The organism is Amycolatopsis marina, from assembly GCF_900111885.1.
GTDB lineage: Bacteria > Actinomycetota > Actinomycetes > Mycobacteriales > Pseudonocardiaceae > Amycolatopsis > Amycolatopsis marina.
The window spans coordinates 115,344-173,014 of sequence record NZ_FOKG01000008.1; the positions used below are offsets into that span (position 1 = coordinate 115,344).

The window sequence follows — 57,671 nt, forward strand, 5'->3', positions numbered from 1 at the left end:
GCACGGCGATGCACCTGATGCGTACCGGTGCCGCCGGCGTGATCGTCGGGCACGGTGCCAGTCCCGGGGTCACCAGCACGGACCGGGTGCTGGGGATCGGGGTGCCGATGGCGACGGCGATCATCGACGCGGCCGCGGCCCGACGCGACTACCTGGACGAGACGGGTGGCCGGTACGTGCACGTCCTCGCCGACGGTGGGGTGAGCGTGTCCGGCGACATCGCCAAGGCGATCGCCTGCGGTGCGGACGCGGTGATGCTCGGTGCTCCGCTCGCCGCCGCGGGCGAGGCGCCCGGCAAGGGCCTGTACTGGACTTCGGCCGCGGCGCACCCGTCGCTGCCGCGCTCACGGGTGGCCGCGGGGCCGGAGTACACCGTGGACCTGAAGACGCTGCTGTTCGGCCCGTCCACGGACGCCGAGGGTGTGGTGAACCTTTTCGGCGCCCTGCGCAGGGCAATGGCCAAGACCGGGTACTCCGACCTGAAGGAGTTCCAGAAAGTCGGTCTCAGCATCCGCGGCTGACTCCTGTGCGGCGCTTTCCTCAGAGCGCGGTGCTGTGAACTCGCGGGTAACTTACCCCTGGTCAGGAGTTAACCCCCGGGTTACGCTTTATCTGTGACTGCGCGTAACACCACCACGGGCCAGGACAGTACGGAACACGACTACGACGTGGTCGTGGTCGGCAGCGGGTTCGGTGGCAGCGTCGCCGCCCTTCGCCTGACCGAGAAGGGCTACCGCGTCGCGGTGATCGAGGCGGGCAGGCGTTTCGCCGACGACGAGTTCGCCAAAACGTCCTGGGACCTGCGTCGCTACCTGTGGGCGCCGCAGCTCGGCTGCTTCGGCATTCAGCGCATCCACATGCTCAAGGACGTCATGGTGCTGGCCGGTTCCGGCGTCGGCGGCGGGTCGCTGGTGTACGCGAACACGCTCTACCGGCCGCTCAAGCCGTTCTATCAGGATCGGCAGTGGGCACACATCACCGACTGGGAGTCCGAACTCGCGCCGCATTACGACCAGGCCAGCCGCATGCTCGGGATCGTCACGAATCCCACGGTCACCCCGTCGGACGAGGTCATGCGGAAGGTCGCGGCGGACATGGGCGTCGCCGAGTCCTACCACCCGACCCCCGTGGGTGTGTACTTCGGCAAGCCGGGGCAGCAGTCCGCCGACCCCTACTTCGGCGGGGTCGGGCCCGCTCGCACCGGCTGCACCGAGTGCGGCTCGTGCATGACCGGCTGCCGGGTCGGTGCGAAGAACACACTGGTCAAGAACTATCTGTACCTGGCGGAGCAAGGTGGGGCGAAGGTCATCCCGCTGACCACCGTGACCGCGCTGCGTCCGCGCGGCGACGGCTCGTTCGAAGTCGACATCCGCAAGACCGGCACCACCTCCCGGCGCTTCACCCACACCCTCACCGCGGGCCAGGTCGTGCTCGCCGCCGGTACGTGGGGAACACAGAACCTCCTGCACTCCATGCGCGACAGTGGGACCCTGCCGCGGCTCTCCGACCGCCTCGGGGAACTGACCAGGACCAACTCCGAGGCCATCATCGGCGCGGGCCGGCCCAAGGTCGACCCCGAGCACGACTACAGCCGGGGCGTCGCGATCACCTCGTCGATCCACCCCGACGAGATCACCCACATCGAGCCGGTCCGCTACGGCAAGGGCAGCAACGCGATGAGCCTGCTGCAGACCATCGCGACCGAGGGCGACTCCGGGGTGCCGCGCTGGCGCCAGGCGCTGCGGTTCATGGTCCGGCACCCGGTGCAGACCATGACCCTGCTCAACGGGCGCCGCTGGAGCGAGCGGACGGTGATCCTGCTGGTGATGCAGAGCCTGGACAACTCGATCACGACCTACACCAGGCGCGGGTTGTTCGGTCGCCGCCGCTATACCTCGAGGCAGGGGCACGGCGAGCCGAATCCGAGCTTCATCAGGGCCGGGCACGAGGCGAACCTGCGCACCGCGGAGCACATCGGTGGCGTCGCGGGCGGGACCTGGGGTGAGATCTTCAACATCCCGCTGACCGCGCACTTCATCGGTGGGGCGCCGATCGCGGAGAGCGCGGAGAAGGGGGTCATCGACCCCTATCACCGCGTCTTCAACTACCCGAACCTTTCCGTGGTGGACGGCACGGCGATCACCGCGAACCTCGGTGTGAACCCGTCGTTGACGATCACCGCGCAGGCCGAGCGGGCGTTCTCGTACTGGCCGAACAAGGGCGAGGTGGACCCACGGCCCTCGCAGGCCGCGGGCTACGTCCGCCTCGATCCGATCCCCCCGAAGAACCCCGCGGTCCCGGCGCACGCCCCCGGTGCCCTCCCGGCTCGCTGACCTGCAGTTAGCGGGCTAAATGCACTTTTCCAGTGGGGGGCGCCGGTGAGGCCGGTGGCGCGTTCCACGCTCGGGCCGGTGCCTGTCCTCGGTGTGCACCCGGTTCGCTGACCTGCAGTTAGCGGGCTAAATGCATTTTCTAGAGGGGGACGCCGGTGAGGACGGTGACCCGCTCCACCGTCAGGTCGCGCATGGCGGGGAGGACGCCTTCGCGGCCGACGCCGGAGCCCTTCACGCCGCCGTAGGGCATCTGGTCGGCCCGGTACGAGGGCACGTCGCCGACGATGACGCCGCCGACGTCGAGGGTCGCGGCCGCCTCGAACGCCAGGCGCACGTCCCTGGTGAAGATGCCGGCCTGCAGGCCGTAGTCGGAGTCGTTCACCGCCGCGAACGCGTCCTGCGCCGAATCGACCACGGACACCGCAAGCACCGGGCCGAACACCTCCTCGGCCCACACCTTCGCCGAAGCCGGGACGTCGGCGAGCAGCGTCGGCTGCACGGTCGCGCCGTCCCGGGCGCCGCCGACCAGCAGCGTCGCCCCGGCCTGGACGGCCTCGTCGACCCAGGACACGACCCGCTCCGCCGCGGCCTCGTCCACCACCGGCCCGACCGACACGGTGGTGTCGTACGGGTCCCCGGTCGCCTGCCCGCGCACCGCGGCCTCCAGCTTCGGCAGGAACTCCCCGGCGATCTCGCGTTCGACGATCACCCGCTGCACGGCGATGCAGGACTGACCCGCCTGGTAGTTGCCGAAGGTGGCGATCCGCTCCGCCGCGCCCTCGAGATCCGGCCAGTCGGCGAGCACCACGGCGGCGGCGTTGCCGCCGAGTTCCAGCACCACGTGCTTGCGTGGGGCGGCGTCCGTGAGCGACCAGCCGACCGGACCGGAGCCGGTGAACGACACCACGGGCAGCCGCGGATCGCGCACCAGTCCGGCGGTCTCCTCGTTGCCGAGGGGAAGCACCGAGAACGCTCCCTCGGGCAGGTCGGTCTCGGCGAGGATCTCACCCAGGATCAGCGCCGACAGCGGGGTCCGCGGCGCGGGCTTGATCACGATCGGGGCGCCGACCGCCAGCGCGGGAGCCACCTTGTGCGCGACCAGGTTCAGCGGGAAGTTGAACGGCGCGATGCCCAGCACGGGTCCGCGCGGGACGCGGGTCACCAGCGCGAGGCGCTCCTCGCCCGCGGGGTCACTGTCCAGGCGCTGCATCTCGCCGTTGAACCGGCGCGCCTCCTCCGCGGCGATCCGGAACACCGAGATCGCCCGGCTCACCTCGGCCTCGGCCCAGCGCAGCGGCTTGCCGTTCTCCGCGGTGATCACCTCGGCGATCTCGTCGGCCCGGGCCGCCAGCCCCCTGCTGACGTGCTCGAGCGCGGCTGCCCTGCTGTGCGCCGGTGCCCGGCGGAACTCCGCGGCGACGGCCGCCGCCGCGGCGACCGCGCGCTCCACCTGCTCCGCACCGGGAACGGCCACGGTGGCCACCTCGCTGCCGTCGAACGGATGGGTGACGACGAGGGTCCCCTCGCCCTGCTCGGCATGACCGGCGATCCAGGCTGGCCGGGGTTCCGGCGTGATCGTGTCCATGCCAGCACGGTATTCGGCCGGGGTGGTGCGCGCATGAACAAATCCGGTCCGGGCAGGTCGGCCACGAGGCTGGGAACTCGACCTGGGACGATGAGCCCGCCCGGTCGTGTTGAGCAGGAGGTTCGCGGTGGCTAGTGCCGACTCCGCGGTAGGAAGTGCAACTGGAGAGGCAGGGGCGCCCGAGGGCCCCGTGCTGGTCGTGGACTACGGCGCGCAGTACGCGCAGCTGATCGCGCGGCGCGTGCGTGAAGCGCAGGTGTACTCGGAGGTCGTGCCGCACACGGCCGACGCGGGCGAGATCCTCGGCAGGAAGCCGTCGGCGATCATCCTCTCCGGCGGCCCGGCCAGTGTGTACGCCGAAGGCGCGCCTGCGATCGATTCCGCGCTGGTCGAGTCCGGTGTGCCGGTCTTCGGCATCTGCTACGGCTTCCAACTCCTCGCCGGCGCGCTCGGTGGCACAGTCGAGCACACTGGCGCGCGCGAGTACGGCCGCACCGACGTGCGCATCACCGGGGAAGGTGGTGTCCTGCACGGGGAATTGCCCGCACGGCACCCGGTGTGGATGAGCCACGGCGACAGCGTCACCAAGGCCCCCGAAGGAGCGACGGTCACCGCGACCACCGACGGTGCCCCGGTGGCCGGTTTCGAGAACCGGGAACGTCGTTTCGCCGGGGTCCAGTACCACCCCGAGGTCGCGCACTCCCCGCACGGCCAGGAGGTCCTGCGTCGTTTCCTGCACGACATCGCCGGTATCCGGCCACAGTGGACCACCGCGTCCATCGTCGAGGACCAGGTCGCCCGCATTCGCCAGCAGATCGGTGCGGGCAGGGCGATCTGTGGCCTGTCCGGCGGAGTGGACTCGGCCGTGGCCGCCGCACTGGTGCAGCGGGCCATCGGTGACCGGCTGACGTGTGTCTTCGTGGACCACGGTCTGCTGCGGGCGGGGGAGCGGACGCAGGTCGAACGTGACTTCGTGGCGGCGACCGGGGTGAACCTGGTCACCGTCGACGCCCGCGAGCGCTTCCTGGACGCGCTGGCCGGGTTCAGCGACCCGGAGGAGAAGCGCAAGATCATCGGCCGGGAGTTCATCCGGGTGTTCGAGCAGGCCGAGCGCGACCTCAAGGCGCAGGGCGACTACCGCTTCCTGGTGCAGGGCACCCTCTACCCGGACGTCGTCGAGTCCGGCGGCGGGACGGGCACCTCGAACATCAAGAGTCACCACAACGTCGGCGGGCTGCCGGACGACCTGCAGTTCGAACTGGTCGAACCGCTGCGCCTGCTGTTCAAGGACGAGGTCCGACGGGTGGGTCTCGAGCTGGGACTGCCCGAGACGATCGTGCACCGTCAGCCGTTCCCCGGCCCCGGCCTCGGCATCCGGATCATCGGTGAGGTGACCGCCGACCGGCTGGAGATCCTGCGCGCGGCTGACGCGATCGCCCGCGAGGAGCTGACCGCGGCCGGCCTGGACCGTGACATCTGGCAGTGCCCCGTTGTGCTGCTCGCCGACGTCCGCAGCGTGGGCGTGCAGGGCGACGGCCGCACCTACGGCCATCCGGTGGTGTTGCGACCGGTGTCCAGTGAGGACGCCATGACCGCAGACTGGACCCGCCTGCCCTACGACGTGCTCGAGCGCATCTCCACCCGCATCACGAACGAGGTGGCGGAGGTGAACCGGGTGGTGCTCGATGTGACGAGCAAGCCACCCGGCACGATTGAGTGGGAGTGAGCACACCGACCTGGGGGTAAAGGCGTATGTGGATCTTGATCGGGCTCCTGCTGATCGCGGCGGGCGTGGGCGGGTTCTTCTACATGCAGCACACCAAGCGTGAACTGCACGCGATGATCGGCACGGACACGCTGACGATCCCGCAGCTGGAGGACCTGCGCCGCATTTCGGACGACCTGGGTGCCAGGGGGGGCTTCCGGAAGGTCGCCGAGGTGGTGGGGACCGCGCACCCGCGGCCGGAGGGGGCGCTGGTCTCCGAGGTCAGCAAGAGCGAGTGCGTCTGGTACCGCTACCGCATCGATCGGCAGTACGAGCACGTCGAGTACCGCGACGGCAGGCGCTACCGCAGCAAGCGCACGGAGAAGGTCGTCGAGCACACCTCGGCGGAGGGGTACGCGCTCATCGACGAGCAGGGCCGCACCATCGGCGTTGATCCGAACGGGACCAATCCGGACGGGGTCGAGCAGTCGGTGAACCGGTTCGAGCCCCACCACGGTGGCGGCGGGCACTCCGAACTGTTCGGCATCCGGCTGCCCGCGGTGCTCGGTGGCGGGCGCGACTCGACGCTCGGGTACGAGTACAAGGAGTGGCTGATCCGTCCCGGCCGCAGGATGTACATCCTCGGTGAGGTGCACGACAAGATCGGCCCGCTGGTCATCGGCAAGCCGGAGCAGGGAGGGCACTTCCTGATCTCCACCCGCACCGAGGACGAGTTGCGGGCCGACCGCGTCCAGCGGCACAAGTTCCTCGCCGTCGGCGTGATCGTCGCCGTCGTCGGCGGCATCGCGGCCGTCATCGGCGGTCTCGTGAGCTGATCGGCCTGGCCACGACACGAAGCGGCCCCGGGGCGGGAACCCCGGGGCCGCTTCGTCGAGTGGTGTGCGGGCCTCAACAGCCCTTGCGTCCGCCGCGCATCGACGCGCCGAGCATCAGGACGCCGACCAGTACCGCGCCGCCCGCCAGGATCCATCGCAGGTCGAACGACGGCAGCCAGCTGTCGCCGTCGGAGAGGACGTAGGCCGAGATCAGCAGGGTGGCGACACCGGCCACCAGGGTGAACAGGTCCACCCCGCGCCGTGTGGGCTGCTCAGGAGCAGCCGGCTCGTCGTAGTCGTACGGGTTCGACGTGTCCGATTCAGCCACGGTGCACCTCAACATTTCCGGTCGTGGTCTGGACGTGCAGGGAGATGTTCAGGCCGCCCGGCCCGTCGCTGCCGACGTCGGTGCCGGTCACCGGGTCGTTGCCCACCCCGGATCGCTGCAGGCCGAGGCACTCGATGTTGCCGATGCCGTTCTCGCAGGTGAAGGTGACGTCCGCCGTCTCGGGCACGAGCACCGAACTGTTTCCCGCGCCGGTGCGGACCACAGTGCTCACCGCGCCGTTGTCCGGCAGGTTCCGCAGGTCCAGGTCGATGTTGCCGAGGCTGCGCTCGTAGACCGGCTGCACTGCGGCGATGGTGCGGGGCGCTTCGGTCAACTCGCCGACGCCCCCTCGGAAGTCGTTGACCGGTGCCGAGGTGAGGAGCAGCCCGACGATCGACAGGGGGATCGCGAGGCCGACCAGACCGCGTCCGCCACGGGCGAAGGAACCCGCCACCATGCCGATGCCCAGCACACCGAGCACCAGCCCGACGACGTGCTGCGGGGTGAACCAGGGTTCGCCCTCGGCGACCAGTACGGCGCCGACACCGGCGACCACCAGGGCGATGGCGAACGTGAAGAGCCCGATCTTGGATCGCGGTGCCCGGGGTGCGGGCGGCTGCGGGGACGGCGGTGGTGTGTACGGGTCGGCCTGGGCGTCCGGCAGGTCCCAGGCCAGCGGGGCGGCACCCAGCGGATCCCAGGCGGGCGGGCCCGTGCCCGAACCTGACGCAGGCGCCGACACGGACGCCGCGGTGAACGATGCGGACTGCTCCTGCCAGTCCGTGCCCACCGGTCCCGCGACTCCACGCGGGGCAGGACGGTTCAGGTGACCCCGGCCGCGGTGCAGCAGGTAGAGCGCCGCGATCAGCAGGGCGAGCCAGATGAAGCCCCCACCGTCGAACCAGCCGCCGCCGGAGAACATCCAGCTGGCGGCCGGGAGCAGCGCGAGGCACAGAACGACGGTGAGCGCGGTGGAGGTGGAACTGCGACCGCGGCCGATCAGTCCCTCGATAGGCGCGACCTCGTCGCGCTCGTCCGCGAAGAACAGCCAGCCGAGGATGTAGAACATCAGCCCGACACCGCCGAACATGGTCGCCACGACCAGCGCCACCCGAACCACCACGGGATCGATGCCGTACCTGTTGCCGACAGCTGCGGCCACACCGGCGATCTTGCGTCCGTGTTGCGGCCTGCGCGGTCTGCTCGCCCAGAAGTCCTTCACGGTGTCCTCGATGCCGCCCTGGGCAGGCGGACCCGAGCCCTGCGTTCCTGTCGCACCACTCATGTCATCGAGCATGCGTGACGCGGTCGACGCGCACATCGGGGAACTCCCCTGAGGTTTGCCGCCCCCCGGGTCAGGGTGACCGGATCAGGGGTTTCCCTGATGAAACGGCCACATGGGCGTGCGAGCATGGATGACGTGCAGGAACAGGCGACAGAAGAGGCAACGGCCTCCCCGACCGGCGCTGCCCGCACGCCGTCGCAGCCCGAGCAGGCGGACGGGGCCGTGCAGCCTGCCACCGGCACCGCGCTCACCGAGCCGCCCAAGATGTACCGGCGTCGTTCGGGGCGGGTGCTCGCCGGTGTCGCCAGCGGGCTCGCCGACCATCTCGGTGTCAAGGTGTTCTGGGTCCGGGTGGTGTTCGCCGTGCTGGCCGGGCTCGGGGGAGCCGGGCTGTTCGCGTACGGACTGCTGTGGGTGTTCGCACCGCAGCGGCCGAGCGAGGAGGAGCGGCAAGGCGACTCGCCCAAGGAACGCCAGCAGGCGTTCGGGCTGCTGGCGCTGGGTCTGGGGCTCGCCGTGGCCAGCGGAGCCATCGCCGGAGTCTTCAGCGGCTGGGCCGCGATCCCGATCGCCGTGGTCATCGTCGGTGCCGCGGTGGTGTGGCGGGAGGCCGACGAGTCACAGCGGCGCCGCTGGCGAGACGGGGCGAAGTCGGGGGTCGCGGGTGCCGTCGTCGGCGGCGGTGGCTGGTCGGCCGCGGTCCGGGTGCTCGCCGGAGTGGCCCTGGTGATGACCGGCATCGGTGTCGTGGTGCTGCGCAGCGGAAGCCTCGACCAGGTGCAGTTCGCCCTGATCGCGGTGCTGGCCACACTCGTCGGCGTCGCCGTGCTCACCGTGCCGTTCTGGTTGCGGCTCGTCGGGGATCTCGGTGAGGAACGCAGGGCGCGTATCCGGACCGAGGAACGCGCGGAGATCGCGGCGCACCTGCACGACTCGGTGCTGCAGACACTGGCGTTGATCCAGAAGCAGGCCGAGTCGCCCCGCGAGGTCGCCCGGCTCGCCCGCGGGCAGGAACGGGAGCTCCGTGGCTGGCTGTACGGCCCGTCGGGCTACGGCAAGCCGAAGGACGGCTCGGGCGAGCAGGCCGGTGGCCGGTTCTCTGCCGTGCTCGCGGCGGCCTGCGGAGAGGTGGAGGACGCCTTCGCGGTGTCGGTCCAGCAGGTTGTCGTGGGGGAGGCCGAGCTCGACGAGCCGCTGACCGCACTGGTGTACGCGGCCAGGGAGGCTATCGTGAACGCGGCCAAGCATGCGGGTGTGGACGAGGTGAGCGTCTACGCGGAGGTCGAGCCCGCCGCGGTGACCGTGTTCGTGCGGGACAGGGGCAAGGGGTTCGATCCGGACACCGTTCCGGGTGACCGGCACGGCCTCGCGGACTCGATCCGGGGCAGGATGGAACGCAACGGCGGATCGTGCCGGTTGCGCACGGCGCCAGGAGAGGGCACCGAGGTGCAGTTGGAGATGCCGTTGAAGATCGGCAAGGCGACCGCGTCGAGCGAGGGAGCATCGTGACGGAGAACGAGCAGGGGCGAGCGCCGGTCTCGGTGTTCCTGGTGGACGACCATGCGCTGTTCCGCGCCGGAGTCCGCACCGAGCTGGAGTCGATCACCGACGAGGTGCGCGTGGTCGGCGAGGCCGGGTCGGTGGCCGAGGCCGCCGCGGGGATCACGCGAACCCGGCCGCAGGTGGTCCTGCTGGACGTGCACATGCCGGACGGCGGGGGAGCCGAGGTCCTGCGGCGTGTCCGTACCGAACTGCCGGACGTGGTGTTCCTCGCGCTCTCGGTGTCGGACGCGGCCGAGGATGTCATCGCGGTCATCCGTGCGGGCGCCCGCGGCTATGTCACGAAAACCATTTCGTCGAAGGAACTCGTCCGCGCGGTGGTTCGGGTGTCCGACGGTGACGCCGTGTTCTCGCCGCGCCTGGCGGGGTTCGTGCTGGACGCGTTCGCGGACCGTCCGGGGTCCGCGCCGATCAGCGATCCGGAACTGGACCTGCTCACCCCGCGCGAACGTGACGTGCTCCGCCTGCTGGCCCGCGGCTACGCCTACAAGGAGATCGCGTCGGAGCTGTTCATCTCGGTCAAGACCGTGGAGACGCACGTGTCGAGCGTCCTGCGTAAGACGCAGTTGTCCAACCGCTACGAACTCTCCCGCTGGGCGTCGGACCGCAGGCTGGTCTGACGGCGCCGGAGTGACCCGCCGTTGCTTTGTGGCGGGCCACTCCGGCTCTGTGGCCTACGCTTCCGCGCGGCGGCGACGGCTGAACAGCAGCGCGCCGACACCCGCGAGCACCGCGGCGAGTCCTGCCCCTATGGGGGCGAGGATGTCGACACCGGTGCTGGCCAGGCCGACAGGCGTACTTCCGCCGTCGCCCCCAGACCCGATGGGTGGCGTGGCCGCAGGGCTCTCCGGCGGGTCGGTCTCGGATCCGGTGCCGTTGTCCCCGTTGTCCCCCTCGTCCGGATCCGGCACGTTCGGTCCGGGCACGACGTAAACGGCCCACCCCTGGCTACGTGGGTCGTTGGCCTTGACATGGACGTATGCGTTCTCGTCTCGGAGCTTCCACGGCCCGTAGACGCGTGGCGTGTACGTACCCGCCGGGACGCCGGCCAGGTCAACGCGGCCTTCCGCGTTCGTCTTGCCCTTGGCCACCACCGTGTCGGTCTGTGGGTCGATCAGGGCGATTTTGGTGTTCGTGATGTTCTCGTCACCGGTGAAGTCGCCATCGCTGTCGTGGACGACAGTTCCCCAGGTGTCAGTGCTCAGCCCGGGGACTTTCGCCCATGTGTGGACGACCGGGAAGCCGTTGATGAAGTCCTTCGGTCCGAAGTCGCAGATGACATGGACAACGCCGTAGTCAATGGCATCGTCCGGCACGATTCCGGTGACCGCGAACGTCCTGGTCTCGCCGGCGTCGATCGATACGCCTCCACCGCCCCAGACGAGTTCGCCCCAGCGCGCCGTGTCGTCGAATCCCTCGAGGTGCGGCCCCTCCGCGGCGCGGTCACACGCGGCCTGGATGCCGGACAGCGGGGCCGACCCGTTGTTCGTCAGTTTCACCGTCAGTTCCGCGATGTCGCCGGGCTGGTACGTCGGCTCGGCGAACTCGATCGTCGCCTGCAGAGCGTCGGACAGCGGTCGTTGGGTGGCGTATCGCAGATCCGAGGTCGCTCCGGAACCGTCCACCGCGATCGGATGGCCGTACCGGATGACCCAGCCGTCGGGAAGGTCCTGGAAGGACAGGTCGTACGTTCCCGCCGAAATCTCGGAGAAGGTGAAACGCCCGTCCTTCCCTGTGCTGGTGTCGAGGTACGTCGAGCGGCCGGACAGCACGACCGTGACCCCGGCCAGTTGCTCACCGATCTCGAACTGGCCGTTGTCGTTGGCGTCGCCGAACACGATGCCGCTCACCGTGTCCGTCACGGACGGCGGCACGACGTTCAGGACGACTTCGGTCCTGTCGTCCGCCGGGTTGGCGTCCCCGTGACCCCAGAGGTGGATGCTGAGCACAGTTTCCCCACTGTCCCAACTGTCCACGGATCCGACTACTTCCACCGTCAGCGTCTCGCCTGCCGCGACGGTCGCCCCAGTAGCAGAATCGAAGTCACCCCAGGTCTGCCACTCGGTCGAGAAGTGAAAACCTTCCCCGCTGCTGGTGAGACCCTTGACTCCTTCGGCGTCCGCGTCGCCGTTGTTCGTGACGTTGACGGTCACCGGAATTTTCTCGCCCATGAGGTAGGTCTCGTCCGGCACGGATGCCGTGACGCTGAGATCAGGCTCTCCGGCTTCCGCCTGGGTCGGCGTGGTTGCGGCAGGCGGAGCCGATGGGGCCGTGCTGCCGGTGTCGGCGGTAGCTCCGGTGTTGAACGCGCCTGTGGTGAGCGCGAGGACGGCGATGAGCGCGCCGGTTGAGCGCGCCACCCGTCTTGGGATGGTCGAAGACAATCTGATCTCCCCGTGATCAGCCTTGCCCCGGCGAAGCGGCCCCGACCTCTCGCGCTGAACAGCCGGAGCGCGACCTCAGTGATTTAGACCTGGCGAAGCTACCCGATCAGGTGATCTGCATGGCATGTCCGTGACAAACCGTTACTTCGTCGAGTCAGGACCGCACAACTTCCCCGGGATTCGCCTCAGTCGCCGTGGCCGGTGCCGGGACCTGGACCGCGCGCCCGCGCACCCGGGTGAGGCCGACCCCTGCGAGCACCACGACCATGCCCGCGACGATCCGCAGGTTCAGCGCCTCGCTCAGGAAGATCGTGCCCATGAGCACCGAGACCACCGGGAGCAGGTAGCCCACAGTGGACGCCGCCACGGCGCCCGCAGCGGAGATCAGCCGGTAGTTCAGCGCGAACGCGATACCGGTGGAGAAGATGCCGAGTACCACCACCGCCACCAGCGGACCGGTTTCGAGATGAATCGGGTTCAGTCCGCCGACCGGTACCGCGAGCAGCATGAATCCGCTCGCGCTGATCATCTGTGCCGCCGCGAGCGCGATGGGTGAGGCTCCTGTCTCGACCAGGAACCGGCCCTCGTAGACGAAGACGAACCCGTAGCTGGCCGAGGCGGCGAGGCAGGCCAGCGCACCCCAGCTGAGCAGGCCGGTGGACTGCCACGGCGCGAAGATCAGCACGGTTCCCGCGACACCCAGCAGCAGGCCCAGCATGCGAAGGCGGTTGAGTCGCCGCTCGATCCGCCACACCAGTGCCACCGCCAGCGCCCAGAGCGGCGTGGTGGAGTTGATGATTCCGGTCACGCCCGAGTCGACCGTCTGCTCGCCGATCGCGAAGAGCAGGAACGGCAGCGCGTTGTGGAACATCGCGGCCACCGCGAGGTGTCCCCACACACGTCGCCGGGCGGGCAGGCGATGGCGATACGCGGCGCAGAGCGCCAGCAGCACGGTCGTGCCCAGCACCAGCCGGATCAGCACGAGCTGGACCGGTGAGAACGAGTCCAGTCCCACCTTGATCCAGAGAAAGCTGGACCCCCACATCAACGCCAGCGCGCCCATCGTCGCCAGCGTCTTTCCCTCACTCATCCGGCCTCCTTGTCCCAGGCCCAGCCTGACCAGGCCAAGGCGTAAGGACAAGCGAATTCTTCTGGAGTGACACTTAAGGTCAGCTGTAAGATCCGGGAATGCTCGACGTGCGCAGAATGCAGGTCCTCCGTGCCGTGGTGACCAGTGGTTCGATTACCGCCGCCGCACGCAACCTCGGCTACACGCCGTCGGCGATCAGTCAGCAGCTGGCGACACTCGAACGCGAGGCCGGGGTCACCCTGCTCGAACGCGTGGGCCGGGGCGTGCGGCCGACCCCGGCGGGCACGCTGCTCGCCGAGCAGGTGGAGTTGGTCAGCGAGCAGCTGGCGAAGGCGGAGACCGCCCTCTCCGAGCTCAAGGAGGGCCGGACGGGTCAGCTGACGATCTGGTACTTCGCCACCGCGGGAGCCGCCCTCGTCCCGCCCGCCGTCGCGGCCGTGCGCAGCGAGTTCCCCGGAATCCGGTTCAGCCTCCGGCTGTTCGAGGACGACCCGCTGTCCTCGGTCAGCTCGGGCGAGGTCGACGTGGCGATCGTTGTCTTGGCCCAGAGCGGCGCCGACGTGCGGAACGTGGAGTTCGTGCACCTGCTTGACGACCCGTACCGGGCGGTGCTGCCGAAGGGACACCGGCTGGCGCGCAAACGGGCGCTCGACCTGGCGGATCTCGCCGACGAACCGTGGATCGGCGCCGAATGGCCGCATCCGGGGCCCTGCAGGGACATCCTCCTCGATGCTTGCGGTGCTGCCGGGTTCGCGCCGGACTTCGCCGTCGAAGCGGAGGATTACCCGACCGCGCAAGGGTTCGTCGCGGCCGGCCTCGGGGTCACGCTGCTTCCCGAACTCGGGCTCGAGTCACCGCACCCCGGAGTCGTGGTGCGTCCGGTGCGCAGGCCAGCGCCCGTGCGGTCCATCCAGGCCGCGGTGTCCGGCCACGCCAGCGGCCGCCCCGCCGTCCGCGCCTTGCTCGACGTGATGCGGCCCGGTTGAGGGGACTCAGGCTCGCTGTCAGAGTCTGTCCGCAACGCGCCAACGGTCCTGTCGCCGGGGCTCCGACGCGACGGTCAGAGGAAGAGCAGTTCTACCACCAGGACGCCGAGCAGGATCGCCAGCAGGATCGCCGCCGCGGTGAGCACCCAGGCCCGGACGTTCGGGCCCGTTCGGGTCGGTGCCGGCGGCGGTGCGGACGGACGGACCTGGTGCTGCTGCGGTCGTTGCTGTGCGGGCGGCTGCTGGGGACCGGAAGAGGCGTACTGGGGCTGCCCCGGTGCGGCTGCGGCCATCGCCCGCACCGTCGGCATCGCGGGAGCCGTCGGCGGGACGAACGCCTGTTGCCTGCCCTGGGTGATGGCGCCGAGTGCGGTGACGGTGTCGGGCATGGTCGGGCGTTTCGCCGGATCGGAGCGCAGCAGTTTCAGCAGCGCTCCGGTGAGCGGGCCAGCGTGGGTCGGCGCGGCCTGGTCACCGGTGCCCTCACTACCGAAGGGCGGGGCTCCCTCGACCGCGGCGAAGAGCGTCGCGCCGAGGGAGAAGGCGTCGGAAGCCGCGGTGGCGGGTTCGCCCCTGGCCACCTCGGGCGCGCGGTAGGCCGGATCGGGCGGACTGCCGGAGATGCCGATGTCGGTGATCTTCACGCCGCCGTCGTCGGCGAGCAGGACGTTGCCGGGTTCGAGCACGCGGTGCGGTACGCCGACCGAGTGCGCGACGGCGAGCGCGGACCCGAGCTGGCCACCGAGGAAAGCCGCCTGCTCCGGCGTGAGCCGGCCGTGTTCGGCGAGGAAGTCGGCCATGTTGCGCGACGGCACGTATTCCATCACCAGCCAGACGTCGTCACCCTCGCGCAGGGCGTCGAGCACACTGATCGCGTTGGGGTGCACCACGCGGATCGCGTCGCGCCCCTCCTGCAACGCCACCGCGCGCCGCTGCTCGGCCTGCGCCGGATCGAGGTCGGGCGCGATGTAGAGCCGTTTGGCGGCCACGGTCCGGTGCAACCGGGTGTCATAGGCCAGCCACACGATCCCGGCGTGACCTCGCCCTATCGGCTGGTCCAGCCGGTAGCGCCCACCGACGTGGGTGCCCTCAGTTGCCACAGAACCCCTTACCCGCCAACACGGTCAACGACACACGCTCACCCTAGGGTCGACCGCTTGTGATTTCCGTGAACAACGGGCTCAGTCGGACGTGTTGCTGGTTCCGCCGCCAGTGGTTGGCGGTGGGTCCGATGGGGGTGTGCTGGGCTCCGGCGGTTCCGACGCCGTAGTCGAGGTCTTCGTCGTGGTGGTGGGGCCCGGCGGTTCCGGTTCCTGGTCCGAGGTCGGTGGGGGTGGCGGTGGCTCCTGGGGCTGACGCGGTTGATCGGTCTGCTGGACCGTCTCGACAGGAGCCCGGCCCGGCTCGGTCTCCACCGGCTCCGAGGATGTCGGCGATGTCAGCGTGCTCGACGGGCTCGACGTGGTCGCCGCAGGCTGGGGTTGCTGTGCGGGCTCCTGCTCGTCGCCACCGTGCGGTCCGGTCGCGATCCACACGCCGAGCGCGACAAGGCCCGCCGCGACGACACCGCCGATCGCCGCGGGAACCTTCCAGTTGCCGCGACGCTCCTGCTCGTCGGCAGGCGGCGGATAGTCGTCGTCCTCGTAATCGTCGTACTCGTCATCGGCCCGGTCGGTACCGCCGGGACCATAGCCGCCGTATCCGTCATCTCCGCCGTGTCCGTACGCGGCAGTGGCGGCGGGAACAGCCCTGGTGGCGTCGTAGCCCCCGGCGGAGTCGTCGTAGTCCTCGTCGGGGTATCCGCTGGCCGGGGCGTAGCCGTCCTCCGGCTCGGAGTCGTAGAACCCCTGCCCGCCCTCGTCGCCCAAGGTCCCGGAGTGGTTGGCGGGCAGGTTGTCGTCCCCTGCCAGGGCGGCACCCGCCGCTCCCGCGCCGAGACCGGCGGCGCCAAGGCCCACCGCGGGACCGACGCGAGTGGCGTCGGTGCCACCGATCGGCGTCTCGCCCCTGGCGACGGCCGAGAGCAGGTCCTCGCACTCCTCGGCGGTCGGCCGGTGCCGGATGTCCGGATGCAGCAGCACGGCCAGCACGCTGGCCAGCGGCCCTGACTGCCGGGGCGGGTTGATCTGGCCCGCGGCCACCGCGTGCAGCAGGCTGAGGGTGTTCTCGCTCAGCCCGAACGGGGGTTGTCCCTCACAGGCCGCGTACAAGGTGGAGCCGAGGGAGAACACGTCCGCTTCCGGCCCGGGGTCGCCGCCGATCGCCACCTCGGGTGCGAGGTAGGCGGGGGTGCCGGCGATCATGCCGGTCTTCGTCACGGTGACGTCGTCCGTGGCCCGCGAGATGCCGAAGTCGGTGATCTTCACCAGGCCGTTGGGGGCGAGCAGGATGTTGCCGGGCTTGATGTCGCGGTGCACGATGCCGACCGCGTGGGCCTCCTTCAGCGCCGCGGCCACCTGGGCGCCGATACGGGCGACCTCCAGCGGCGGCAGTGTCCTGCGGTCCTGCAGGGTAGCGGCCAGACTGGTGGAGGCGAGATACTCCATGATCAGGCAGGGTTGCCCGTTCTCGTCGGTCACGACGTCGAACACCGTGATGGCGTTCGGGTGGTGCAACCTGGCCGCGATGCGACCCTCACGCATCGTGCGCTGCCGCGCGTCCTCGGCCTCGTTCTCCTCGAGCCCCGGTTGCAGCAGGAGCTGCTTGATCGCGACCGTCCGGTGCAGCACCTCGTCCTGTGCCTGCCAGACGGCCCCCATGGCTCCGGTGCCGATCCGCTGGATGACGCGGTACCGGCCGGCGACCAGGCGACCCTCGTCGCTCACGCGACCCTCCTTCGGGGCTCCGTCGTCAATGGCACCGCCGTCCGGTGCAGCGGCGACGCGTCAACGGCGCGCCGTGTCCCAGGAGCGTAGGCACATCTCGGTAGGTGGTGTGCCGGTTTCGCAGAGACCGGCCCGCGTCAAGGCTAGGCGCTCACTCTGCGCACACACACGCGGCACTGACAGGCGTTCCGAAAACCGAGCTCAGCTGCGCCAGTCTCCCGCCGTCACCCGTACGGTGGCGCTCCGCGCCACTCTGTCAGGTGTTGCGCGCCGAAAGAAGTGTGGCGTTCGCGATCATCGCCACCGGCCCCTCGGCCAGCTGGAGCAGCTGCGTGACCCGCAGGTTGCGTCCGTCCGGCTGGGTCATCAGGACCACGGCGCGCACCTGTCCGTCGCCCAGGTCCCTGACGTCCTCGACCTCGATCGACTTCATCGAGGACCAGACCCGGACGAGTTCGCCGGTCTGGTCGCCGACGAGAATCGGGTCGAGCAGCGAGAGCGCGTCCGCGGGCCGGTCGGCGACCAGTTGGTAGAACTCGCGCACGGTGGCCACCGGATCGACGGACTCGGCCGCGAGTTCGTTGTCCGCCGTCGCGGGCTCCCCGCTGGTGGACGAGGTCGTGCCGGTTGTTGCCTGCCTGCTGTCCGGTGCGGGTCCCCCGATTGCCGCGTTCTCCTGCTTCGGCGCGCGCTGCTCCCGCTCACGGGCGGTGGTATCGGTGCGCTGCTGACTGGCGACGGTGGCTGGATCCGTGGTGGTCGAGCGCTCGGCATCGGGAAGGACGAATCCGCCGAGGGCGGCCGCTCCGGTGATCTCCAGCTTCGCGTCCCCCTGTGGGAGGCCGGCATCCTGCTGCTCGGTGAGCAGTGCCGCCGCGACGATCGATCCGAACAGGAGAGTGGCGGCGATGACCAGGGCGATCAGCTTCGAGCGCCGGGCCAACGGGCTCTCCGGCTCAGGCGGGTCGACGGGTTCCGTACGGCGGCGCACCCCCGGCGGCGGCAGGTACCGGCTCGGCTCATGGAAGACAGCGTCGAGGTACTCACGGTCGACCAAGTCGTCCTCGAGTAGGCCGGGGTGCAGTACGTCCTCGGCGTGACTCGCGCGGCTGGCATGAGCGAGCCGTTCTGAGCGCTTCCCGTCGTGCACGGATGATCCCGTTCTCCCGGTCGCCGGCGCGGGCCTGTGGGCCATCACCGGAGCAATCCTGGTGTGCGTTGCTGGTGTGCGGTGCGGATCAAGGGCTGATCGTGGTGCGACTGATCGTGGTGCGACTGGTCGGGGTACCGGCCCTGCCGTCTTCCGTCATTCGCTATGTCGTCCTGCGCGGTGTCGCTGTTTCGCCATGTCCTGAGAACTAACCGACTCGGTGTCACGGGGTGCCGGTTCCTGCGCTCTAGGTAACCCTCTGCGACGTGACACTGCCAGACCTCATCGGCGGAATGGCACCGGAATACGACGAGCGGCATTCTATGTCACTCGACTAGCGCAATTTTTGACCACTCACCGCACCGCACGTGCAGCGGAAACGCGCATCCGCACGTGCATTAGCGGGTGAACGATGCCGACGAGCGCTACTCAGACGACTACTTTCCGTCGTTTTCGATCTTTGTGTCCTCACCGAAGTGCAAGACCCGTTGTTCGGTCTTCTTACTGCCGTCCGGGAAGGTCACTTCGACAGTGTTGACGGTTTCACCACGGTTGGGATCGATGTATATCTTCTTGACCTCGTAGTAGGCCACATCCTGATACTTCCGCTCGAGGCCGTTGGGGCCCTGCTGCTCCAGTTCCCCCGTGGTCACCGAGTGTGCCGCGGACGGGTCCTCCGTGACCGTGTTGAGGAAGTACTCGGAGCGGTCCGCCATCAGTTCCGGATCCGCGGTCATCAACTGCCGGGGCGGGGCCTTGACGCGGTGTGCCTTGGCGACCGGCGGCTTGGCGGGTTCGCGGGACGTGCTCGGCGTTGTGGGGGCAACGCTGACCTCCACCGGGGTGGTCGCACGTGGCGCGCCCGGAGCGCGCGGCGCGACCGCGGCGGGGGCGGAGGCGCTCTCCGTGGGCCGTTCGCTGAGCGCACCTTGATGCAGACTGCTGACGCCGGACGAGGAGGAGGCGCTCGCTTCCGGTGTGGAGCCGGGGGTGCTCGTCGAATCGGCGAACTGCTCACCCTCGAGCGTCGGCTGGCCGCCGCGCTCGGTCCAGCCGTTGATCGCTTGCGTCCCGGTCTCCGAGGGCTGACTGACCAGGATGGATCCGGCATACAGCAGGGCCACCACGACGCAACCCGATGAGGCGGTGGCGAACCAGGCGGCCTTTCGCCAGGTCTTGGGCGGCGTGACCGAGGCGGGAACCGAACCGAGGTCGAACGTGCCGAGACCGTCCGGAGCGGGAGCGGGGTCCACCTCGTAGACGAGGATGTCCTCCCCTGAGTCCGCGCGGGATCGGGGTTCCGGGGGGGCGGTCAGTGTCACCGTCTTCCGGCGGATCGTCGGTTCCTCGGTGGCCTTCGGCTCGGTCGGCTCCGACATCGCTGCCGCCGCCGACATCCCTGCCGCCGCCGACATCCCTGCCGCCGCCGACATCGCTGCCGCCGGAGTCGCCAGAGCAGGCACCCCGATCGGCAGTTCCCCATGGGTGCTGAGAAAACCCGAGCGGTGCCCGGCGCCGTGCTCCGGCGCGGGGGCACTCGGCCCGCTGTGTCCGGAGAGGGGCAGCGACCCGCTGATCGATGCGTCGAGGGGGACCATCGCCTCGCCCGGTGAATGCGCTTCTTCGTGCCGACCGTGCCCGGCCTGTGCGGGAACGGTCGGAGTCCAGGTGCCCGCCGCGCCCTGGCGGTGGCGTCCCTGCCGTGGTTGACGTTCCGGAAAGCCATGCCCGCTGTACCGGGCGTGCTGCTGCACTCGTTGCCGTCGGTGGGAATGGTGCTCGGTGGAATCGGGTCCGCCGTTCATGCTGGTAGGACCCCTCCCTTCCGGTCACCTGATGGCGATTCCGACCGGATTAAGCCGATCGGAGCAGTGGCAGACTGAGCATCTGCACGCTGCAACTGCACATGCACGGCCGCGTGCCGAACACGTGACTCCCACCCGGCGCCGGTTGCCGACGTTGGGCAGGAACGTCCGCGACGGTTCGCGCCTACCAGAATAAGAGTCTCGCGGCGGCTTCGCGTGCCAGGTGGGCGAGTTTCTCGAGGTTCACTCCACCGGGCGCAGCCAACCGAGCTACAGGCGACTGGGAGTGTGTTAATGGTACGCCGTTTCGCGCTTTCTTTCCCAGGGTGACCTGGGGTTATCCGCCGCTGCGGTAGCGCGCCTGAGTGGACTGCAGTGCCTTCGTGGCCACCGCTCCGCTACCCAGCGCGAGAATGATCGCGACGATGTCCAGCCCAGGGCCTCCGTTGGTCAGCAGCCAGGCGAGCAGCGAGGCCGCAGCCGCGCCGCCCGCGACCGGCCAGCGACCACGGACGTACTGTGCGATCGGCGCCCCGCCTGCCCGCTTGCTCGCGGCGTTGTTCAGCATCGCCAGATAGCCGGCGTGGCCGAGTGCGGCGAGGACACTGGCGATGGCGATGACGACGGCGATCACGTTGACGAGCGTTTCCATGCCCCCAGTGTGCCGTGATTCTCCGCCGAGCGACTCGGGGGATCACCCTGAGATCTGTGGGAGTGCCGATTACCTGCCGAGCCTGCCCCTGCCGAGGTTGAGCAGGGCCATCGCGAGCTGCCTGCCTTCGGGGCCGAGATCGCGGTAGCGGGCCAGCACGTCCATTTCCCGGTTGTAGACGATCCTGGTGCCTCCTGCGGCCATCCGTGCCTCACCGATGGTCCTGGAGACCTCGACTCGGCGCTTCACCAGGCGGAGGATCTCGTTGTCCAGCCAGTCGATCTCCTCGCGCAGGGCATTGATGTCCTGCGCGCCGGGCCGGGGGGACTGTGTCGTCTGTGTCGTCGGCGTCGTCTCAGCAGTTTCGGAAGTCCCGGCAGTCTCGGACGAGTTTGCGTCGTGGGTCTGGGGGTTCATCTGTCCTCCGGTCGATCCGGAATCCTTGCGTGGTCCCGAGCCGACAAAAGCCCCGGGTCCGAGGACTCCGGGGCTTGGGTGTGATGGCGGTTGGCGCACTACGCGATCACGGGAGCCGGAGTCCGGGTCCCGTAAAAAAATCGGCAGGCCGCGAGGTCCAGGGATACCTGGACGCCCAGCCGGTCAGTGTGGCGCACACGCCAAGTATGCCACAGCGGCCCCACACCGGGACCGCTGCCGCGACCCCTCCGCCACCGTCGGTGGCCACGGGTAGCGTAAGTCCCGATGAGCACCCTCTTCGATCTGCCTTCGGAACACCACACCCAGCGGGCGCCACAGGACAGTCGGCACGCCGGTCTGCTCGGTGACCTCAATCCCGCCCAGCGTGCGGCCGTGGAGCACGCGGGCAGTCCGTTGCTGGTCGTCGCGGGCGCGGGGTCCGGCAAGACCAGGGTGCTCACCCGCAGGATCGCCTACCTGCTGGCCGAGCGGGGCGTGCACCCCGGTCAGATCATGGCGATCACCTTCACCAACAAGGCCGCGGCGGAGATGCGCGATCGGGTCACCGAGCTGGTCGGGCGCAGGGCCAATGCCATGTGGGTGTCGACGTTCCACTCGATGTGCGTACGCCTTCTGCGACGCGAGGCGAAGACGCTGGGGATGTCGTCGAACTTCTCGATCTACGACTCCGACGACTCCAAACGGCTGATCACCCTGGTCGCACGGGATCTGGACCTGGACGCGAAGCGGTACCCGGCGCGCACCCTCGGCGTGCACATCTCGAACCTGAAGAACGAGCTGGTCGACCCCGACGCCGCCGCCTCGGCCGCCGCGAACGACCTGGAGCGCAAGGTCGCCGAGGTCTACGCCGAGTACCAGCGCAGGCTCACCGCAGCCAACGCCATGGACTTCGACGACCTGATCATGCGCACCGTGGAGGTCCTGCAGGTCTTCCCGGACGTCGCGGAGCACTACCGCAGGCGCTTCGCGCACGTGCTGGTCGACGAGTACCAGGACACCAACCACGCGCAGTACACGCTGGTGCGAGAACTGGTGGGCACCAAGCCGACGGAGTCCGGAGTGCAGCCGGCGGAACTCTGCGTGGTCGGGGACGCGGACCAGTCCATCTACGCCTTCCGCGGTGCGACCATCCGCAACATCGAGGAGTTCGAGCGCGACTTCCCGAACGCGCGCACGATCCTGCTGGAACAGAACTACCGGTCCACCCAGACGATCCTTTCCGCTGCCAACGCCGTGATCTCGCGCAACCCGAACCGGCGGGACAAGCGGCTGTGGACCGATTCGGGAGACGGCGCCAAGATCGTCGGATACGTGGCCGACAACGAACATGACGAAGCCGCGTTCGTCGCGGGCGAGATCGACTCGCTGATGGACAGCGCCGTCGGCGCGGGCACCGGTGGCGGCTCGTCGTTCAAGTACTCCGACGTCGCGGTCTTCTACCGCACCAACAACCAGTCCCGCGTGTTCGAGGAGATCTTCATCCGTCTCGGTCTGCCGTACCGGGTGGTCGGTGGAGTGCGCTTCTACGAGCGGCGCGAGGTGCGTGATTCGCTGGCATATCTGCGTGTGCTGGCCAATCCCGAGGACACGGTCAGTCTGCGCCGGATCCTCAACGTGCCCAAGCGCGGTATCGGTGATCGTGCGGAGGCCGTCGTGGCCGCGCACGCCGAGCGGGAGCGCATCTCGTTCGCGGCTGCTCTGCGGCTGGCGGTGGCGGGTGAGGTGCCACTGCTGAACCCCCGCTCGCAGAAGTGCATCGCCGGGTTCATCGAGTTGCTCGACGGTCTCGCCGAACTGGTGGACTCCGGCGCGGAGGTCGCCGATGTGCTCGAGGCGATCCTGGAGCGCACCGGGTACCGCTCCACGCTGGAGGAGTCCGATGACCCGCAGGACGCTTCCCGGCTGGAGAACCTGACCGAACTCGTCACCGTGGCACGGGAGTTCACCGAGTTCGCGGAGTCGGTGCAGGCGGCCCGGCTGGCAGCCGAGAACGGGCCGGCGGAGCCAGAGCGGGCAGCGGAGGCGGGGGGCGCAGAGCTTCCAGAAGACGCTGACACCGCCACACCGGCTGCCGACGACGCTGATCTCGGTGTGCCGGAACCGGGCTCGTTGCCCGCCTTCCTGGAGCGGGTCTCACTGGTCGCGGACGCGGATTCCATCCCGACGCCGGACGGTGCCGACGAGGACGAATCCGACGACGTCGGCGTCGTGACGCTGATGACCGTGCACACCGCCAAGGGGCTCGAGTACCCCGTCGTGTTCGGCACCGGCTGGGAGGACGGGATCTTCCCGCACATGCGTGCGCTCGGTGAGCCGAAGGAGCTGGCCGAGGAGCGACGGCTGGCCTACGTGGCGATCACGCGGGCACGTGAGCGGCTGTACCTGTCCCGCGCGCTGCTGCGCACCGCGTGGGGCCAGCCGATGACCAATCCCGCATCGCGTTTCCTGGACGAGATTCCGGCGGATCTCGTCGACTGGCGCCGGACCGAACCGGAAGCCGGAGGATACGGGTCGTCCGGCTCGCCACGCGCGGCGACCACCTGGGGCTCCCGTCGAGGATTCGGCGGTGACTCCGCGCAGGCGGGTCTTTCCTCGGGAGGCATGCGGAGCACGTCCTTCAAGGGCTGGAAGGACACCGTCGCCATCAAGGTCGACGTGGGTGACCGGGTCAGTCACGACAAGTACGGCCTCGGCACCGTCGTGGCCACCGACGGCACAGGTCCACGAGCCACCGCGACCATCGACTTCGGCGCCGCTGGAACGGTCCGGCTGATGCTCATCGGCAGCGTCCCGATGGTCAAACTCTGACAGGCAGCTGAGAGCCCGGGAGAACCGGACGGCGCCGGGGAGTCAGCGCCCCGGCGACTCGATCGCGGTTCTCCGCGCACTGACCCCGACACTGTCGTACCCCCGCGCTACCTTCTGCTCGAACACCAGTTCGGGTCGGAAGGATGCGAGCCCGCCGGACCTCCGGCGGGAGAAGTGGGGGATCGCAGTGTGGACGATCGCGTGTTTGGCCCCGTCGCCCGCGGGGTATGGATCTATCTGGACGAGGTCGCGGCACGAGCGAACGGGGAACGGGGACCGCTCGCGCCGGAGGTTCGCCTGCTGGTGGCGGCTTGGCGGACGCTCCTGGGCCTGCACGAGTGCCGTCCGTGCGCTCACTGTGCCGCCTGTGGCCGCCACAGGTGGCCGTGGGGGCCGAGATGGTGGTCGCATCGCTCAGGGGCCCGAGCGGTCGGCAGCGGCGAACTGTGCTCCGCCTGGCAGGTGGCAATCGCCTATTTCATCCGCAGGCTGCCACCGGGCACATGACCCATGGCGCGGTCCGGCGGGGCAACGCCGACCGGGTCGCGCTGGTCGAACCTGGAACGGATCAGATGTTCACGCCGCGCGCACGCAGCCACGGGGCGGGGTCGACTTTCTGGCCGCCCGCGGTCCACACCTCGAAGTGCAGGTGCGGTCCGGTGGACTGGCCGCGGTTGCCGACCTCGGCGATCTGCTCACCGGCCTTGACGCGCTCACCCACGCTGACGGAGTAACTGTTCATGTGGCCGTACACGTGGACCGTGCCGTCGTCGAGCTGGATTCGCACCCAGAGGCCGAACCCGCTGGCCGGGCCGGCTTCGATCACGACACCGTCGGCGGCGGCGACGATCGGCGCACCGATGTTGCCGCGGAAGTCGAGGCCGTAGTGCGTGGTTCCCCAGCGGCCACCGAAACCGGAGGTCAGTGCGCCTGCCGTGGGGCGAACGGTCTTCGGGCGAGCGGCCTCCTCGGCGGCCTTCCTGGCGGCCTCGGCCTCGCGCTCGATCCGTGCCTGGGTGACCTGCCTGCTCTCGGTCAGCTTCTGGACCTCGGCGGAGGCGTCGCTGGTGCGAGCCACCGGGAGCAGTTCCGGTGCGGCGGCCGGTGCGCCCATGGGGGCGGCGTCGCCGCCTACTCCGATCGCCGCAGTGGCGTCATGCGAGCTGGCCAGCGGCGTCACCTTGCTGTCCGAGTCCGTGGAACTGACAGCCTGGAGGGTCTGACCTGCGGCAGCAGCAGCAAAAGCACCGGCGGCTACGGCCGCTACAACCACGCGGCCGCGCAGGGCCGACGAAGGTGCGGGAAGCCGGTGTGTTCCCCGGACGCGGACGACTGCACCGTCCAGTGCGTCGTCGAGTGCCGGGGAAGGAGCCTGACCGCCGGGGGAGCGGTGTCGAGCCAAGACAGGGGCCTTCCGTACTCGGGGAGCCAGATCCTGGACGCCGGGCGGGGGATCCCGGTGAGCGGTTTCGGGGGAACCGCTCGGTGGTCTTCGCAGACCTGTCCGTTTCGTGATCTGACCGTAATGGGGACCGCGGAACAGTAACGAAGGGGAACCGGTTGCAGCAAGAACCGGTTGGCGAGTCGGCCGAATGAGCAACTCGACAGGGTGATGAGGTGGACCGATCACTCAAGGTGGGAGGCGGATTGCTCCGATCGGTGTGACTTGCATTACAAATGGCCAACCGCGTGGTCGGGCCGTTCGTCTGGGCGTGTTCACCTGGCGTTTTCCGTACGGTGCGTGACTGCCGAGTGACACTCGGGTGTCACTCGTGTGTGTTGCCGACCCTGAGCGGCGCGTCGGTTCCGAGTTCCGCGGCAGTACGACACAGCCCTGTGGCGTACTTGACGGTGCGCTGGCCTGGTATTGCCGCTGCTAGCGTCAACAGCGATGACTTCGCGCTCCAGCACGCTGTTGACCGGTGAACGATCCGTCCGGCCGTTTCGTGCTGCGCTCGGCGTCGCGGTGCTCGCTGCCGTGCTGCTCGCGGCCGCCGGATTCGTCCAGGTGGTCACCGGTGCGGAACCGGCGTTCGGCAGCGCGCCGTTGCTGGTGGTCCTCGCGGTCGTGCCGGTCGCCGTCGCCGTGGGCTTCGGCGCGCTCGGTCGCCCGGTCGTGGCCGCCGGGGTGCTCGCCGGTCTTGCCGCCCTCGTGCCCGGTCGGATTCTGCTGGATGCGCAGCTCGCGATCGACCCCGCGGAGGCTGCGCGTCCTGAGTTGTACCTGCCGGAGAGCCTGGGGTCTCCGGCACCCGCGCTCGGGCTGTGGCTGCTGATCGGCGGCCAGCTCGGCATCGGTGTCGCGGGGGTGCTCGCGGCCCGCACGGCGGGTCGGCGCGCCGAGAGTGTCCAACTCGCCGAGCCGGGTACCGGACGCACGTCCTGGATGCCCTCGGTGCTCGCGATGACCGTGCTCGCCGTCGTGGGCCTGCTCATGGCGCCGTTCGCCTCGGACAATGCCTACCTGCTGGGACGCGGTGCGTTCGAGGGGCCGCTGCTCGCGCTCGCCGGGTTACTGCTGATCGCCGGTGCGTTGCCGGTGGTGGCCGGGCTCGCCGGCAGCTCGGGCTCGCCCGAACTGGCCCGCGGCTGCGTGGCCGGCCTGGCCCTCGGAGCGGCCGCACTCGCGCTGCCGAACCTGGTCGCCGCCGTGACCGTGCCCTGGATCCACGTCACGACCGGACCGGTTCTGGTGCTCGTCGCCTCGGCGGGGCTGATGCTGCGCGGCCTGACGATCCCGCTGGACGAACCAGCCGGGCCGCGGGAACCGGACGCCACCGAGGGGAGCGCCGGCACCGAGGCAGCTCTGCCCGGTGGCAGGCGGCTCCACTGGGCCACCGGTGCGCTCGCCGTACTGACCGGGGCGGCGTCGGTGGCGGGTGCGCTCACCGCGCAACTGGTGGCGAGGGGTGGCGCGCCTGCCCCGGACAGTGCGGCCAGCCCCTGGCTGCTCGTGGCGGGACTGCTGGTGGCCGTGCCGGGTGTGGCGATGTTCGTTCCCGGGCTGGCGGCCGTGGTGCGGCCCGCGCTGTCGGTGACCTGGGCCGGGGTGTTGCTGAGCGGCGCCGCAGTACTGGACGTCGCGGTCGCCGCCACGGATCTGGGAGCCACCTACACGACGGGGCAGGGGGTGGTCTGGACCGTCACGGCGATGATCGGGGCCACCGTGACGGCCTGTTGCTCGGCCGTTGCCGGAATGGTCGAACGGGAGGACAGCGAGGAAGCCGGAGGGCTGTCCGGCGGTCAGGTGCCGCAGCTCGCCCCGACCGTGATCACGCCGCTGGTAGCCACGGTCATTCTCGCCGTCGCCGCCTTCGGGACACCGGCGATCACCGCCCCGGACTACGTGTCCGCCGGGTTGTGGTCGGAGTTCGGCACACCGTCCTGGGGACTGCTCGCCGCGGTGCTGACGGTGCTCGGCGCGGCCGCGCTGGTCCCGCGCAGTCGTCCGGCACGAGCGGCCGCCGTGCTGGTCGGCGTGGCATGCCTGCTGATCCTGCGGGCGGCGCAACTGCCGCTGACGGCGTCGGACATCGAAGGAGCCACGGCCGGGACCGGAATGTGGCTCGGTGTGGCCGGCGCACTGGCCGCGCTGCTGACCGCCGGGCTCGCCGTGCTGGGCGGGCGTGAGTCCCGGTGACACGTTCACCGGCGGCCACCCGTCTCGTGCTCGCCGAACTCGGAGCGGACGCGGAAGCCGATCCCTCGGCGGGCCTGGTCGTGTTCGCCCGCGCGTTGCGGGACGCGGGAGCGGAGGTCGTCCATGGCGGCGCGATGACCTCCGTGGGCGCGCTCGTTCGCGTCGTCGAGCAGGAGGACCCAGCCGCGCTGGTGCTCGGCCTCGCCCAGGCAGGAACCGAGGACCCGGATCCCGCCGCACTGGTGGCCGAACTGGTCGCCGCGTTGCCGGGGCTGGCCGTGTACGGGCTCGACGCGCGGGCGCGGCGGGCCGGTCTGCCCGAGCCTCCCGCCGATCTCGGCCGCGCCGGTGACTCGACGCAGACGTAGTCCACATCACGAATGGGTGGCCGTGTGGGGGCTCACACCCCCCTTCCCTGGTCGGATGGCGGTCGGTGACCGAGTTCACCAGGTGCGGATCCCCCGACTTCTGCCCAGGTCGCTAGGGTCATCGGGGTCCGACAGCAGCAGGAAAGCGCGCCCGTGTCCAGATGGCGCGGGTCCGCAGCGAAGCACAGCAATGTCGCGTGTCGTCAGGAGACTGGAGAGTGGATCTCTACGAGTACCAGGCGAAGGATCTCTTCGCCGCCCACGGAGTGCCGGTACTGCCGGGCTCCGTGGCGAACAACGCAGAAGAAGCGCGCGCCGAGGCCGAGCGGCTCGGTGGCAAGGTCGTCATCAAGGCCCAGGTGAAGACCGGCGGCCGTGGCAAGGCCGGTGGGGTCAAGCTGGCCGACGGCCCCGACGAGGCCGAGGAGAAGGCGAACGCCATCCTGGGTCTGGACATCAAGGGGCACATCGTGCACCGCGTGTTGGTGGCCGCGGCCTCCGACATCGCCGAGGAGTACTACTTCTCGTTCCTGCTGGACCGCGCGAACCGCACCTTCCTGGCCATGGCATCGGCCGAAGGCGGCGTCGAGATCGAGCAGCTCGCCGTGGAGCGCCCGGAGGCGCTGGCGAAGGTCCCGGTCGACCCGATCAACGGCGTGGACAAGGCGAAGGCCACCGAGATCCTCAAGGCGGGCAACTTCCCGGCCGAGGTCGTCGACGAGGCCGCCGACGTCGTGGTGAAGCTCTGGGAGACCTTCGTCGCCGAGGACGCCACCCTGGTCGAGGTCAACCCGCTGGTCCGCGACCCGCAGGACAAGATCATCGCGCTGGACGGCAAGGTCACCCTCGACGAGAACGCGGCCTTCCGGCAGGCGGGTCACGCCGAGCTGGTGGACAAGCAGGCCGAGGACCCGCTGGAGGCCAAGGCCAAGGCCAAGGACCTCAACTACGTCAAGCTGGACGGCCAGGTCGGCATCATCGGTAACGGTGCCGGTCTCGTCATGTCCACCCTGGATGTCGTCGCATACGCCGGCGAGAAGCACGGTGGCGTGAAGCCGGCGAACTTCCTCGACATCGGTGGTGGCGCTTCGGCCGAGGTCATGGCCGCGGGCCTGGACGTCATCCTGCACGACTCCGACGTCAAGAGCGTGTTCGTCAACGTGTTCGGCGGTATCACCGCCTGTGACGCGGTCGCGACGGGCATCGTCGAGGCGCTGAAGATCCTGGGCGACGAGGCCAGCAAGCCGCTGGTCGTGCGCCTGGACGGCAACAACGTCGAGGAGGGCAGGCGGATCCTGGCCGAGGCCAACCACCCGCTCGTCACCGTCGTCGACACCATGGACAACGCGGCAGACCGGGCGGCGGAGCTCGCGTCTAGCGCTTCTGAGGGGGCGTGACATGTCGATCTTCTTGAACGAGAACAGCAAGGTGATCGTCCAGGGCATCACCGGCTCCGAGGGCACCAAGCACACCACGAAGATGCTGAAGTCGGGCACCAACATCGTGGGTGGTGTCAACGCCCGCAAGGCCGGGCAGACGGTGACGATCGAAGGCAAGGAACTCACCGTCTTCGGCACGGTCGAGGAGGCGATGAAGGAGACCGGCGCCGACGTGTCGGTCATCTTCGTGCCGCCGAAGTTCGCCAAGGACGCCGTCGTCGAGGCCATCGACGCCGAGATCCCCCTCGCCGTGGTCATCACCGAGGGCATCCCGGTGCACGACTCGGCGTACTTCTGGGCGCACGCGGTCGCGACCGGCAACAAGACCCGCATCGTCGGGCCGAACTGCCCCGGAGTGATCAGCCCCGGTAAGTCCAACGCGGGCATCATCCCGGCCGACATCACCGGCCCCGGCAAGATCGGCCTGGTGTCGAAGTCGGGCACGCTGACCTACCAGATGATGTACGAGCTGCGGGACATCGGTTTCTCCACCGCCGTGGGTATCGGCGGCGACCCGGTGATCGGCACGACGCACATCGACGCGCTCGAGGCATTCCAGAACGACCCCGAGACCGAGGTCATCGTGATGATCGGCGAGATCGGCGGTGACGCGGAGGAGCGGGCCGCCGAGTTCGTCAAGGCCAACGTCACCAAGCCGGTGGTTGGCTATGTCGCCGGGTTCACCGCCCCCGAGGGCAAGACCATGGGCCACGCCGGCGCCATCGTCTCCGGTTCCTCCGGCACGGCGGCGGCCAAGAAGGAAGCCCTCGAGGCCGCGGGCGTGAAGGTCGGCAAGACCCCGAGCGAGACCGCTGAACTCGCCAGGCAGCTGTACCAGGCGCTCTGAGCGGGAAATCCAGCTGAACGGCAAGGGGCCAGGCACCGAAAGTCGGTGCCTGGCCCCTTGCCGTGGTGTGCGTCTCCCCGGTGAAGATTTACCGGCTTCGCACGAAACCCACCGACGGTGTCACACGTCTGATTACCAGGGTGGGACGACGGCGGGTGGATCCGCTAGCGTCGTTGCACCGAATGACCTTTTCGTCCCGGAGTTCCAGACGGCACCGCGAGCGGGCCGAACGACAGGAGAAACACGGATGACCTATCCGAGCGGCGGGCCAGGCTACCCACAGCAGGGTGGCCCGCAGCAGCAGCCCCAGACACCGAATCAAAACCTCTCGGTCGGGTCGCTGGCCGTCATCCTCGCGTTGGCGGTCACGGTGCTCGGCCTCATCAACTACTTCATCGGGTTCTCCGAAGACGCGCGCGGTGCAACCGGTGTCATCCAGTTCCTGCTGGTGGGCGGGCTTCTCGCCGCCCTGCGGGTGCTGCCGAACGGGCCGAAGGTGCTGCCGTTCGCCGCGCTGTTCAGCGTGCTCGGAGCTTTCATGGCGCTGCTCACCGTGGTGCACAGCTCCGACGTTCCTGGTGTGATCACCGTGGTGCTCATCCTGGGCATCCTGCAGATGCTGGTGGCGATCGCCGCGCTGCTCTTCGACTACAACGTGCTCAAGATGCCCGCGGCGAAGCCGCAGGCCGGCCCCTACGGGCAGCAGTACGGCCAACCCGGCCAGTTCGGCGGACAGGGCCAGTTCGGTCAGTCAGGGCCGCAGGACCCGCCGTCGGGCGGGTTCAACCAGCCGACCCAGTACGGGCCTCCGGCGACGCCGCCGCCCGGCCAGCAGCAGGCGACGCAGTACGCGCCGCAGCAGGGGCAGTTCTTCCAGCAGCAGTCCCCCGAGTCGGGGCAGCAGCAAGGCGGACCTGGTCAGCAGCAGAGCGGACCCGGCCAGCAGAGCTGACACCCCACGATCGACCCACGATGCCCGCGGCGACCTCGGTCCCCGCGGGCATCGTGCTGAGCGAGGGATGCACACCGTCTGTGCTGGTGTGATTTCTGACCTGCCCCAACTGGGTGGGTGTGCACTGTCGTGCGCGTGTCGGGCGGCGTGGCTCACCCGGTTGGCCTATTCCCGATGCGAGGGTTCGATGCATGCAGCTGCTCACCTCACCTTCGCGCCAGGAGGGCGGCGACGGCCAAGGTGATCGAGAAGCCGCTGCGACTGTATCCGGCGGGATGCGGGCGCGGGCGCTGATCACCGCCGCCGTGGCTCCGCTGGTCACGGGGTACGTCGCCGTCGCCGCCCTGCTCACAGCGGTCACCTCGACGGCCACGCAGGGAAAGTTCGACCCAGTCGAGGTGCTGCTGGCGGCCGGGCCGAGCTGGCTCGCGACGTACCAGGTTCCGGTCGAGATCGACGGCCGGACACTCGGGCTGCTCCCGCTGCTGCCGACGATCGGCGTCTTCGTCCTGGTCATGCGGACCGCTGCCAGGGCAGCGCGGCGACTGGACTACCGCGAGCCCGCGCAGGCTGTGACACTCGTCGGCGCCATCGCGGGCACGCATGCCACCGCAGGCGCGGTCATCTCCGCGCTGGCCGACGGATACCGGCTCGATGTCGAACCGCTGCCGGGCTTCCTCGTGCCGGGGCTGGTCGCGGGGCTCGCCGCACTGGTGGGAACCGCGGGCCGATGCGGGATGCTCGCGTGGGCCTTGCGGTATCTCGATCCGCTGGCCCTGCACGGATTGCGGGCAGGGGCACTCGCCGTGGCCGCCCTGCTCACGGTGGGGGCCATGACGTTGACGATGGCGTCCGCCCTGTCCGCATCCGCCGTGCACGAACTCTTCCAGGCGAACGCGCTCGGCCTCGGCGACGGTGCGGGATTGCTGCTGCTGTCGCTGGGGTATCTGCCCAACGCGGTTCTCGCGGGACTCGGTTTCGCCGCGGGGCCGGGGTTCTCGATCGGCGCCGCGACACTGACCCCGGTCGGGTTCGTGGGTGGGCCTGCTCCGGCGCTGCCGCTGTTCGCCGCGGTGCCGGAGAGCCACGCGGTCTGGTGGCCCGCGCTGATGCTGCTCCCGGCCGCCGCCGGTGCGCTGGTGGGCTGGTCGCAGCGACGGATCGACCAGAACCCGGGCGTCCGGGTCCGGGTCGTTGTCGTGGCTGGTGCGCTGGCCGCGTTCGGTGTTGTGGTGCTCGGTGCACTTGCCGGAGGCAGGCTCGGCGGCGGGCCGTTCGATCCCGTCTCGTTCCCTTTGGGGACGCTGTCGATCGCCGTCTTCGTCTGGATCGTGCTGCCCGGAGCCCTCATGACCTACTACGGGGGGCCGCACGCGTCCGCGGAATCGGAGCAGACGGCCACGGCCGCGGAACCGGCCGAGGACACGGGGGCCGAGGACACCGAGTCCGGAGACGTCACCGAGGGCACTGACGACGGCGAGGGCGACACCGAGAGCGCCGACGACGGCGAGGGCACCGAAGACGGTGAGAGCACCGAGGACACGGAAGAGACGGAAGAGACCGAAGAGACGGAGGATGCGGGCGAGGCCGGGGACGACGGCGATTCGGAGACATCCCCTGAGCCGCCGGATACCGGTGCGGAGGGCGATGAAAGCTCGACCGAGGATTTCGAGGTGCTCGACGTCCCTGAGGGCACCGCCATCGAGTTCGAGGACGAGTTCGAGAGCGATGACGCCGATGACGCCGACGACGCCGACGACGACCCGGACGACGACCCGGACGGCACCGACGCCGACACAGAGATCGCTGCGGACGAACCGCGGGCGAAGTGAGTGATCCCGGCCGCACCCACCGCCTCTCGAAGATCAACAACCCGGCGTTAGGGTGATTGACAAACCAGGTCGATCGGCGTGCGCGCGAGCGCGTACCGCCCCAGCAAGGAGACGGTTCTGGCTACTCGGTTGGAGCTGCCCGCGTCCGCCAGGCTCGTGGTGCTCGCCTCAGGGTCGGGAACGTTGCTGCAGGCACTGCTGGATGCCGTGGGACGGGCCGACTACCCCGCCAAGGTCGTGGCCGTCGGCACGGACCGTGGCGACGTCGAGGCCCTCGCCAGGGCGGAGCGGGCGGACGTTCCGCATTTCACCGTCCGGATGGGCGACCATCCGGACCGGGCGAGCTGGGACAGGGCGCTGACCGAAGCGGTGGCCGCGTACGGCCCTGACCTCGTCGTGTCGGCGGGATTCATGAAGATTCTCGGCGAACACTTCCTCGATCGGTTCCCGAATCGTGTGGTGAACACGCATCCGGCGCTACTGCCCGCCTTCCCCGGAATGCACGCTGTGGCCGACGCCCTGGCACTGGGAGTGAAGGTGACCGGATCGACCGTGCACCTGGTGGACGCCGGGGTGGACACCGGGCCGATCATCGCGCAGGAGGCGGTGCCGGTGGAACCCGGCGACGACGAGGAAAGCCTGCACGAGCGGATCAAGGCGGTGGAGCGCAGGCTCCTCGTCGACGTGATCGCGAAGCTGGGCCGTGCGGGGTGCACGGTGGACGGACGAAAGGTGAGTTTCACGTGAGCGAGCAGTCTGCCGGGCGGCACCCGGTCCGCCGTGCGCTGATCGGGGTGTCGGACAAGGCCGGCCTGCTGGAGCTGGCCACCGGCCTGCACGCCGCGGGAGTGGAGATCGTTTCCACCGGTGGCACCGCGAAGGTCATCGCCAACGCGGGTGTTCCGGTGACCCCGGTGGAGGAGGTCACGGGCTTCCCGGAGTCACTGGACGGCCGGGTGAAGACCCTGCACCCCAGGGTGCACGCCGGGTTGCTCGCCGATCGCAGCAGGGACGAGCACGTCGAGCAGCTGCGCAAGCTGGACATCGCGCCGTTCGATCTGCTGGTGGTCAACCTCTACCCGTTCGCGAGCACGGTGGCTTCCGGCGCAAGCCACGAGGACTGCGTCGAGAACATCGATATCGGCGGTCCCGCGATGGTGCGGGCCGCGGCGAAGAACCACGGCAGCGTGGCGGTGGTGGTGGATCCGCAGCGCTACGACTGGGTGCTGGAGCGCGTGCGGGAGGGCGGCTTCGACCAGGCAGACCGCAGGCGGCTCGCCGCGCGGGCCTTCGCGCACACCGCGTCCTACGACACCCAGGTGGCCACCTGGTTCGCCGAGCAGTACGCGCCTGCCGATGACTCGGGCTTCGGCGAGTTCATGGGCCGGACCTGGGAGCGCGGGGAGATCCTGCGCTACGGCGAGAACCCGCACCAGCGCGCGGCGGTGTACACGCATTCGCGGACCGGTCTCGCGCACGCCGAGCAGCTGCACGGCAAGGCGATGTCCTACAACAACTACGTCGACACGGACGCGGCACGCAGGGCGGCCTACGACTTCGAGCAGCCCGCGGTCGCGATCATCAAGCATGCGAACCCGTGCGGTATCGCCGTTGGCGCCGACGTCGCGGAGGCGCACCGCAAGGCGCACGCCTGCGATCCGGTGTCGGCCTTCGGCGGCGTGATCGCCACCAACCGGCCCGTCTCGGTGACCGCTGCCGAGCAGATCGCGGACGTCTTCACCGAGGTCGTGCTCGCGCCGGACTTCGATGCCGAGGCGCTGGACGTGCTCACCCGCAAGAAGAACATCCGGCTCCTGCGGCTGCCCGCGATCGCCGACGCCGATGCGGTGGAGGTCCGGCCGATCTCCGGCGGGGTTCTCGTGCAGACGCCGGACGCGATCGATGCCCCCGGTGACGATCCCGCATCCTGGACGCTCGCCACGGGTGCGTCCGCCGACGAGCAGACCATGGCTGACCTGGTTTTCGCCTGGCGTGCGGTGCGCGCGGTGAAGTCGAACGCCATCCTGTTGGCGGCCGACCTGGCGACAGTCGGCGTCGGCATGGGACAGGTGAACCGGGTGGACTCGGCCCGGCTCGCGGTGCAGCGCGCGGGAGACCGCGTGCGGGGCGCTGTCGCGTCCTCGGACGCGTTCTTCCCCTTCCCCGACGGCCTGCAGGTGCTGCTCGATGCCGGGGTGCGCGCCGTGGTGCAGCCGGGCGGCTCGGTGCGTGACGCCGAGGTGATCGCCGCCGCCGAAGCCGCGGGCGTGACGGTCTACCTCACGGGCACCCGCCACTTCGCCCACTGACCCTGCCTGCCCAGCGCTCTCAGGCGCCCTCCCGGAGTGGGTTGGGGCGTCTGCAAGTACGCCCAAGCAAGATCAGCTTCGACGCTAACCGCCCCCAACCCGGCCCCTGACGGCGGGTATGGGGCGGGCAGTGGGGTGCGGAAAAGGGCGGTGTTGATCTTGCTTGGTAGTACTTGCAGGCGCACCATCGGGCGGCGCTGGTGCCGCGTCACCCCTGCAGGGTGGCGAGGACTTCCTGGCCGACTCCGGCGACGGCGTTGGCGAAGTCCTGCACCGGGGCGGGCTTGTTGCTGAGGAAGCCGACGTCCCAACCGTTGTAGCCGACCAGGACGAAGTAGCTGCCCTGGCGAACCTGCAGAGTCACGGTGGTGATGTTGCCGCTCTGGGTGCTGCCGATGCACGCCTCCTGGCCGAGCTGCGGTGGTGGCAGTTGCGCTCCGTCGCAGCGTGGGCCGCGCTGGTCCGCCGCCGCTGCCCCGCTGTAGCGCAGGATCTGCACCTGCAGGTCTCGGCTTCCCTCCCCGTCCTGCCCGAGGGTCTGGGTCCAGCCGCAGTACACGATTGACGTGCCCTGACTTTCCCTGGCACTGCTGGTGCCGGGGTCGGGGTTGGTGGTGCGCAGTCGCTGCCGGGTCTGCTCGCTGACGGCATCGCACGCCGGATCGAGCTGGGCGCCGGTGGGCGGTATGCCACCGTCGGAGTGGACGTTCAGGTAGAAGACGACCCCGCCCGCGACGGCCCCCAGCAGCAGTACCGCCACCAGGACCAGCGAGACGATGAGGCCGGTTCGGTTGCGCCGGGGGGCGCCAGGCGGCTGTGGTGCCTGTGTACTCCACGGTGCCTGCGGCGGCGGGTACTGCCACCCCGCTTGCTGCTGGTACCCCTGCGGTCCGCCGGTGAAGGGCCCACCGTGCTGGGGTCCCGTGTACTGAGGTCCGGTCACGCTTCCTCCCCGTCCGCCACGACGCGAAGTATCGCACCGGTCCCGCACCGCTTGACAGCCGCGCGCCAGTAGGTGTTCACTAATTGTATCGAACATACGTTCGATGTTCTGCCGTCTTCCCCACGGCGGAGCACGTATCTCGGGCAGTGCCCGAGGGGCGGTCGTGCTGCCGTGCTGTCGTGAGGGAGGTGGAGCCCGGTGCCGGGTGGGCTCGCAAGCGAGATCCGCGGTGTCGAGCCGGTTTCGTCGGGGACGGGGTCTTCGGGGACAACGAAACCGGCCGGTGCCGCGGCCATCGCCCGCCTCACGGCACTGCCGGGTGTGAGTACGGCCAGCGGGGTGGCCGACGCCGCCGAGCACGCGCAGACCACGGGGCAGGTTCTGCCGGTGCTGTCCGTGCTGTCCGGGTTGCTGCCCTCGGGAGGGCTGCGCCGGGGCAGCACGGTGGCGGTGCACGGTTCCACGTCGCTGCTGCTCGCTCTGCTCGCGGAAGCCACCGCGGGCGGATCCTGGGCCGCGGTGGTCGGCGTGCCTGATCTGGGGGTGGCCGCCGCGGATGAACTCGGGGTCGAGGTGCGCAGGCTCGCCCTCGTACCCCGGCCCGGTGCCGACTTCGCCTCGGTGACCGCCGCGCTGCTCGACGGAGTGGACCTCGTGGCGGTCGGGCCGGTCGGCAGGCCCGCCTCGGGCAGGGTCGAGCAGACCGCCCGGCGACTGTCCGCTCGTGCCCGGCATCGCGGTGCCGTGCTGCTCTCCCTCGGTCCTTGGCCTGGTGCCGAGGTGGAGCTGCGTTGCACGGGTGGCCGGTGGTCGGGTCTCGACGGTGGGTACGGCCACCTGCGGCAACGGCAGGTGGCCGTGCGCACCGTCGGCCGGGGAGCGGCGGCCCGGCCTGCGCGCACCGATCTGCTGCTGCCCGCGCCGAACGGCGCGGTGGCCGGCGCGAGCACGGTGGACGGTGTGACGGGGGCCGCCGCTTCCTGGGCCGAACGGGGGGTGGGCTGACCATGGCTGTCCCTCCGGTGCGGGTGCTCGTGCTGTGGTGCCCGGACTGGCCGGTGGTCGCGGCGGGGCTGGCGGCCGGGGTCTCCGCGCACCTGCCCGCCGCGGTGTTCCTCGCCAACCGGGTGGTGGCCTGCTCGGCCGTCGCGCGGACCGCCGGTATCCGTCGTGGAATGCGCCGCAGGGAGGCGCAGTCCCGGTGCCCGGAGATCGTGGTGCTCGGTGCGGATCCCGGCCGGGATGCCCGGCTGTTCGAGCCCGTCGCGGCCGCGGTGGAGGAGCTCGTCGTCGGGGTGGAGGTCGTCCGCCCCGGAGTGGTCGCGGTACCGGTCCGGGGGGCCGCGGGGTATTTCGGCGGCGAGTCCAGCCTGATGGAGCTGCTGGCCGAGCACGTACCCACCCGGACGGGGGTGGAGTGCCAGCTCGGGGTCGCCGACGGGCTTTTCGCCGCCATGCTCGCCGCCCGCCGGTCCGCGCTGGTCGAACCGGGGGACTCGGCCGGGTTTCTCGCTTCGCTGAGCATCACCGAGCTCGAGCAGCCGGACGCCGACCGTGGCGACCTCGTCGACCTGCTGCGCAGACTGGGGCTGCGCACCCTCGGCGACTTCGCCGCGCTCACGGAACGGGATGTCGCCTCGCGGTTCGGCGCCGCGGGAGTGCTCGCGCACCGGCTTTCGCGTGGCCTGGCCGACCGTCCGCCACACCGCAGGCGCCCGCCTCCCGAGCTCTCGATCACCGAGGAGTTCGATCCGGTGCTCGACCGGGTGGACGCCGCCGCGTTCGTTGCCAGGACACTCGCCACGAAGTTCCACAGTGGACTCGCTGCCCGAGGGCTGGCCTGTACCAGGCTGGGTATCTACGCCACCACGGAACAGGGCGAAGAACTTGCCCGTGTCTGGCGCTGTGCCGAACCCCTGACACCGCAGGGAATCGCCGACCGGGTGCGCTGGCAGTTCGAGGGCTGGCTGCGAGCGGGGGAGGGAGTGCGCCCGACCGCCGGGGTCAGCCGTCTTCGGCTCGATCCGGAGGAGACGGTCGCCGGGCACTCCCTGCAACTCGGCCTCTGGCAGGGGTCCGCGGGAGCGGCACGAGGGCTGGGGGACGAGCCCATGCTCGCGGCCGAGCGGGCGGGCAGGGCCTTCGTGCGGGTACAGGGGCTGCTCGGGCCGGACAGTGTCGCCACGGCGGTGCTCGGTGGCGGGCGCGGTCCCGCCGAGCGGGTCAGGTCGGTGCCGTGGGGAGACCGTCCCGAGGTGTCCAGCGAGCCGGCGGCCCCATGGCCGGGCCGGTTGCCCGCACCGTCCCCCGCCACGGTCTACACCGGGCAGGTCCCGGCCACCGTGCTCGACGAGTCGGGTGCGCCGGTGGAGCTCACCGAACGGCAGCGCCTCACCGCCCCGCCGTACCGCGTCGCGGTCGAGGACGGCCCCGAACGCCAGGTACTGCAGTGGGCGGGCCCGTGGCCCGTGACGGCCAGATGGTGGGCACCGGGACGGCAGGGGGACAAGGCCAGGGTCCAGGTCCTGCTGGACGGCGGCGGGCGGGAGCAGGGCGACCTCGCGTTGCTCCTGCTCCTGGAGGAACACAGTAATCCATTATGGACTGTCGAAGGGATGTACGACTGAGATGCACGGTCACGAAGACGCGGAGACCACGGACTCGCTGTGCGGCGAGCGGAGCCCGGTGCCGGAGGCGGAGCTGGGCTCGCTGATTCCGTTGCCCCGCCTGTCATCCGAGAACAGCCGGGAGTGACACGTGGGCTGGGACAACCCGCCGGTGCCGTGGCGGGAGCTGGAGCGAACCCTCTCCGGAGCCACGCCCGCGACGCGAACGCCGCCGCTGCCTGCTCATCCGGTTCCCACCGTCGCCGCCGCTGCCAGGGACAACCAGGACCGGGTTCCCTACGCCGAGCTGCACTGCCACTCGAACTTCAGCTTCCTCGACGGCGCGAGCCATCCGGAGGAGCTGGTGGAGGAGGCCGCCAGGCTGGAGCTCGACGCACTGGCGATCACCGACCATGACGGGATGTACGGCGTGGTCCGCTTCGCCGAGGCCGCTCGTGAGCTCGGCGTGCGCACCGTGTTCGGCACCGAGCTCAGTCTCGGGCTCGCGGCGCCGCAGACCGGCGTTGCCGACCCCGAAGGTGAGCACCTGCTGTTGCTCGCCAAGGATGTCGACGGTTACGCCGCGCTGTGCCGCGCCACCACGGCCGGACAGCTGGCCGGTTACGACCGGGACCTGCCCACGGCCGCGCGTGCGGAGAAGGGCCGTCCGGTCTACGACATCGAGGCGGTCGCGGCCGAGGTGGCCGGGCATTGCGTCGTTCTCACCGGATGCCGAAAGGGTGCGGTGCGACGGGCGTTGGCCGGGGGAGGGCCCGGCGCGGCGGGAGATCAACTGCAGCGGCTGGTCAGCCTTTTCGGCCGGGACGAGGTCCACGTCGAACTGACCGATCACGGCGTGCCGACGGACACCGCCGACAACGACGCACTGGCCGAACTGGCGGCACGGCACGGCCTGCCCACCGTGGCGACCACCGCCGCCCACTACGCCACGCCGCGCAGGGGAAGGCTGGCCGCCGGGCTCGCCGCGATCCGCGCCCGGCGCAGCCTCGACGACATGGAGGGTTGGCTGCCGGCCAACGGCAGCGCCCATCTGCGTTCCGGGGCCGAGATGGCCGCCCGTTTCGCGCGGTACCCGGGATCGGTGCGCCGGGCCGCCCGGCTCGGCACGGACTGTGCCTTCGACCTGAAGCTGGTCGCGCCGGAACTCCCGCCGTTCGACGTCCCCGAGGGGCACACCGAGGCGAGCTACCTACGTGAGCAGACCTACCGCGGCGCGGCCGGGCGGTACGGAACACGGGCGGCCAATCCCGAGGCATACCAGCAGATCGAGCACGAGTTGGCGATCATCGAGCAGCTCAACTTCCCCGGCTACTTCCTGATCGTCGCCGACATCGTCAGATTCTGCCGGGACAACGACATCCTCTGCCAGGGCAGAGGATCCGCCGCCAACTCCGCCGTCTGCTACGCACTCGGTATCACCAATGTGGACTCGGTGACCTGGAAGCTGCTCTTCGAACGTTTTCTCGCACCGGACCGGGACGGCTATCCCGATATCGATCTCGACATCGAGTCGGATCGCCGGGAGGAGGCCATCCAGTACGTCTACCGCAAGTACGGACGGCTGTGCACCGCCCAGGTGGCCAATGTGATCACCTACCGCGCCAGGTCCGCCGTCCGCGACTCCGCGCGAGCGCTCGGGCACTCGCCCGGACAGCAGGACGCGTGGAGCAAGCAGATCGACAGGTGGGGTCCGTTGCTGGAGACACAGCACGACCATGATCACGACATTCCACTGCCGGTGCTGGAACTGTCGGTCGCGCTCGAGGACTTTCCGCGGCACCTCGGCATCCACTCCGGCGGCATGGTGATCTGCAACCGGCCGGTGAGCGAGGTCTGCCCCATCGAGTGGGCCCGCATGGACAACCGCAGCGTGCTGCAATGGGAGAAGGACGACTGCGCAGCGGTGGGACTGGTCAAGTTCGACCTGCTCGGTCTGGGCATGCTCTCGGCGTTGCACTACATGATCGACCTGGTGCGGGAGCACGAGGGCATCGAGGTGGACCTCGCCAAACTGGACCTGGAGGACGACGAGGTCTACGCGATGCTCCGGCGCGCCGATGCGATCGGTGTCTTCCAGGTGGAGAGCAGGGCCCAGTTGGCCACCCTGCCGAGGCTCGCGCCACGCACCTTCTACGACCTGGCGATCGAGGTCGCCCTGATTCGCCCCGGTCCCATTCAGGGCGGCTCGGTGCACCCCTACATCAGGCGAAACAGCGAGAAGGAGAAGTGGGACTACGACCATCCGCTGCTGGAGAACGCGCTTGAGAAGACCAAAGGCGTGCCCCTGTTCCAGGAACAGCTGATGCAGATCGCGCTCGACGTCGCCGGGTTCACCGCGGCCGAGGCCGACGAGTTACGACATGCGATGGGGGCCAAGCGGTCCACGGTGAAGATGGAGCGGCTGCGGCAACGGTTCTACGACGGCGCCGCTCGCAATGGGATCGACGAGCCGATGGCCGCGCACCTCTTCGGAAAGCTGGAGGCCTTCTCGAACTTCGGTTTCCCGGAAAGTCACGCGCTGAGCTTCGCGCACCTGGTGTTCGCCAGTGCCTACTTCAAGCGCTACCACCCGGAAGCGTTCTGCGCCGCACTGCTGCGGGCGCAGCCGATGGGCTTCTACTCCCCGCAGTCGCTCGTCGCGGACGCGCGCAGGCACGGCGTCGTCGTGCGGGGGCCGGACATCAACGCGAGCCTGTCGCACGCCACCCTCGAACCACGATCGGCGCGGCACGGTGGCCTCGCGGTCCGGCTCGGCCTTGGCCCGGTGCGTGCGGTCGGCACGGCGAGGGCGGAGGCAATCGTCGGCGAACGCGAGCGGGGTGCGCTCTTCGCGGACATGGCGGACCTGGTGCGACGGGTGCGGCTGACGGCGCCACAGGTCGAGGCGCTGGCGACGGCGGGAGCGTTCGGCTCGTTCGGCCTCGACCGCAGGGCGGCACTGTGGGCGGCCGGGGCGGTGGCGCAGGAGAAGCCGGGGAAACTGCCCGGCGGCGGTGTCGGGCTGGTGGCCCCCGCGCTGCCGGGAATGGACGATCTCGATCTCGCCGTGGCCGACGTCTGGGCCACGGGTGTGTCCCCCGACAGCTTCCCGACGCAGTTCATCCGCGCGAAGCTCGACGCGCTGGGGGTGGTGCCCGCCGACCGGCTCGCTCAGGTGGAGCCCGGATCGCGCGTGCTCATCGGCGGGGCCGTGACCCACCGCCAGCGGCCAGGGACCGCTGGCGGTGTCACGTTTCTCAACATCGAGGACGAGACCGGCATGGTCAACGTGGTCTGCACCGCGGGGCTCTGGCGGCGGTACCACCGCATCGCCCGCGCCAGCCCGGCGCTGCTGGTCCGTGGCACCGTCGAGAGTGCCGACGGCGTGGTCAGCGTGCTCGCCGACCGGTTGCAGCACCTGCCCATGCGGATCAAGGCCAAGTCGAGGGACTTCCGCTGAGCGGGCCTGTCGGCGGGCTGTGTCAGGCTCGCTCCATGACCGACACCACCGGCCCGGTGCAGGGCACCGAGGCCGATCCGGAGCCCGAGGTCGGCGAGGACTACCGCGACGCGGTACTGCCCGGCCGGAGCTGGGTGCGCCGCCGTTTCGTGCGCTGCGACTTCAGCGACGCCGACCTTCGGGGACTGAACACCCAGGGGTGCACCTTCGACGAATGCGACTTCACCGGCGCCGATCTCGGCGACTCGCAGCACCTCTCGTCGGCGCTGCGGTCCTGTGTCCTGCGCCGGGCCTCGCTGGCCGGGTCCACCTGGCGCGGCTGTTCACTGCTCGGTTCGGCGTTCGTCGAATGCGGGCTGCTGCCGATCACCCTGCGGGACAGCGACCTGTCACTGGCCGGCCTCGGTGGAGCGCGGCTGCGCCGCTGCGACCTGTCCGGTCTCCGGCTCCGCGAAGCGAACCTCACCGACGCCGATCTGACCCGGGCGAACCTGCGGGGCGCGGACCTGACCGGTGCCCGCCTGCACGGTGCGCAACTGGCCGAGGCCGACCTGCGTGGAGCCAGGGTCGACGCCAACGGACTCCGCCAGGCACAGCTCGCCGGAGCGCGGGTCGACCTGGAGACCGCCGTCGCGTTCGCCGGCGCGCACGGGCTGGTGGTCGGGGACTGAGAGTGTCCTGGGACCTGGGTCAGGACAGCGGCGGCTCCCCAGGTTCCAGTTCGATCAGGTCACCCTCGGCGAGCAGTTCCTCGATCGATGCGGGTAGCAGGTATGCGGCACCGCCACCGGGCTGGTTGAACCACGGGATCGCGACTCCGGCCAGCGCCTCGAGCGGACGCTGCACCCGGTACACGTGATAGGGACGGTTGACCCACTCCGGCACTAGTGAGCGCTCCTCGAACGGCGTCCCCGCGGCATACGTGAGGTTGCCGCCCGGCCCGCCGAACCGGTCGAGTTCGCTGCCCGCGGGAAGTTCGCGGACCTCCTTGCCCCGGAACAACGTCAGCGGCGGCTCGCCCTCCATGGGCTGGATCGGCCACTGCTGGCCCGCCCCCGACGCACCGGCTGAGGCACCGGCAGTCGCCGGTGCGGGACGTGCGGGTGCCGCCGGAGTGCCGGAACCGTTGGCGGCCATCCCCTGCGGTGGCCGCGGTGGCGGTGTCGTGGCGTCTTCCCTGCCTGCCGACGCTGCGGGTGCTGCGGGCGCTGCTGGCGCTGCGGGCGCTGCTGTCGGTGCCGGTGCCGGTGCGGCGGGACGAGCCGGTGCCTGTGCGGACTCCGGACCCCGTTGCGATCGCGAGCCCGTCGCGATCTCCGGGGACAGGGTGGTCAGCACCGGTGCGGACTTCTCCGGCGCGGACGCCGGTGGCTGTGCCGGTGCTCCTGATCCGACCGCCCCGGTAGCGGCGGGCGGTGCCGGTGGCGCGGGCGGCTCGGGAGCGGCGGCAGGCGGTGGTTGCGTTCGTGGGACTCCGCCGTCCGGCGCGAGCAGCAGCTTGCCGAGCATGAACGCCGCCGCGTCCTCGGCGTCGCCGAAGAGCGCGGGGTTGGTCAGCTCACCGTCGTACCAGCCGACTCGCCAGCCGTCGGGTATCTCCTCGATGCTCCACCCCCGCTCGGCGGGCTCGCCGATCCGGTAGTCCCCGTCCGGCACACCCAGTTCCCGCAGCGTGTCCTGCATCTGGTCGAGGATCGGCTCCGCGTGCTCGGGCAGCGGGACTCCGCCGATCTGCGTCGGCGGGCCGCCGTCGTCGAAATCGTGGTCACGGGAGCCGTGCGCGGTGCCGGGCGCATCCCACTCGGGGGCCCGCTGTGGCTCGGGCTGCCGCGCGTCCTGATGCTGTGGTTCCTGGTGGCGCGGTGGCTCTTGGCGCTGTGGTTCCTGGCGCCCCGGTTCCGGCCTCGGTCCGTTCGCCTCGGCCGTGTGCCACTCGGGAACCGGCGGTGATGCGGAAACCGGCGGTGTGATCGTGGTCATCGGACCGGGGTCCAGCGACGCGGCGGGGGTGAAGGTCGTGGGCGGGTCCATCCGCGCCTGGTGCGAGCTCTCCTCCTGCGGCGGGGCCTGCCCCTGATCCGAGTCGGCCGCCTCGGCGGACCGCTGGTCCTGGTCGTAGTCCACCTCGCCGTGGCCCGCCGTGTCGTACTCGTCGTACTCGTCGAATCTCGGGGCGTGGAACTGGGTGTCGTCCGGCGCGGGTTCGGGTTGGTTCGGCTCGGTGAAGTCCTGCTCCGCGAAGCTCCGCCGGTCGACCGGCTCGGCGTAGGTGGTCTGGTCGAACTTCTCCTCGTACGGCGGCTGCGCCGGTGTCGGTGCCGGTTCCTGCGGCTCCTCGGCGGGCCGCGCCTGCGCACGTTCGGCCTGCGCCTCGGCCTGCGGGGGGACCGGCGGCGGTACGGGCGGCGGCGGGGCCTGGCGCGGTGGCGGGGCGCCCCGGTTGATGTGCGCGGCCGCGGCCTGCCGCAGCTGGTCGGGTACCGAGGGCACCGCGAAACCACTGGCGTGGATGTGCTGGATCAGGTCGGGTTCGGGCGAAACGCCGTATTCCCGGAGGTAGTAGTTGACCGCGGCGGGCCAGATCCACACGCCGTCGCTGTGGAAGGCGACCGGAACGGTCCCCTCGGGCGTGCTCGCGAGCCGGTCGATGTCGTAGCCCCTGTTCGGGACCACCACAGGGGCGGCATCGAGGTACTCGAGCAACCGGTCCTGCTCGTCGACCTCCAGCTCGGGCCGGTTGATCACCGGCCTGCCGCCAGGGCCGGCACCGTCGAAGATCCGCGCGATCCGGAAGCGCGGGCCCGGCCGCTCGGGGCCGAGGCCGGACATCCGCCGCATCAGCCACTCCGGCACGTTGTCCTCGGAGCGGGGGAACATGCGCAGCTCGTCGGCATAGGCCTGGGGCGGCGGCATGATGTCCCATTTGGGTTCTTCACGGTCGTACTCGAGGTTGTAGCTGGACGGGTGGTCGAGCTGGTAGCGGGCGTTGAACCAGGTTCCCCGCCCCTCCCGGTACATGCCCGCACGCAGCCGGCCGAAGAGAGTCGCGATGTCGTGGGTGGCCACCCAGTCCACCGTCGATCCGTCCGCGAGGACGATTTCGCCGTTCAGCTCATGGAATCTGCCCACGGCGCGGTACTCCGCGGTAACGCGCTGCCAGTCGCGCGGGGCAGCGCGGAGCAGGGACAGTCCTATCTGTTTGACCAGTGTGTCCTGCTCGGTTGCGTTCAGCTGCGTCGCTTGTGCCACCAGAACATCTTGACTTGTTACCCACGCTTATGCACGGGACATGTGAGTTTCCGGGCTCTTCTGCCTGGTGGACGGCCGGATCCGCAGGGCGCAGCGGGTGTGTTTCGGGCCATAAGTCACCGATCTGGGGGAGACTGACCCGGCTGGCGGGTTGACAATAGATCGTGATGACTACTGCCCGTACCAGTTCGGGTTCCCAGCGACACGATCTCGACACGAACCGGCGAGAACCGGCCACCGCACGCGTGCTCGGTGTGTCGCTCGCCATGGCGGCCGGGCTCGCGATGGCCGCACAGGGCCGGATCAACGGCGCCCTCGGTGTGGAGTTGCACGACGCGCTGCTCGCCGCGGTCATCTCCTTCGGTGGCGGACTGCTGGTACTCGTGGCCATGTTGCCGCTGACGCGGACGATGCGAGCCGGTCTGCGACGGCTCGCCGAGGCGCTGCGCGGCGGCTCGCTGAGCCCCTGGCAGTGCCTGGGCGGTGTGGGTGGTGCCATGTTCGTGGCCGGTCAGTCGGTCACCGTCGGGGTGCTCGGTGTCTCGCTGTTCACCGTCGGTGTCGTCGCGGGGCAGACCGTGAGCGGGCTTTTCGTCGACCGCGCGGGCCTCGGGCCCGCTGGGGCCCAGCGGCTGAGCGTCACTCGGGTGCTGGGCGCGGTGCTCACGCTCGTGGCGGTGGCGTGGTCGGTCTCCGGTGGTTTGAACCTGCCGGGCGGGCCGGGGCGGTTGTGGCTGCTGGCACTGCCCATGGTCGCCGGGGTGTTCGTGGCCGTGCAGCAGGCGATCAACGGGCACGTCGGCAAGGTCTCGGGCAGCGCGCTCACCGCGGCGCTGACCAACTTCACCGTCGGCACGATCGTGCTGGTGCTGGCCTGGCTGGTCTCCCTGCTGGTGAGCGGCGGCCCGACGGCCGCGCCGGACAACCCGGTGCTCTATCTCGGCGGCCTTGTCGGGATCGTGTTCATCGCGCTGGCGTCGTTCGTGGTCCGCTTGACCGGGGTGCTGTTGCTGGGGCTGGCCGCCATCGCGGGGCAGCTGATCGGCTCGGTGCTGCTCGACGTGTTCCTGCCCGCGGCGGGACACCCACTGACGGCCACCACCGTCGGCGGAACCGCGCTGGCGCTGGTCGCCGTGGTGATCGCGGGGATGGGCGGGCCGCGGGAGCGGCGGGCCCGTTTGGAACAATGACGCGCGTGACGGCGACTGTTCTGGACGGTAAGGCGACCAAGGACGCCATCTTCGCGGAGCTCGCGCCCCGCGTCGCGGCACTGGCCGAGCGGGGGGTCACTCCCGGTCTGGCGACCGTGCTGGTCGGCGACGACCCCGGCTCCCACTGGTACGTCAAGGCCAAGCACGCCGACAGTGCGAAGGTCGGCGTGACCTCGATCCGCAGGGACCTGCCTGCCGACATCTCCCAGCAGAAGCTGGAAGCGGTGATCGACGAGCTCAACGCCGACCCGGCCTGTACCGGCTACATCGTGCAGTTGCCACTGCCGAAACATCTGGACGAAGGTGCGGTGCTGGAGCGCATCGACCCGGCCAAGGACGCCGACGGCCTAGCCCCGGTGAGCCTCGGCAGGCTCGTGCTGAACCAGCCCACCGCGCTGCCCTGCACCCCGCGCGGGATTGTCGAGCTGCTGCGTCGGTACGAGGTCCCGATCGCCGGTGCGCGGGTGACCGTCGTCGGCAGAGGGATCACCGTCGGCAGGACGCTCGGGCTGCTGCTGACGAGGCGCAGCGAGAACGCGACCGTCACGCTCTGCCACACCGGCACGACCGATCTGGCCGCCGAGGTGCGCCGGGCCGACATCGTGATCGCCGCGGCGGGCGTGCCCGGGATCATCACCCCAGACATGGTGAAATCCGGTGCGGCGGTGCTCGACGTGGGGGTGTCCAGGGTGGACGGCGCACTGGCGGGCGATGTCGCCCCCGGCGTCGAGGAGGTGGCCGGATTCCTGTCGCCGAATCCCGGTGGGGTGGGTCCGATGACCAGGGCGATGCTGATCACCAACGTGGTCGAGGCCGCCGAACGGGCCGCGGCGGGTTGAGCGCGGTGACCTCCCCGCGGCGCGGCGGCCGCAGTCTGCTCGTGCACCTGCCGTTCGCGGTGGTCATGGCGCTGGTGGCGATCGCGGCGCTGCGCATCGGTATGTACCACTGGCGCCAGGGTGCGGCGCTGATCGGCGGCGCGCTCCTGGTGGCGTCCGTCCTGCGCGCGGCACTGACCGACGAGCAGGCGGGCCTGCTGAGCATCCGCGGCCGCAGCGTCGACATCCTCAGCTACGCGGGTCTCGGCATCCTGATCCTCTTCGTCGCGCTCACCATCACCGGCGGCCCGCTCGGCTGACCGAGCGGGCCCGCGTGGCCGTCAGGAACCGGCGGTCGCCATGGCCGGGGCCGGTGTGGGGGTGTCGGCGTCCTCACGGCGGTCCAGCGTGCCGGACACCACCGCGATGCTCAGGCCGAGCACGGCCAGGAACGCGCCGACCCAGTTGGGCGCCACCAGTCCGAGCCCGCCCGCGATGACGAGCCCACCCAGGTAGGCGCCGATCGAGTTGGCGATGTTGAACGCGGACTGCACCGCGGCCGAGACGAGCGAGGGGGTGCCGCCCGCCTTCTCCATGATCCGCGCCTGCATCATCGGGCCGATCATGAAGCCGGCCACGCCGACCAGGAAGATCGTGATCGCCGCACCGATCTTGCCCTGCGCGGTGATCGTGAAGACGGCGAGCACGGTGGCCAGCGCGGCCAGGGCTACGTACAGGCTCGGCATCAGCGCGCGGTCGGCGAGCCTGCCGCCGAGGAAGTTGCCCAGGGTCATGCCGAGCCCCGCCAGGGACAGCAGCAGCGTCACGCTGGCCGGCTGGAACCCGGCCACATCGGTCATCATCGGCGTGACGTAGCTCAGGCAGGCGAAGACACCGCCGAGGCCGAACGTCACGATCGCCAGCGCGAGCCAGACCTGCGGCTTGCGGAACGCGGCGAGTTCGCCGCGCAGGGACGTCTCCGCGGGCTTGCCCTGGTGCGGGACCAGCTTGGCGATGCAGCCGATGGCCGCCAGCCCGATCACCGCGACCAGTGCGAACGTCGCGCGCCAGCCGACCTGCTGGCCGAGCAGCGTGCCGAGGGGCACGCCGACGACGTTGGCCAGTGTCAGGCCCATGAACATCATCGACACCGCCTTGGCCCGGTCACCCTTCGCGACCAGGCTGGAGGCCACCACGGCACCCGCGCCGAAGAACGCGCCGTGCGGCAGGCCCGCGATGAAGCGGAAGACCACCCCGAGTTCGTGGTTCGGGGCCAGTGCGAACAGGACGTTGCCCGCGGTGAACAGGCCCATCATCGCCAGCAGCATGGTCTTGCGTGGCAGGCGCACGGCGACGGCCGTGAGCAGCGGGGCCCCAATGACCACGCCGAGGGCGTAGCCGGAGATGAGGTAGCCGGCGGACGGGATGGAGACACCGAAGTCGGCGGCGGCCTGCGGCAGCACGCCCATCATGACGAATTCGGTGGTCCCGATACCGAAGGCGCCGATGGCGAGTGCGAGCAGTGCGATGGGCACGGCTTTCCTTCCGAACGTGAACGGGCAGTTGCTGGACCGGCGTGCATCGAGCGGCACTGGATCGATACAGCAAGGGTTGAAAATCAAGGACGGCCGCGCGATCACCCCTGATCGGGCCGTCCTGGGTGGTTGCTCACGCGCCAGCAGGCCGGGAGCGCACTTCCAGTCCAACGCACGGCGACGCCGTTGTCATCCTGTTATCCGCGTGAGCCTGCCCACGCGCTCACTGTCGTGCGGCGAGCACCCCGTCGAGCAGGCCGGGGAACAGGACGTCGAGATCGTCCCTACGCAGCGCGCTGAACCTCGTCGTGCCCTGCTGGCGGGTGATCGTGATCCCCGATTCGCGCAGCGTGCGCAGGTGATGGGTGAGTGTGGACTTGCTCACGGCGACCTCGAAACCACCGCAGGAGATCTCGTCCGCCCCGGCCAGTTGCCGCACCATCGCGAGGCGGACCGGATCGGCCAGTGCCTGCAGCACCGACTCGATGCGGATCTCCGATCGGTCGGGAAACGGCAGCCGTTTCGTCTCCTCGGCGGTGTCCATCGGTCGATTGTACGACGGGATTCGAACTTCGTGATCGACGTAGTACGATCCGCTTCGAACTTTGATGGTCGTCGAACAAGGAACGGGGCTCGCGATGACCTCCCATCCGTACGCCTCCCGGACCTCGGTGCTGGCGCTGGGCACCTTCGCCGTGGGGACGAGTGGTTATGTCGTCGCGGGCCTGCTCCCCGCGCTCACCTCCGAGCTGCACGTCTCGGCGGCGACCGCGGCGCAACTCGTCACCGCGTTCGCGATCGCCTACGCCATCGGATCGCCGTTGTTCGCCGCCGTGACCGGGCGGTGGGAACGGCGCACCCTGCTGGTGGTGGCGCTGTTGGTGACCGCGCTCGGCAACGCGCTGGCCGCGCTCGCGCCCGGTTACGGTCTCCTGTTCGCGGCGCGGATGGTGACCGCGATCGGCGCCGCCGTCTTCACGCCCGCGGCGAGTGTGGTCGCCGCCGAGCTGAATCCGCCGGAGCGGAGGGGAAGAGCGGTGGCCGCGGTGTTCGGCGGGCTCACCCTGGCCACCATCTTCGGCGTGCCGCTGGGCAGTCTGCTGTCCGCACCGCTCGGCTACCGCTGGGTCTTCGCGCTGGTGGCGGTGTTCTCCGTGGCGGGAGCGCTGGCGATCCGGCTGGCGCTGCCCGAGGTCGCGCCGCAGCCACCGGTTCCGCTGGCCGCGCGGTTCACCGTCGCGCGCGACCCGAGGGCGATGGCCGTGCTCGTCACGACGGTGCTCGGCTGCACCGCCGCGTTCAGCGTCTACACCTTCATCACACCGGTGCTGGACGCGACCGCGGGGGTCACCGGCACGACGGTGAGCCTGCTCCTGCTCTGCTACGGCATCGGCGGCGCGCTCGGCAACTACGCCGGGGGCAGGGCGACCGACCGATGGGGGTCGCGGCGGCCGCTGCTCGTCGTCATCTCGGGGCTCACCGTGGTGCTGGTGGCGCTCCCGCTACTGGCGACCACGGTGCCGGGAGCGGCGGTGTTGCTCCTGCTCTGGGGGCTCACCACCTGGTCGTTCAACCCTCCCGTCCAGCACAGGCTCATCGAACTCGGCGGCCGGGACGCGGGGCTGCTGCTTTCCCTCAACGCCTCGGCCATCTACCTGGGTGTCGGGTTGTCCGGCGTCGTCGGCGGGGTTGTGCTCACCCACTCGGGTCCCACGACGCTGCCGCCCGCGGCAGCCGCGCTCACCGCGATCGGCGGGCTTGTGGTGCTGTTCTTCGGCTGGCGCGCACCGGCGCGCGACCGTCGTGCGCCGGTGAGTGCCACCGCGGGCGGTGGCGCCGGTCAGTCGCGGTGTCCCTCGACCTCACAGTCGGGGCCGGGATAGATCAGCCGCTCGTGCCCGTCGGTGAACCGCACCCAGTAGGGCGGTCTGCCGTCGGTGCCGCGTACCTCGAGGATCTCGCCACGCCGTTCGGCTGAGCCGACCGTGCGGCCGTGCACGCGGATCTCGTCTCCCACTGTCGCCTGCATCGTGCATCACCTCCGCCCATCCAGGGTAGGAGCCCGGCACGGTGCGGTCGAGGGGGCGCCACGGTCGGGAAACGGCCGCGACGGCGCCATCGCGCGGGCCCTACAGTGGAGTGGATGGCCGAGGTAATCGATCGGGTCGACGGTGAGTGCGGCGAACTGGTGCTGCGGCGCTGCGGTGCTGACCTGGAAGTGATCGCGGACGGCATGTTCCTGATGGACACACGGGACGGCAGGTCCGAGCGGCTCCTGGTGACGGCCGCCGCCGACCTGCTGGAGCCGGAAGCCTCGATGGTGATCGGCGGCCTCGGTGTCGGGTTCTCGCTGCGGGCCGCGCTGGAGCATCCCGCGATCGGTGACGTCGTGGTCGTGGAGCGGGAGTCGGCCGTGGTCGACTGGAACCGCACGGGCCCGCTGCGGGAGGTGCACGGGGACGCGCTCGCCGACGAACGGGTAAGGCTCGTCCACGACGACCTCGTGCACTGGCTTTCCCATGGCGCCGAGCGCTTCGACGCGCTGTGCCTGGACATCGACAATGGTCCGGAATGGACACTCGGTGAGGGCAACGCCGCGCTGTACGACGCGCAGGGGCTGGACCTGCTCACCGCCCGCCTGCGCGAGGGCGGGCTGCTCGCGGTGTGGAGCGCGCACGCGAGCGAGGCGTTCACCCGCACGCTGCGAGAACGCTTCGACGAGGTACGGGTGCTCGACGTCCCGGTCCCGCGAGGAGAACCCGACGTGGTCTGGCTCGCGCGCCGCTGAGCACCCCATCCCCGGGATTCGTCGACGAATTCCCGGTCGGCCGGTCAGCGCAGTTCCGGCAGCACCTTCGTCGACCAGGCCTCGAAGAACGCCTCCTGGTCGGGGCCGATCTGCTGGACGTAGACCTCGTCGAAGTCGGCGTCACCGAAGGCCTGTACCGCCTGGATGTGCTTGGCGGGATCCGGGCCGCACGGCACGGCGCCCCGCACCATGTCCTCGGTGACCAGCGTGCTCGCCTGCTCGAAGTCACGTGGATTCGGCAACGCCTGCCCGAGCTGGCCCGGCAGTTGTTCGGTGGCCCAGAGCCGGTGCGCGGTCGCCACCCCCGCGTCCTCGCTGTCCGCCCAGCAGACCTTCATGCCGCCCTGGACGGGCTTGTCGTCGCCACCGTTGTCGCGGAACGCGTGCACGAGGCTGTGATCAGGCAGCACGGTGCAGAAGCCGTCACCCGTCCGGCCCGCGCGCCTGGCGGCCTGGGGGCCGAACCCCGAGACATAGATCGGCACCGGTTGCTCCGGCAGGGTGTACAGCTGCGCCTGCTGCACGGTGTAGTGCTCGCCGTAGTGGCTCACCTGGCCACCGGCGTGCAGTCTGCGGATGATGTCGATGGCCTCGTCCAGCATGGTCCGCCGCACCGCGGGCGGTGGCCACGCGTCGCCGAGGATGTGCTCGTTGAGTGCCTCGCCGGTGCCGACGCCGAGCACGAACCGCCCATCGGTCTGCACCGCGGCCGTCGCGGCGGCCTGGGCGATGACGGCCGGATGGATACGGACGGTCGGGCAGGTCACCGCGGTGGTGATCGGCAACGAACAGGCCTGCGAGAGGGCGCCGATCACCGACCAGACGAACGGACTGTTGCCCTGTTCCGACGTCCACGGGTGGTAGTGGTCGGAGATCCAGAGCCGCTCGAACCCGGCCTCCTCGGCCATCTTCGCCTGCCGGACGAGTTCGTTCGGCCCGAACTCCTCGCAGGACAGGAAGTATCCGATGCTCACCATGTTCGAGCCGTACCCGCGGTGGTCAGCGAGGAAACCATTCAGGCACGCAGCTCGCGGTGCCCAATTGGGCGTTCCGTTCCGCTCGCGGGCCTGGACAGCGGGTGCCCGAGGCGACGTAGATTGCAGTTGGGTGCGAACGGCCGATGTGGCGGCGTTACCGCTGGGTAACCCAGGTGCGGAACACGCGGGCGACGTTTACCAGTACGCTTGTACCGCTTGCACAGTGTCGAACAGGCCGAACACGACGAACACGAACGTGCAGAACACGAGACGCGCAGATCCGCGGAAGGAGCACCGCTGCTCATGGCCAAGATCAAGGTCGAGGGCACCGTCGTAGAGCTCGACGGTGATGAGATGACCCGCATTATCTGGCAGTTCATCAAGGACAAGCTGGTTCATCCGTACCTGGACATCAACCTCGAGTACTACGACCTGGGCATCGAGGAGCGGGACCGCACCGACGACCAGGTGACCGTCGACTCAGCCAACGCCATCAAGAAGCACGGTGTCGGCGTGAAGTGCGCCACCATCACGCCGGACGAGGCGCGGGTCGAGGAGTTCGGCCTGAAGAAGATGTGGCTCTCGCCCAACGGCACCATCCGCAACATCCTCGGCGGGGTGATCTTCCGCGAGCCGATCGTCATCCAGAACATCCCCCGGTTGGTCCCCACCTGGACGAAGCCGATCATCATCGGCCGTCACGCGCACGGCGACCAGTACAAGGCCACCAACTTCAAGGTTCCCGGCCCCGGCACGCTGACCATCAGCTACACACCCGACGACGGTTCCGAGCCGATGGAGTTCGAGGTCGCGAAGTTCCCCGAGGGCGGCGGCGTCGCGATGGGGATGTACAACTACCGCAAGTCCATCGAGGACTTCGCCCGCGCATCGCTGCAGTACGGGCTCGACCGGGAGTACCCGGTCTACATGTCGACCAAGAACACGATCCTCAAGGCCTACGACGGCATGTTCAAGGACGTGTTCGAGGAGATCTACCAGGCCGAGTTCAAGGCCGACTTCGACGCGAAGGGCATCACCTACGAGCACCGCCTGATCGACGACATGGTCGCCGCGGCGATGAAGTGGGAGGGCGGCTACGTCTGGGCGTGCAAGAACTACGACGGTGACGTGCAGTCCGACACCGTCGCGCAGGGCTTCGGCTCGCTCGGCCTGATGACCTCGGTGCTGCGCACGCCGGACGGCCGGACCGTCGAGGCCGAGGCCGCGCACGGCACGGTGACCCGCCACTACCGGCAGCACCAGCAGGGCAAGCCGACCTCGACCAACCCGATCGCGTCCATCTTCGCCTGGACCCGTGGTCTGGAGCACCGTGGCAAGCTCGACGGCAACTCCGAGCTGATCGACTTCGCGCACAAGCTGGAGCAGGTCGTCGTCGAGACCGTCGAGAGCGGCAAGATGACGAAGGACCTGGCGCTGCTCATCAGCAAGGAGCACCCGTACCAGACCACCGAGGAGTTCCTCGCGACGCTGGACGAGAACCTGGCCAAGAAGATCGCCCAGGGCTGACGCGACTCATCGGCCCGTTGCCGCCCGGGGCCACTCCCGCCGCTCTCACGCGGGGGAGTGGCCCCGGCGGTGTTGCTCAGGACGGTGCGGCGAGCCGGCGCACGGTGGACACGATGTGCGTGTTCGGCACACCCTTCACCAGATAGGCGTCAACGCCCGTCAGCGCCATCGCCTCCTGGGACGCGGTGTCCGAGTACGCGGACAGCGCGACGAGCCGGACGGCAGGGACACGCCTGCGGATCTCCCGTGCCGCGGCCACGCCACCTCCACCCGCCATGCGCAGGTCGAGCACGGCGACATCGGGCTCGCGCTGCTCGACCAGCGCGATCGCCTCGGCGGTGTCACCGGCCGCGGCCACCACCTCGAGGTCGGGTTCGGCGTTGAGCACGGCCCGCAGGGCGTCCCGGATCAACGCGTCGTCGTCGGCGATAACCACACGGACCTGGCGCGGGGCGTTCACAACGTGCCGATCAGCCGGGCGGCGTCGTCGTTGGTGGGAACCCAGAAATCGACGCTCAAGCCCGCTCCCGGCTCGCTCGTCACCTTCCACCACCCGCCCGCCGCCTCGGCACGCTCGTGCATGTCCATGAATCCGAAGTGGTCGGTGGCGGTGTGCCGCACCGCGGGCAGGTCCGCTCCCACACCGTCGTCGCGGACGGTGACGTGCACGCCGTAGCCCAGTGACCGCAACAACACCTCGACGTTCTTGGCGTTGGCGTGCTTCTGGACGTTGGCAAGGGCCTCCTGAATGATGCGGAAGATCGTCACCGAGACCTCCTGCTCCGGCTCCTCGGACAGCTCCACGGCGAGGCGGAACTCGAATCCACCCTGGGCGCTCACCTGTCGCAGGTAGGAGCCGATGGCATCGGCCAGCCCTTCGTCGTCCAGCTCGGGTGGGCGCAGCCGGAACACCAGGTTGCGCAACCGCGTGATACTCGAGTCGACGGACCTGAGCAGCATGTCCACCTCCTGCCGCTGAACGTCGTCCACCCTGGAGGCGAGCAACTGCAGCCGCATCGAGGCCGCCACCATCGCCTGGATCGAGTCGTCGTGCACGTCCCAGGCGATCCTGCGACGCTCCATCTCCTGCGCCTTCACCAGATGCGCGAACAACCGCCGCCGGTTGTGCAGCGCCTGTTCCGCGCGCACCCGCTCCGTCATGTCCCTGGTCGCCTTGCCGAAGCCCTGGAGCGTGCCGGACTCGTCGAAGACGGCGGTGATCACGACGTTCGCCCAGAACCGGCTGCCGTCCTTGCGCAGTCGCCACCCTTCGTCCTCGAAGCGCCCCTCGACCGCGGCTACGGCCAGTTCTCGCCCTGGTTTGTCCGACACGATGTCCTCGATCGGATAGAAGGTGGAGAAGTGCCGGCCGATGATCTCGTTCGCCCGGTAGCCCTTGATGCGCTCGGCGCCCGTGTTCCAGGTCGCCACGTGCCCCTGCGCGTCCAACATGAAAATCGCGTAGTCCCGGACGTTGTGGATGAACAGCCGGAACGACTCGTCGGACGGTTCGTCGCGGTGCCGCCACTGTTCACGGCGCGGCGGCTCGCTGCTGCTGGTCATACCCCTGAGACTGGCATGCGCGAACTCGTCCTGCGTGCTCAGTAGGCCCCTACTGGCGCCCTTTCGCTGTCGATTTCGCACCAGACCACCTTGCCTGCCGGGTGGGTTCGCACGCCCCACGAGTCCGAAAGCTGGTCCACCAGGGTCAGGCCCCAGCCACCCGAAGGACCACCTTCCTTCCGGACGGGCAGGAGGCTGCTCGAGTCCTCGACCTCGAGACGAAGCCGTGGCCCCGTCCGTCGCAGCCGCAGAATCGGCTTGTACACGGTGTGCCGCAGGACGTTGGCCACCAGTTCGGACGCGATCTGCACCGCATCCTCGGCCACGCTGCCGAGCCCCCACGCGCGCAACGTGTCACCGACGAAGCGCCGGGCGGTGGACTGGCTGCTCAGCACAGCGGGCAGGGACGTACTCACCTCCGCCACAGGGTGGCTTCGCTGCTCCATGTCCAACATCATCGGCGGGGGACCGGATCACGACAAGACGCAGGAAAACACAACGAACTGGTGCATCTGCATCAGTCGATGAGTCCTTCCCGTCTGGCGACGGCCACCGCTTCCAGTTTGGAGTGTGCGCCGAGCTTGACCAGGACCCGCTGAATGTGGTTCCGGACGGTGTTCTTGGCGAGTCGCAGTTTCTCGGCGATCTGCTCCGTGGTGGCGCCGCTGGCGAGCAGGACGAGGGCCTCGTGTTCCCGGGGCGTCAGCGGCGTCGTGGCGGAACGGCCGGTCAGCCGGTCGAAGACCTCGCCGAGCAACTGGGTGCCGAACACGGCCTCGCCCGTGGCCACTCTGCGGACGGCGGTGACGAGGTCGTCCAGGCCCGCGGACTTCACCACCAGCCCGCCACCGCCTGCCGCCACGGCGCGTGCTGCGACCGACGGACTCGCTTCGCCGGTGAGGACGAGCACCGCGGAGTGCGGCGAGGATTCACGGATGGCGCCGATGCGCTCGATCCCGTCCCCGTCCGGCAGCCTGCGGTCCAGCACGACCACGCGTGGTTGATGCGCGCGGACCTGGGTGAGCGCTTCCGCTCCCGTGCGCGCACGGGCCACGATCCGGATGTCCGGGATCGGTTCGAAGGCCAACTGGATGGCCTCGGCCACCATGTCGTGGTCCTCCACGAGCACGACATCGATCGGTGCGGCAGGCGGGTCCGATGGTGCGTGGGACACCCGGCCTCCTCACCTCTCCGGCTGGACACTGATTCTCCGCGAGACTTCCCCACGATTTTAGGTTGTCCTCACCTCAACTGCCGGGTGACCGGCCAAACGGTAACCTTGAGTTAGGCCAGTGCTACCGCACTGGCCCTGGCGAGTGGTTCCACTCCTCAGCCCTGTCCTCTTTGTGAGCCTGCCCTTACCCTGACCGGAGACCTGTCCGCGGCCGGAGGAGCAGGCGTGGTTCTCGGCATACCGAAGCGAATGCTGATCATCATCGCGGTGGTGGCCGGCGTTGTCCTCATCTATCTGACCAGCGCGACCGAACGCACTTCCGAAGGCGCAGAGGGCGGCGGTGCGGGTCCGACGGGCTGCCGGATGGTGGTCACCGCCGATGTGCTCAACGTGCGGGCCGGTCCTGGCACGAACACCCAGATCGTGGGCAAGTTCAAGGAGAACGCCGAGACCGACGCGGAACTCGTTGTGCGGGACGGCTTCCGCAAACTCGGCGAGAACAGGTGGGCGTCGGTTGAATTCCTCAAGCCCGTCGGCGGGGCCGACTGCGGCTGAAGCGGTGGTTCACAGGCCGATCTCGAGTCCGTCCTCCGCGGCGATGATCCGCCCTTCGAACACGGCAGCTGCCTCGGTGACCGATCT

At 69.8% G+C, this 57,671-nt stretch carries 51 protein-coding genes (2 of these 51 cut by a window edge); 28 read left to right on the forward strand and 23 right to left on the reverse strand.

The window, feature by feature from the left end; genetic code table 11:
* Nucleotides 1-521, forward strand: the end of a protein-coding gene (locus BM199_RS15085; protein ID WP_091674002.1) for a GuaB3 family IMP dehydrogenase-related protein. 631 nt of this gene lie to the left of the window's left edge; the window shows 521 of its 1,152 coding nt (coding positions 632-1,152); its start codon lies off the left edge, out of view; its stop codon occupies nt 519-521.
* Nucleotides 522-614: 93 nt separating this feature from the next.
* Nucleotides 615-2,333, forward strand: a complete 1,719-nt coding sequence (locus tag BM199_RS15090; protein ID WP_091673842.1) for a GMC family oxidoreductase — start codon at nt 615-617, stop codon at nt 2,331-2,333.
* Nucleotides 2,334-2,472: 139 nt separating this feature from the next.
* Here the strand turns inward: BM199_RS15090 and BM199_RS15095 are convergent, their stop codons facing one another.
* On the reverse strand, nt 2,473-3,918 hold the full coding sequence (locus BM199_RS15095) for an aldehyde dehydrogenase family protein (protein ID WP_091673843.1): 1,446 nt from the start codon (nt 3,916-3,918) through the stop codon (nt 2,473-2,475).
* Nucleotides 3,919-4,045: 127 nt separating this feature from the next.
* On the opposite strand from BM199_RS15095, the gene guaA reads away from it, so the two are divergent.
* Both guaA and BM199_RS15105 read left to right on the forward strand, forming a co-directional pair.
* Nucleotides 4,046-5,644 (forward strand): glutamine-hydrolyzing GMP synthase, encoded by a 1,599-nt coding sequence (guaA, locus tag BM199_RS15100; RefSeq protein WP_091673844.1) that lies wholly within the window; start codon nt 4,046-4,048, stop codon nt 5,642-5,644.
* Nucleotides 5,645-5,670: 26 nt separating this feature from the next.
* Nucleotides 5,671-6,459, forward strand: a complete 789-nt coding sequence (locus BM199_RS15105) for an E3 ubiquitin ligase family protein (protein ID WP_091673845.1) — start codon at nt 5,671-5,673, stop codon at nt 6,457-6,459.
* Nucleotides 6,460-6,532: 73 nt separating this feature from the next.
* Here the strand turns inward: BM199_RS15105 and BM199_RS15110 are convergent, their stop codons facing one another.
* Nucleotides 6,533-6,802: a hypothetical protein gene (locus tag BM199_RS15110; RefSeq protein WP_091673846.1), complete on the reverse strand. Its 270-nt coding sequence runs from the start codon at nt 6,800-6,802 to the stop codon at nt 6,533-6,535.
* Nucleotides 6,780-8,072: a PspC domain-containing protein gene (locus BM199_RS15115; protein WP_091674003.1), complete on the reverse strand. Its 1,293-nt coding sequence runs from the start codon at nt 8,070-8,072 to the stop codon at nt 6,780-6,782. Before BM199_RS15115 ends, BM199_RS15110 begins: the two co-directional genes overlap by 23 nt.
* 126 nt (nt 8,073-8,198) lie before the next feature.
* Here BM199_RS15115 and BM199_RS15120 point away from each other — a divergent pair, with 126 nt between their 5' ends.
* Both BM199_RS15120 and BM199_RS15125 read left to right on the forward strand, forming a co-directional pair.
* Nucleotides 8,199-9,581, forward strand: a complete 1,383-nt coding sequence (locus BM199_RS15120) for an ATP-binding protein (RefSeq protein ID WP_091673847.1) — start codon at nt 8,199-8,201, stop codon at nt 9,579-9,581.
* Complete coding sequence (locus BM199_RS15125; RefSeq protein WP_091673848.1) at nt 9,578-10,252, forward strand: response regulator; 675 nt, start codon at nt 9,578-9,580, stop codon at nt 10,250-10,252. The genes BM199_RS15120 and BM199_RS15125 overlap by 4 nt, the downstream gene beginning before the upstream one ends.
* 54 nt (nt 10,253-10,306) lie before the next feature.
* Here the strand turns inward: BM199_RS15125 and BM199_RS15130 are convergent, their stop codons facing one another.
* Nucleotides 10,307-11,992 (reverse strand): SdrD B-like domain-containing protein, encoded by a 1,686-nt coding sequence (locus BM199_RS15130; protein ID WP_091673849.1) that lies wholly within the window; start codon nt 11,990-11,992, stop codon nt 10,307-10,309.
* A gap of 178 nt (nt 11,993-12,170) precedes the next feature.
* Entirely contained in the window at nt 12,171-13,106 is a 936-nt protein-coding gene (locus BM199_RS15135; RefSeq protein ID WP_091673850.1) for a DMT family transporter, read from the reverse strand.
* Between the two features lie 98 nt (nt 13,107-13,204).
* Here BM199_RS15135 and BM199_RS15140 point away from each other — a divergent pair, with 98 nt between their 5' ends.
* Nucleotides 13,205-14,092, forward strand: coding sequence for a LysR family transcriptional regulator (locus BM199_RS15140; protein WP_091673851.1), 888 nt, complete (start codon nt 13,205-13,207; stop codon nt 14,090-14,092).
* Between the two features lie 74 nt (nt 14,093-14,166).
* Here BM199_RS15140 and BM199_RS15145 read toward each other — a convergent pair whose 3' ends face one another.
* The 6 genes from BM199_RS15145 to BM199_RS15175 all read right to left on the reverse strand — a co-directional run bounded on the left by BM199_RS15145 (nt 14,167) and on the right by BM199_RS15175 (nt 20,941).
* Complete coding sequence (locus tag BM199_RS15145) at nt 14,167-15,192, reverse strand: serine/threonine-protein kinase (RefSeq protein WP_091673852.1); 1,026 nt, start codon at nt 15,190-15,192, stop codon at nt 14,167-14,169.
* A gap of 81 nt (nt 15,193-15,273) precedes the next feature.
* Nucleotides 15,274-16,917, reverse strand: a complete 1,644-nt coding sequence (locus BM199_RS15150) for a serine/threonine-protein kinase (RefSeq protein ID WP_091673853.1) — start codon at nt 16,915-16,917, stop codon at nt 15,274-15,276.
* 256 nt (nt 16,918-17,173) lie between these two features.
* The gene (locus BM199_RS15155; protein WP_091673854.1) at nt 17,174-18,067 is read right to left on the reverse strand and encodes a hypothetical protein; all 894 of its coding nucleotides are present in this window, start codon (nt 18,065-18,067) and stop codon (nt 17,174-17,176) included.
* A 437-nt stretch (nt 18,068-18,504) separates the two neighbouring features.
* Complete coding sequence (locus BM199_RS33885; RefSeq protein ID WP_177242627.1) at nt 18,505-19,872, reverse strand: hypothetical protein; 1,368 nt, start codon at nt 19,870-19,872, stop codon at nt 18,505-18,507.
* 337 nt (nt 19,873-20,209) lie between these two features.
* Nucleotides 20,210-20,524, reverse strand: a complete 315-nt coding sequence (locus BM199_RS15170) for a hypothetical protein (RefSeq protein WP_091673857.1) — start codon at nt 20,522-20,524, stop codon at nt 20,210-20,212.
* Between the two features lie 69 nt (nt 20,525-20,593).
* Nucleotides 20,594-20,941 carry a chorismate mutase gene (locus BM199_RS15175; protein ID WP_091673858.1) on the reverse strand — a complete coding sequence of 116 codons (348 nt, stop codon included), beginning with the start codon at nt 20,939-20,941 and terminating at the stop codon, nt 20,594-20,596.
* 285 nt (nt 20,942-21,226) lie between these two features.
* Between BM199_RS15175 and BM199_RS15180 the strand changes: the two genes are divergently transcribed.
* Nucleotides 21,227-23,770, forward strand: coding sequence for a UvrD-helicase domain-containing protein (locus BM199_RS15180; protein WP_091673859.1), 2,544 nt, complete (start codon nt 21,227-21,229; stop codon nt 23,768-23,770).
* Between the two features lie 568 nt (nt 23,771-24,338).
* Here the strand turns inward: BM199_RS15180 and BM199_RS15190 are convergent.
* Nucleotides 24,339-25,172: a M23 family metallopeptidase gene (locus BM199_RS15190; protein ID WP_091673861.1), complete on the reverse strand. Its 834-nt coding sequence runs from the start codon at nt 25,170-25,172 to the stop codon at nt 24,339-24,341.
* A 489-nt stretch (nt 25,173-25,661) separates the two neighbouring features.
* Here BM199_RS15190 and BM199_RS15195 point away from each other — a divergent pair, with 489 nt between their 5' ends.
* The 8 genes from BM199_RS15195 (at nt 25,662) to purH (ending at nt 35,157) form a co-directional block, all read left to right on the forward strand.
* Nucleotides 25,662-27,410, forward strand: coding sequence for a hypothetical protein (locus tag BM199_RS15195; RefSeq protein ID WP_091673862.1), 1,749 nt, complete (start codon nt 25,662-25,664; stop codon nt 27,408-27,410).
* Nucleotides 27,407-27,778 carry a hypothetical protein gene (locus BM199_RS15200; protein ID WP_091673863.1) on the forward strand — a complete coding sequence of 124 codons (372 nt, stop codon included), beginning with the start codon at nt 27,407-27,409 and terminating at the stop codon, nt 27,776-27,778. Before BM199_RS15195 ends, BM199_RS15200 begins: the two co-directional genes overlap by 4 nt.
* Before the next feature lie 218 nt (nt 27,779-27,996).
* Nucleotides 27,997-29,175, forward strand: a complete 1,179-nt coding sequence (gene sucC / locus BM199_RS15205; RefSeq protein ID WP_091673864.1) for an ADP-forming succinate--CoA ligase subunit beta — start codon at nt 27,997-27,999, stop codon at nt 29,173-29,175.
* Between the two features lies 1 nt (nt 29,176).
* Entirely contained in the window at nt 29,177-30,064 is an 888-nt protein-coding gene (sucD, locus tag BM199_RS15210; protein ID WP_091673865.1) for a succinate--CoA ligase subunit alpha, read from the forward strand.
* A 247-nt stretch (nt 30,065-30,311) separates the two neighbouring features.
* Nucleotides 30,312-31,016, forward strand: coding sequence for a DUF5336 domain-containing protein (locus BM199_RS15215; RefSeq protein WP_091673866.1), 705 nt, complete (start codon nt 30,312-30,314; stop codon nt 31,014-31,016).
* A gap of 191 nt (nt 31,017-31,207) precedes the next feature.
* Nucleotides 31,208-32,848, forward strand: coding sequence for a cell division protein PerM (locus BM199_RS15220; RefSeq protein ID WP_177242628.1), 1,641 nt, complete (start codon nt 31,208-31,210; stop codon nt 32,846-32,848).
* Nucleotides 32,849-32,977: 129 nt separating this feature from the next.
* Complete coding sequence (gene purN / locus BM199_RS15225; protein WP_091673867.1) at nt 32,978-33,595, forward strand: phosphoribosylglycinamide formyltransferase; 618 nt, start codon at nt 32,978-32,980, stop codon at nt 33,593-33,595.
* On the forward strand, nt 33,592-35,157 hold the full coding sequence (gene purH, locus BM199_RS15230; protein WP_091673868.1) for a bifunctional phosphoribosylaminoimidazolecarboxamide formyltransferase/IMP cyclohydrolase: 1,566 nt from the start codon (nt 33,592-33,594) through the stop codon (nt 35,155-35,157). Before purN ends, purH begins: the two co-directional genes overlap by 4 nt.
* 208 nt (nt 35,158-35,365) lie before the next feature.
* Here the strand turns inward: purH and BM199_RS15235 are convergent, their stop codons facing one another.
* Nucleotides 35,366-36,100 carry a hypothetical protein gene (locus BM199_RS15235; protein WP_091673869.1) on the reverse strand — a complete coding sequence of 245 codons (735 nt, stop codon included), beginning with the start codon at nt 36,098-36,100 and terminating at the stop codon, nt 35,366-35,368.
* Between the two features lie 294 nt (nt 36,101-36,394).
* Between BM199_RS15235 and BM199_RS15240 the strand changes: the two genes are divergently transcribed.
* From BM199_RS15240 to BM199_RS15255, 5 genes are read left to right on the forward strand one after another with little or no spacing between them, the layout of a single operon-like run.
* Complete coding sequence (locus tag BM199_RS15240; protein WP_091674004.1) at nt 36,395-37,105, forward strand: hypothetical protein; 711 nt, start codon at nt 36,395-36,397, stop codon at nt 37,103-37,105.
* 2 nt (nt 37,106-37,107) lie between these two features.
* A complete protein-coding gene (locus BM199_RS15245; protein WP_177242629.1) occupies nt 37,108-38,727 on the forward strand; it encodes a DNA polymerase Y family protein in 1,620 nt (539 codons plus the stop codon).
* A gap of 1 nt (nt 38,728) precedes the next feature.
* Nucleotides 38,729-38,854: a hypothetical protein gene (locus tag BM199_RS34920; protein ID WP_281245700.1), complete on the forward strand. Its 126-nt coding sequence runs from the start codon at nt 38,729-38,731 to the stop codon at nt 38,852-38,854.
* A gap of 3 nt (nt 38,855-38,857) precedes the next feature.
* Nucleotides 38,858-42,166, forward strand: coding sequence for an error-prone DNA polymerase (locus BM199_RS15250; protein ID WP_091673870.1), 3,309 nt, complete (start codon nt 38,858-38,860; stop codon nt 42,164-42,166).
* Between the two features lie 35 nt (nt 42,167-42,201).
* Nucleotides 42,202-42,837, forward strand: a complete 636-nt coding sequence (locus BM199_RS15255) for a pentapeptide repeat-containing protein (RefSeq protein WP_091673871.1) — start codon at nt 42,202-42,204, stop codon at nt 42,835-42,837.
* A 19-nt stretch (nt 42,838-42,856) separates the two neighbouring features.
* Here BM199_RS15255 and BM199_RS15260 read toward each other — a convergent pair whose 3' ends face one another.
* Nucleotides 42,857-45,415: a glycohydrolase toxin TNT-related protein gene (locus BM199_RS15260; protein ID WP_091673872.1), complete on the reverse strand. Its 2,559-nt coding sequence runs from the start codon at nt 45,413-45,415 to the stop codon at nt 42,857-42,859.
* A 167-nt stretch (nt 45,416-45,582) separates the two neighbouring features.
* Between BM199_RS15260 and BM199_RS15265 the strand changes: the two genes are divergently transcribed.
* The 3 genes from BM199_RS15265 (at nt 45,583) to BM199_RS15275 (ending at nt 47,764) form a co-directional block, all read left to right on the forward strand.
* Nucleotides 45,583-46,605: a DMT family transporter gene (locus BM199_RS15265; protein ID WP_091673873.1), complete on the forward strand. Its 1,023-nt coding sequence runs from the start codon at nt 45,583-45,585 to the stop codon at nt 46,603-46,605.
* 5 nt (nt 46,606-46,610) lie between these two features.
* Complete coding sequence (locus BM199_RS15270; protein ID WP_091673874.1) at nt 46,611-47,465, forward strand: bifunctional methylenetetrahydrofolate dehydrogenase/methenyltetrahydrofolate cyclohydrolase; 855 nt, start codon at nt 46,611-46,613, stop codon at nt 47,463-47,465.
* A 65-nt stretch (nt 47,466-47,530) separates the two neighbouring features.
* Nucleotides 47,531-47,764 (forward strand): DUF3017 domain-containing protein, encoded by a 234-nt coding sequence (locus BM199_RS15275; RefSeq protein WP_091674006.1) that lies wholly within the window; start codon nt 47,531-47,533, stop codon nt 47,762-47,764.
* Between the two features lie 21 nt (nt 47,765-47,785).
* On the opposite strand, the gene BM199_RS15280 is transcribed toward BM199_RS15275, so the two are convergent.
* Together BM199_RS15280 and BM199_RS15285 are read right to left on the reverse strand one after the other, a co-directional pair.
* Nucleotides 47,786-48,979 (reverse strand): MFS transporter, encoded by a 1,194-nt coding sequence (locus BM199_RS15280; RefSeq protein ID WP_091674007.1) that lies wholly within the window; start codon nt 48,977-48,979, stop codon nt 47,786-47,788.
* Nucleotides 48,980-49,202: 223 nt separating this feature from the next.
* Nucleotides 49,203-49,523 (reverse strand): ArsR/SmtB family transcription factor, encoded by a 321-nt coding sequence (locus tag BM199_RS15285; RefSeq protein WP_091673875.1) that lies wholly within the window; start codon nt 49,521-49,523, stop codon nt 49,203-49,205.
* Nucleotides 49,524-49,617: 94 nt separating this feature from the next.
* Between BM199_RS15285 and BM199_RS15290 the strand changes: the two genes are divergently transcribed.
* Complete coding sequence (locus tag BM199_RS15290) at nt 49,618-50,862, forward strand: MFS transporter (protein ID WP_091673876.1); 1,245 nt, start codon at nt 49,618-49,620, stop codon at nt 50,860-50,862.
* Here BM199_RS15290 and BM199_RS15295 read toward each other — a convergent pair.
* Nucleotides 50,820-51,008: a DUF1918 domain-containing protein gene (locus BM199_RS15295; RefSeq protein WP_091673877.1), complete on the reverse strand. Its 189-nt coding sequence runs from the start codon at nt 51,006-51,008 to the stop codon at nt 50,820-50,822. The two genes, BM199_RS15290 and BM199_RS15295, sit on opposite strands and share 43 nt — an antisense overlap.
* 114 nt (nt 51,009-51,122) lie before the next feature.
* On the opposite strand from BM199_RS15295, the gene BM199_RS15300 reads away from it, so the two are divergent.
* Entirely contained in the window at nt 51,123-51,767 is a 645-nt protein-coding gene (locus tag BM199_RS15300) for a spermine/spermidine synthase domain-containing protein (RefSeq protein ID WP_091673878.1), read from the forward strand.
* 44 nt (nt 51,768-51,811) lie between these two features.
* Here BM199_RS15300 and BM199_RS15305 read toward each other — a convergent pair whose 3' ends face one another.
* The gene (locus tag BM199_RS15305; protein ID WP_091673879.1) at nt 51,812-52,765 is read right to left on the reverse strand and encodes a TIGR03557 family F420-dependent LLM class oxidoreductase; all 954 of its coding nucleotides are present in this window, start codon (nt 52,763-52,765) and stop codon (nt 51,812-51,814) included.
* A gap of 303 nt (nt 52,766-53,068) precedes the next feature.
* Here BM199_RS15305 and BM199_RS15310 point away from each other — a divergent pair, with 303 nt between their 5' ends.
* The gene (locus BM199_RS15310; protein ID WP_091674008.1) at nt 53,069-54,292 is read left to right on the forward strand and encodes an NADP-dependent isocitrate dehydrogenase; all 1,224 of its coding nucleotides are present in this window, start codon (nt 53,069-53,071) and stop codon (nt 54,290-54,292) included.
* Nucleotides 54,293-54,368: 76 nt separating this feature from the next.
* Here BM199_RS15310 and BM199_RS15315 read toward each other — a convergent pair whose 3' ends face one another.
* The 4 genes from BM199_RS15315 to BM199_RS15330 all read right to left on the reverse strand — a co-directional run bounded on the left by BM199_RS15315 (nt 54,369) and on the right by BM199_RS15330 (nt 57,029).
* Nucleotides 54,369-54,752, reverse strand: a complete 384-nt coding sequence (locus BM199_RS15315; protein WP_245788377.1) for a response regulator — start codon at nt 54,750-54,752, stop codon at nt 54,369-54,371.
* Nucleotides 54,749-55,855, reverse strand: coding sequence for a PAS domain-containing sensor histidine kinase (locus tag BM199_RS15320; RefSeq protein ID WP_091673880.1), 1,107 nt, complete (start codon nt 55,853-55,855; stop codon nt 54,749-54,751). Before BM199_RS15320 ends, BM199_RS15315 begins: the two co-directional genes overlap by 4 nt.
* 38 nt (nt 55,856-55,893) lie before the next feature.
* Nucleotides 55,894-56,301, reverse strand: coding sequence for an ATP-binding protein (locus BM199_RS15325; protein ID WP_091673881.1), 408 nt, complete (start codon nt 56,299-56,301; stop codon nt 55,894-55,896).
* A 71-nt stretch (nt 56,302-56,372) separates the two neighbouring features.
* Nucleotides 56,373-57,029, reverse strand: coding sequence for a response regulator transcription factor (locus BM199_RS15330; protein WP_281245701.1), 657 nt, complete (start codon nt 57,027-57,029; stop codon nt 56,373-56,375).
* A gap of 225 nt (nt 57,030-57,254) precedes the next feature.
* On the opposite strand from BM199_RS15330, the gene BM199_RS15335 reads away from it, so the two are divergent.
* Complete coding sequence (locus BM199_RS15335; protein WP_245788378.1) at nt 57,255-57,584, forward strand: SH3 domain-containing protein; 330 nt, start codon at nt 57,255-57,257, stop codon at nt 57,582-57,584.
* Between the two features lie 9 nt (nt 57,585-57,593).
* On the opposite strand, the gene BM199_RS15340 is transcribed toward BM199_RS15335, so the two are convergent.
* A protein-coding gene (locus BM199_RS15340) for an MBL fold metallo-hydrolase (RefSeq protein ID WP_091673882.1) crosses the window boundary here: on the reverse strand, nt 57,594-57,671 show its 3' portion. It continues 657 nt past the right edge of the window; the window shows 78 of its 735 coding nt (coding positions 658-735); its start codon lies beyond the right edge, outside the window — the gene reads right to left on this strand; the stop codon is at nt 57,594-57,596.

Coding starts and splice junctions, on each gene's coding strand:
- BM199_RS15095 (WP_091673843.1), bottom strand. CDS start 3,918: ATGGACACGATCACGCCGGAACCCCGGCCAGCCTGGATCGCCGGTCAT.
- BM199_RS15105 (WP_091673845.1), top strand. CDS start 5,671: ATGTGGATCTTGATCGGGCTCCTGCTGATCGCGGCGGGCGTGGGCGGG.
- BM199_RS15110 (WP_091673846.1), bottom strand. CDS start 6,802: ATGTTGAGGTGCACCGTGGCTGAATCGGACACGTCGAACCCGTACGAC.
- BM199_RS15115 (WP_091674003.1), bottom strand. CDS start 8,072: ATGAGTGGTGCGACAGGAACGCAGGGCTCGGGTCCGCCTGCCCAGGGC.
- BM199_RS15120 (WP_091673847.1), top strand. CDS start 8,199: ATGGATGACGTGCAGGAACAGGCGACAGAAGAGGCAACGGCCTCCCCG.
- BM199_RS15135 (WP_091673850.1), bottom strand. CDS start 13,106: ATGAGTGAGGGAAAGACGCTGGCGACGATGGGCGCGCTGGCGTTGATG.
- BM199_RS15140 (WP_091673851.1), top strand. CDS start 13,205: ATGCTCGACGTGCGCAGAATGCAGGTCCTCCGTGCCGTGGTGACCAGT.
- BM199_RS33885 (WP_177242627.1), bottom strand. CDS start 19,872: ATGAACGGCGGACCCGATTCCACCGAGCACCATTCCCACCGACGGCAA.
- BM199_RS15170 (WP_091673857.1), bottom strand. CDS start 20,524: ATGGAAACGCTCGTCAACGTGATCGCCGTCGTCATCGCCATCGCCAGT.
- BM199_RS15175 (WP_091673858.1), bottom strand. CDS start 20,941: ATGAACCCCCAGACCCACGACGCAAACTCGTCCGAGACTGCCGGGACT.
- BM199_RS15180 (WP_091673859.1), top strand. CDS start 21,227: ATGAGCACCCTCTTCGATCTGCCTTCGGAACACCACACCCAGCGGGCG.
- BM199_RS15195 (WP_091673862.1), top strand. CDS start 25,662: ATGACTTCGCGCTCCAGCACGCTGTTGACCGGTGAACGATCCGTCCGG.
- sucD (WP_091673865.1), top strand. CDS start 29,177: ATGTCGATCTTCTTGAACGAGAACAGCAAGGTGATCGTCCAGGGCATC.
- BM199_RS15215 (WP_091673866.1), top strand. CDS start 30,312: ATGACCTATCCGAGCGGCGGGCCAGGCTACCCACAGCAGGGTGGCCCG.
- BM199_RS15220 (WP_177242628.1), top strand. CDS start 31,208: ATGCAGCTGCTCACCTCACCTTCGCGCCAGGAGGGCGGCGACGGCCAA.
- BM199_RS15245 (WP_177242629.1), top strand. CDS start 37,108: ATGGCTGTCCCTCCGGTGCGGGTGCTCGTGCTGTGGTGCCCGGACTGG.
- BM199_RS34920 (WP_281245700.1), top strand. CDS start 38,729: ATGCACGGTCACGAAGACGCGGAGACCACGGACTCGCTGTGCGGCGAG.
- BM199_RS15255 (WP_091673871.1), top strand. CDS start 42,202: ATGACCGACACCACCGGCCCGGTGCAGGGCACCGAGGCCGATCCGGAG.
- BM199_RS15265 (WP_091673873.1), top strand. CDS start 45,583: ATGACTACTGCCCGTACCAGTTCGGGTTCCCAGCGACACGATCTCGAC.
- BM199_RS15275 (WP_091674006.1), top strand. CDS start 47,531: ATGGCGCTGGTGGCGATCGCGGCGCTGCGCATCGGTATGTACCACTGG.
- BM199_RS15285 (WP_091673875.1), bottom strand. CDS start 49,523: ATGGACACCGCCGAGGAGACGAAACGGCTGCCGTTTCCCGACCGATCG.
- BM199_RS15290 (WP_091673876.1), top strand. CDS start 49,618: ATGACCTCCCATCCGTACGCCTCCCGGACCTCGGTGCTGGCGCTGGGC.
- BM199_RS15295 (WP_091673877.1), bottom strand. CDS start 51,008: ATGCAGGCGACAGTGGGAGACGAGATCCGCGTGCACGGCCGCACGGTC.
- BM199_RS15300 (WP_091673878.1), top strand. CDS start 51,123: ATGGCCGAGGTAATCGATCGGGTCGACGGTGAGTGCGGCGAACTGGTG.
- BM199_RS15305 (WP_091673879.1), bottom strand. CDS start 52,765: ATGGTGAGCATCGGATACTTCCTGTCCTGCGAGGAGTTCGGGCCGAAC.
- BM199_RS15310 (WP_091674008.1), top strand. CDS start 53,069: ATGGCCAAGATCAAGGTCGAGGGCACCGTCGTAGAGCTCGACGGTGAT.
- BM199_RS15320 (WP_091673880.1), bottom strand. CDS start 55,855: ATGACCAGCAGCAGCGAGCCGCCGCGCCGTGAACAGTGGCGGCACCGC.
- BM199_RS15325 (WP_091673881.1), bottom strand. CDS start 56,301: ATGGAGCAGCGAAGCCACCCTGTGGCGGAGGTGAGTACGTCCCTGCCC.